We start from the raw sequence: 41,838 nt of genomic DNA on the forward strand, positions 1-41,838 counted from the left end.
AAAAACGCCGACAAACCTGACGACAAAAACGCCGACAAACCTGACGACAAAAACGCCGACAAACCTGACGACGAGCTCGACGGGAACGAGGAACAACCCGACGAGGAGGACGACAAAGGCGAAGATCGCGACGAGGAGCAAAAGAACACCGGAGAGGAACAGGAGAACTCAGGAAACGGAGAAGGTGGTGAGAAAAGCGGCGATGGAGATGACGCAGATGGTGACGATGATGCGGATGACAACGACGCCAGCGGTTCGAACGGAGGCCAGTCCGGCGGAGGCGCAACGAGTGGTGGAGGCTCCGACGGCGATTCCGACGACGGTGGTTCCGACGACGGCAACTCCGACACCGATGACGATGATTCCGAGGACGCAGGTGAGAGCGGTGGCGAAAGCGGCAGTTCCGAAAGCGGATCCGAGACCGATCCCGAGTCGGAGTGAATAACGCACACGCGGAGCCGACGGGAGCGTGCGTTTATGCCGGATGGCGAATCTATGAACGCGTATGTCCGCCGCCGACCCACCAGTGCCACTCCTCGCGGAGCGGGCCGCTGCCTGCGCCGAACGGCTTCGATCCGCCGACAGCGTCCTCCTCGCGTCCCACATCGACGCCGACGGGCTCACGAGCGGAGCGATCGCCTCGAGCGCGCTCGAGCGCGCCGGGATCGACCACGAGACCGTCTTCGAGAAGCAGCTCGATGAGGAATCGATCGCCGGGATCGCGTCTCGGGAGTTCGACACGGTCCTGTTCACCGATTTCGGGTCGGGACAGCTCGACGTCATCGCCGACCACGAGGCGGCCGGCGAGTTCACGCCGATCATCGCCGACCACCACCAGCCCGCCGACGCCGAGACGGAGTACCATCTCAACCCGCTCCTGTTCGGGATCGACGGCGCGTCGGAGCTGTCCGGGGCGGGCGCGAGCTACGTCCTCGCGCACGCGCTCGACGCCGACAACCGGGATCTCGCGGCGCTCGCGATCGTGGGTGCGGTCGGCGATATGCAGGGCGGGACCGAAGGGCTGACCGGCGCGAACGAGGGGATCGTCGACCACGCGGTCGCGGCGGGCGTCGTCGAGACGCGGACCGACATCGCCCTCTACGGGCGCCAGACCCGCCCGCTCCCGAAGCTGTTGGAGTACGCAAGCGACGTTCGGATCCCGGGGATCTCGAACGACGAGGCGGGCGCGATCGCCTTCCTCTCGGAGCTGGATATCGACGTGAAAGCCGACGACGGCGACTGGCGGCGCTGGGTCGATCTGGACGACGCCGAGCGGCGAACGCTCGTGAGCGCGCTGTTGCAGCGGGCCGTCTCATCGGGGGTGCCCGCGAGCCGGATCGAGGAGCTCGTCGGCACGTCCTACACGCTCACCGCCGAGGAGCCCGGGACGGAGCTGCGGGACGTCAGCGAGTTCTCGACGCTGCTCAACGCGACCGCCCGGTACGAGCGCGCGGACGTCGGGCTTGCGGTCTGTCTCGGCGAGCGCGGGGCGCCGCTCGAGCGCGCGCGAACCCTCCTGCGGAACCACCGCCGAAACCTCTCGGAGGGGCTGCAGTGGGTCAAATCCGAGGGCGTCATCGAGGAGGACCACCTCCAGTGGTTCGACGCCGGATCGCGCATTCGGGAAACGATCGTCGGGATCGTCGCCGGGATGGCGATCGGCTCGCCGGCGGTCGACCGGTCGAAGCCGATCGTCGCGTTCGCCGAGAAGGACGCCGACCACGTGAAGGTCTCCAGCCGCGGGTCCCACCGGCTGGTCCGGCAGGGACTGGACCTGTCGGCCGTGATGCGGGAGGCGTCGCGATCGGTCGGCGGCGACGGCGGCGGCCACGACGTCGCCGCCGGCGCGACCATCCCGAGCGGGAGCCAGCGGGAGTTCGTGGCAGCGGCGAACGCCATCGTCGGCGAACAGCTGGGAGACGAGTGACGGCGGGAGCAAGCGGCGAGAACGGAGCACCGAGAAGAGGTAACCGCGAGGTATTACGTTCAGTATTTACGTGCCCGCAAGGTAACCACACGCGGATGAGTTACACCGGTCCGACTGACCTGTATATCGATGGCGAGTGGACGAGCGCCGACGACGGCGAGACGTTTACGACCGAGGATCCCGCGACGGAGGAGCCGTACGCGACCGTCGCGGAGGCGAGCGAGGCCGACGTCGACCGCGCGGTCGAGGCCGCCCACGACGCGGCCGAGCGCGGCGCCGAATGGCGGTCGCTTGATCCGCGGGAGCGCGGCCGGTTCCTCGAGTCGTTCGCGGACGCGATCGAGGACCGCAAGGACGAGATCGTCCGCGTCGAGTCCCGCGACAACGGGAAGACGCCCTTCGAGGCGACCCTCGACGTGGACATGGTCATCGACACGGTCCGGTACTACGCCGGCTGGACCGACAAGATCGAGGGCGACGAGGTGCCGGTTCCGGGCGACCGACTGAACTACACCGTCCGTGAACCCCTCGGCGTCACCGGCCACGTGATCCCGTGGAACTACCCCTTCCAGCTCGCCGGCCGAAGCCTCGCGCCGGCGCTGGCGTGCGGGAACACGGCGGTCCTGAAACCCTCGAGTACGACCCCGCTGTCGGCGCTCTACTACGCGGCGGCGGCCGATGAGGCGGGACTACCGGACGGCGTCGTCAACGTCGTGCCCGGCCGCGGAAGCGTCGCCGGCAACCGGCTGGTCGAACACCCTGACGTCGACCACGTCGCGTTCACCGGCAGTACGGGGGTCGGCAAGGGCGTGATGGAGCGTGCGGCTCGAAACGTCACCGGCGTCACGCTCGAACTCGGCGGCAAGGGCCCGAACATCGTCTTCCCGGACGCCGACCTCGACGCCGCGGCGGCGGGGTGTCACTACGGGATCTTTATGAACGCCGGCCAGATGTGCTGGGCGGGCTCGCGGCTGCTCGTCCACGAGTCGGTCCACGACGAGGTCGTCGACCGCGTCGTCGAACGGGCGGAATCGACGCCCCTCGGGAGCGGGATCGATGACGGCGGACGGATGGGCCCGGTCGTCAGCGAGAGCCACCACGAGGAGGTCCTCGAGTACATCGAGACCGGGCGTCAGGAGGGCGCGACGGTCGCAACCGGCGGCGGCGTTCCCGACGAGAAGGACGCGGGTTACTTCATCGAGCCGACGGTGTTCACCGACGTCACGAACGACATGACGATCGCCAGAGAGGAGATCTTCGGCCCCGTGCTGTCGGTCATCGAGTTCTCGGACCGCGAGGAGGCCATCGAGATCGCCAACGACTCCCCGTACGGCCTGATGGCCGGGATCTGGACGACCGACCTCGAGACGGCTCACAGCGTCGCCGACTACCTCGACTACGGAATGGTAAGCATCAACGAATTCCCGGTCACCCAGCCGCAGACGCCCTTCGGCGGGTTCAAACAGAGCGGCAACGGCCGCGAGCAGGGGACCGAGGCGCTCCACGAGTACACGCAGACGAAGAACGTCAACGTCAACCTGGAGTGAGACGCCTCACGCCCCGCCCGATCCGCCACCCTCGTCGTCGAGGTCGGCGTCCTCATCATCGAGGTCGGCGTCCTCGTCGTAGAGATCGGTGACCTCGGCGGCAAAGCGATCGAGGATATCCCGCCGCTTCTTCTTCATCGTCGGGGTGAGCAGCCCGTTCTCCTCGGTGAACGGCTCGGGGACGAGTCGGAATCGTTTGATCCGTTCGTGATCCTCGAGAGCCGCGTTCACCCGATCGACGTCACGCTGGATCCGCTCGCGCACGCGGTCGTCCTGGCTCCGGCTCAGCCCGCGGCGGTCGGCGGGACGGTCGATCCCCCGGTCGGCGGCCCAGTCACGGAGCGCCTCGACGTTCGGCACGACGAGCGCCGAGACGAACTTCCGGTCGTCGCCGACCACGAGACACTGCTCGACGACCGCGGCGTCGGAGAGCCGGTCCTCGATCGGTGCCGGCATCACGGTCTTCCCGGTCGAGAGGACGATCCGCCGATCGGCACGGCCGCGGAACTCGATGTAGCCGTCCGGCCGGATGGCGACGATGTCACCGGTTCGAAACCAGCCGCCGTCGGTGAACGCCGCGGCGGTCGCGTCGGGACGGTTCCAGTAGCCGTCGGTCACCTGCGGCCCCCGGACCAGGAGTTCACCGACGTCGCCGTCACCGTCAGCACTGGCGGCCTGATCGTCGCTTACCGCGGCCTCGTCGACCGTGACGTCCGTGTCGACGACCGGCGGGCCGATCGTTCCGGCGATCGGCGCCTCCGGCGGGTTGACCGAGACGACGGGCGCGGTCTCGGTGAGGCCGTATCCCTCGAGGATCGGGAGCCCCATCCCGTGATACAGCGCGCAGAGATCGGCCGACAGCGAGCCGCCGCCCGAGATGAAGAAGTCGACGTTGCCGCCGAGCGCCTCTCGAACTGAGCCGAAGACGAGCCGGTCGGCGATCGCGTGTTTGGTGGCGAGGACGGGACCGGGGTCGTCGGTTCGGTGGGCCGCCCGCCCGATCGAACACGCCCAGTCGAAGATCCGGCGGGAGATCGCCGATCCGGACGCCTCCTGGCGCATCGACTCGTAGAGTTTCTCGTACACGCGGGGGACGCTCGTGGCGGTCGTGGGGCGAACGAGCGCGAAGTCCTCCCGGAGCGTGTCCGGGCTCTCGGCGTACGCGACCGTGGCACCGGCGGCGAACATCAGGAAGTGGCCGGCGAGCCGCTCGAAGACGTGCGCCAGCGGAAGGAACGACAGCGTCGTCGTGCCGGGGGCGATCCGCGGGAGGTCGGGTCCCTTGTCCGGGCGCGGGCCGAGCCGCCTGTAACACTGCGTCAGGTTCGCCCGGAGGTTGTGGTGGGTGAGTTCGACGCCCTTCGGGCGGCCGGTGGTTCCCGACGTGTAGATGAGGGACGCGTGGTCCGTCATCGCGATGTCGTCGATCCATCCCTCGTAGGCACTCCGATCGAACGTCTCACGGCCACGTTCGTGAACCGTCGCAAGCGGGATGACGGGCGGATCGTCGGTCGTGTCCGCGTTCGGGATATCGGTCGCGTCCGGGACGCCATCCGCGTTCGCGTTCGAGACGTCGTCGATCGTGACGATCGCCTCGAGGTCGTGATCGAGGTCCTCGCGGACGTCGAGCACTCGGTCGCACAGCGCCGCGTTCTCGACGACGACGACGGTCGCTTCCGGATCCGCGAGCAGGTACCGGAGCCGCGCGTCGGTGGCGGACGGATAGACGGTCGTGACGACGCCGCCGACCGCAAGGAGGGCGAGATCGGCCTGGGCCCATTCCATCCGCGTGTTCGAGACGATCGCGACGCGAGTGTCGGAGTCGGCGCCGAGGTCCCGAAATCCGGCAGCGAGATGCTCGACGATCGAGCGCATCTCGGCGTACGTGAGGTCGGCGTACTCGCCGTCAGGTGCAGCCGGGATCACGCCCCCAGAGACGAGCGAGCGGTCGGCGATGCCGCCCTTGTACTGCTGGGCGGTGCGGTCGGCGTGGCGTCGTGCACTCCGATCGAAGGTGCGTGGGATCGGTTCCTCGGCGATGGCCACGTCGTCGAACTCACGTTCCGCCTCCCGCCAGTCCATACTCGGCGGTTGGGTGGAGTCGTCATAAACCATCTGGGACGGGATATTGGCTGAGAACTATGCGTCCAGCATCGCGAGGACGCCGCGGACGTTGAGGCGCTCGTTGGCCTGCGCCCGCTCGCTCGTCCAGACCCCATCGAGTTCGGTGGTCCGCTCGAAGTGACGGATCACCGCCTCGTCGGAGTCGAGTTCCTCGCGTTTGCGGCGGATCGCCTCGACCCACTCGACGGAGGCGCGCTGGAATTCCTCGATGACCGCGGGGTCGAACGACCGGGGACCGAAGTGGGAGAAACAGAGCACGGAGGGGTCGAGATCCGCGATCGCGGCGGCGTCATCGAGACACTGGTCGAGGTCGAACTGCGGCGGCGGGGTCGTCGGGGTGACCGTGTCGATCTGCGGGACGTAGATCCCGGCGGCGTCGGCGGTGAAGACGACGCCGTCCCCGGGCTCGTGGAACACGACCTGGTGGGGCGCGTGGCCCGGTGCCTCCAGAACCTCGAGCCGTCGGTCACCCAGGTCGATCGTGTCGCCATCCTCGAGTCCGCCGGTTCGATCCGCCGGGATCGGTTCGGGGTCGGCGTAATGACGCCACTGGTCGCCGACGGCCGCCTTCGTCCCCTCGACGAGTCGGGAGGGATCGACGAGGTGGTGGACACCGCGGTCGTGGGTCCGGACGGCGGCCTCGGGATAGGCATCGGCCAGATGGCCGGCGCCGCCGGCGTGATCGAGATGGACGTGGGTCGGGAGGATCCACGCGAGGTCGTCGGATTCGATCCCGATCGCCGAAAGCGTCTCGAACAGGGTATCGACGTTTGCGCCGGTCCCCGTGTCGATCACCGCGGGCGTGGGCGTGTCGTAGATGTAGACGGAACCGTATCCGGGCGCGTCGAACATCCCGGTGTCGTGGTAGTAGAGGTCCTCGACGCCGCGAACCGCCTCGAACTCGCCGGGGGAGAGTCCACCGGCGGAGTCGCCGGTCGTCTCATCACGTATCATTGTGATCGCTGGGGGCGGTCTCGGAGTTAAGGGTTCGGTGCGCGGTGTCGAGTTCGGTGCGCGGCGTCGAAGGGTTCGGTACGTGGCCCCGCTATCGGCACGGGGGAGCCAGTCAGGGCGCGATGCCGACCGTGAGCAGGGTGCCCCACGTGCGGTACCGGTCGACCATCGCCTCGCGACTCTCCCAGTCCTCGGTCGGGAACGCCTCCGCGGTCGGGATCTCGATCTCCCGGTCCGGGATGGTGTCCTGGGCCGCGACGTGGAGCCCAGCCTCGCGGAATGCCTCGCGGTACTGCGAGCGGTCCCAGAGGGTCATCTCCACATCGATCGACGCCTGCCACTCGTGGGTGTGTTCGCTCTCGGCGAAGTAGTTGACCGCGCAGTACCAGGTGCCGCCGGGACGGAGGATCCGCCGGATCTCCGAGAGGGTGGTGTGGGGATCGGCGGCGTAGTAGAACGCCTCCATCGAGACGACGTGGTCGACCGAGTCGTCGGCGAACGGGAGGGAATCGAAGTCGCCGACGAGAAATCCGATCCGGTCGTCGTCGGTGTACGATCGGGCGTTCCGCGCCATCTCGGGCGCGCCGTCGAGCCCGTAGCCGCGGTCGATCCCGCGTTCCGCGAGCGCGCGGAGCGCGTACCCGGAGCCGGTTCCGAGGTCGACGACGACGTCACCGGGATCGACCGGCATCCGGGCAAGGACGTGTTTGGCGGTGTGCCAGTGTCGATCCTCCATCCCGCGGTCCTTGCCGGTCGTTGCCCACTCATCGAACTCCTCGCGAACACTCATAGGACGGTCTCGGAGCGGGACGGGCAAAACAGGTTCGGGACGGCGGCAGCGACACGTTCTGGACGGCGGGCAGCAATGCCCTCCGGCAGTGAATTCCTCCGGCAGTGGGCTCCTCTGGCAGCGGGTTTTTAACTGCTGACCCCGCAGAGGAACGTATGAAGCGGCCACGGGTTCGGCGTCCGAACTTCCGGATCGCCGACTCCGCCCAACAGACCGTCGGCGGGTTCCTGCTGGCCGGGCCGTTCGTCGTGACCGAGGAGGTGTGGGGGCTTGCACAGGGGATGCATCCCGTTCAGGCGATCCTGACTGCGGGCGTCGTCGCCGCGATCGGCTACGCAGCGCTGTACCGTGCGGATACCGGTCGCGATCCCGACACGGAGCAGGCGGTCGCCGGGATCCCGATCCGGTTCCTTTCGTTGATGACAGTCTCCTTCGGGTCGGTGCTGGTGCTCGCGCTCCTCTTCGACGCGCCGGACACGTTCCTCATCGATCAGGGGATGACCGGACGAGAGGTGTGGGTGACGACGGCGAAGGCAGTCACGATCGGAGCAGTCTTCAGCGTCGTCGGCGCGGCGACCGCCGACAGCGTGTTCTGATCGACACCGGACGACGCAAAGACGGATCGCAACACAACTTAAGTTCGTCCGGCGGGTGCCGCCTGTATGGAGTACTCGTTGGCGATCGAGAACGCGCCGGAGACGATTCCCGGAGGAACCGGGCTGTTGTTAGTACATCCGAGCATCGGCGAGACGGACCGGATCGACACGGACTTTCTGAAAACCGACACGGACTCCTTTCTCGTCGTCTCGACGCGAACGACGGCGCGGGAGGTCGAACAGAAGCTCGAGTACTACGACGTCGACGAGTCGCGCGCGACGATCCTCGACACGATATCGGTCGAACGGGGATACTCGCGTCGATCCGGTGACGACGTCTACTACGTGGCCTCGCCGGACGACCTCGAGGGCGTCGTGGATTCCGTCGAGCGGTTCCTGACCGACCACGACGGGAAGCGGCGCGTCTCGATCGATTCGCTCACCGAGATGGCCTACTACGCGGACGAGGAGGCGGCCTACGAGGCCGCGGCGGGGATCCTCGAGCTGCTCGCGAAGCACGACGCCGTGGGACTGTTCCACCTCTCGAAGGAGGTCCACAACGACGACGTTTTGGACCGGTTCGAGACGCTCTTCGACGTCGTCATCGATCTGGACGAGGACGGAACCGTCACGGTCGAGTCGTAGCCGACGGGAGCGGCGTCGCCGATAGTCGGAGTCGCAGTCAGGGGTCGGCGTCGCCGGCAGTCCGAGTCGCAGCCGGCGATCGGCGCCGTCACCGACCGCGATCAGGACGTCTCGAGCGCCGCGAACGTCTTCTCGGCCCATCGAACCGCGTAGTCGGCGCCGTGGTCGGCGTAGGCGGCGGTGTCGAGCGCGGAGAACGGGGTCGGCAGGTCGAGGTCGTGGCGGACCGCAGAACAGGCGTACTCGGTCGCATCCGGGAAGGTCACCTCGCCGCGAGCCATCCGGCTCGGGAGAGCCTCGAGGCGGTCGGTGAGACGCTTGCCGGCGTCGACCCACGCGTCGTGGAGTCGGTCGTGGTCACTGGTCCAGTCCGCGAAGGTCTCGCGGGTTCGGAGCCCGATCCAGGCGTCGAAGAGGGCGTTCGCGACCTGGTAGACGTCAACTGGAGTGAGATCGCCCGGGACATCCGGACCACGGATCGCGGCGTCGAGGTCCCGGTACCGATCGCCGAAGAACGGGAGAAAGTGCTCGGGGACGTCAGCGCCGATCTCGACGAACGCGCCGGCGATCAGGAACGACAGGAACTCGTCCGGCGTGGTTTCGGCGCGTCGTTTGCAGATCACCGTCGGCGGGTCGGTCTGGGCGGTCCATACGACGGTTCCGTCGCCGGGAGCGCCGACGGTGAACGTGGATCCGCAGTAGCGCTCCAGAACCGCGGGCGCGTCCGCCGGAAGCCACTCCGTGGGGTACGTCGCCGGCTCGAGCCGGTCGACGAAGAGCCCGAGGTCCTCCGCCGCAGCCGGTGGGATCGTTTCGAAATCCGACTCGGCGTCGAGGACCGGCGTGTCGGGTGCGTGCGTCGATCGAATCGCCTCAAGATCGGCGGGCAGTTCACGCCGAGAGAACATTCAGGCGAAGGCGTACGTGAAGATCGTGAGGATCGAGAGGACCGCGGCGCTTCCGACCGTTCCAAGGACGACCTTCGTTGGGGTGCTCATACCGGACGTGTGGGTGCCGGTCGCTTAAATCCATTCAGTTCGACCGAGCCATTCCTGCCGACGATTCGACCGAGTCGACACGCTCGGCGACGGGAGGGTGATCGCTGCCGAGGCGTTTAAGTTGCCATCGACCGATCACCGACCGTGCGCGTACGAGACGCCGTCGAGGCCGACGCGGAGGCGATCGCCGCGCTGTCCGGACAGCCGGTCGACGCGACCCGGGAGGTCATCCACGACCGGTCGGTTCGCGTCGCGGTGTCCGAGGGCGAGAGCGACGACCGACCGGACGCAGGATCAGCTCCCGGCGAACCGATCGCCTACGTCGCGTTCGACGCGCGACGTGGAACGGTGCATCTGACCGGGTTCGACGGCGAGGCGACGGCGCTTGAGCGGCTCCTCGAGGAACCCTGCCGGTTCGCGGACCGGGAGGGAATGGCGGTCGAGGCGATCGTCGACCGGGACGACGAAACGCGCCGGTCGATCGTCGAGGGCGCCGGCTTCGAGGAGGGCGGATCGGGTCCACGGTTCGACGGCGCCGAAACGGTCCGGTACCGACTGCCGGTGCGTGAGTAGGTTCGGTACCGACTGCCGGTGCGTGAGTGGAACGGGGCAGCGCGTGACCGCGAAGCGATCCTACGCGAACTTCCGGACGGTCATATCCAGCGTGTCGAGATCGAGGATCGGCGCGAATCCACAGTCGGGGTCGATGTTGACCGACTTCTGGAAGTCGGTCTGTTCCTGCCAGCAGCCGGAGTTGACCGCCAGGACGTTGTGGTATTTCCCCCAGCCGAGCTTGTGAACGTGGCCGGTGTGGAACACCTCGGGAACGTCCTCGATGACGAGGTGGTCGCGTTCCTCGGGCGCGACGCGGGTGTGACCGCCGAACTGCGGGGCGACGTGGCGTTTCTTGAGCAGGTGGTACATCGCCTTGTGAGGGTCGTCGTAGCTGGCCTTCTCGGCCGGGAGTTCGGCGATGACCTCGTCGAGGGAGACGCCGTGGTACATCAGGACGGAGACGCCCTCGATCGTGACCGCAGCCGGGTTCGAGACGATCCGGGAGTCGTGTGCCGACATCAACTCGCGGAGATCCTCGTCGAAGGCGGGTTGGGGCTCCGCGAGCCGGACGGCGTCGTGGTTGCCCGGGATCATCACGATCTCGATATCGTCGGGGACGGCCTTGAGGTGCTCGGAGAACCGCTCGTACTGCTCGTAGATGTCGACGATGTCGAGCTCCTCGTCCTGGTCCGGGTAGACGCCGACGCCTTCGACCATATCGCCGGCCAGGAGGAGGTACTCGACCGGCTCGGCCTCCTCCGTGTGGAGCCAGTCGGCAAACGACTCCCAGGCACCGCGCATAAACTCCTGGGAGCCGACGTGAACGTCCGAGATGAGCGCGGCCTGGACGTGCCGGTCGGCGTAGCTCGGCTGGAACGTTCGGGGAACGTCCGGGAAGTGGACCGCATCGGCAAACAGGATCCCGGCGTCGTCGGCCAGCGTCCCGTCGACGGCGATACACTCGTCAAGGAGGATCTCGTCGACGACGTCCGCGATCCCCTTGTCCTTCATGATCAACGCCGGAAACGTTCCGGTCGTATCCTCGAGTTCGACGAGCCAGTGTCCCGATCGGGTCGATCGGACATCGTTGACGAGCCCGATCATCGCGGCGTCGCTGCCGCCGGGCATCTCCGCGATCGCGCTCGCCGGACGGTGGTTCACGCGCCCGCGAAGGATCTTCGACAGGCGCTCGTACCGGTCTCGAAACGTTCGGACGAAGTCCGCGTATTCGCCCGTCCCGGTGCTGTGGCCGGTCATATCGTTCGCGATCTCGAGGTCCCTGAGATGGGCGGTGTCGGACCGGTCCGCGTCCGAGGTAGCCGTCTCGGAGCGTGACGCGTTCGAAGCGGTCGTCGACGCAGCCGTGTTCGAAGCGGTCGTTGTCGATCCGGTCGAGTCGGTGTCCGATCGGGAATCCGATGTGGACGGGTCGGACTCCGTCGTGTCGTCGACGGCGACGTTCCCCTCGTCGGTGGATGCATCGGTTGATACGTCGTCGGATGCGTCGGAGACGGGCGATCGGTCCGTCTTCGCCGACCCCATCGTTTCAGGTGGAGATACGCTTTCAGTCGAGGTGTTTGTCGACCTATTGGATCCAGTCGAAATGGAGGGATCGGATTCGATCGTGGACCGAACCTGGTCACTCGTGATGCGGAGAGCGTCGTCATCGGCGCGTTCGGTGACGGCCTCGATCGTGGCGCGTGGGTCGTCGGTTCCGGCGATGAGCGTGATCGCCTCGCGGTCGGCGTTGAACCCGCGTTCGGTGAGTTCCATCACGATCCGCGACGACGTCTCCAATGGCACGAATCGCTGAAAGGGAGGCGTGAACAAAAGAATGCCGACCGATGGCGACTTCGATCGATCGTCGACGACTTGGACCAGTCGTCGGTGACTTCGGTCGGGAACCGGAGCGTACCCGGAGCCAGAACGTTCAAACCCGAAGCCGCAAAAGACGAATCAAATGGGCTCCGGGAACGAATGGTCGAGGGAGCCATCGGACGATGATCCGGGATCCGACGGGAAGGGACCCGGCAGCGACTCTGACGGGGGTCGACGGACGACCGATCCGGACGACGACGATCGAACTGCCGATCGAAACGGCGGTGACGATCGGACCGACAACGATCGGACCGACAACGATCGGACCGACAACGATCGGACCGACGACGATCGAGCTATCGATCGCGACCGCGACGATGCGATGCCCACGGGCGGGACCGAGACGCAGGAAACGCACTCGGAGTCAGGACCCAAGCACCGCGATTCGCCGGCCGGTCGGCCGTCGCAGGCACCGGAAACGACGGCGGCCGCCGAGCGTGGTCGTGAACGCGATCGTGGCCGTGAACGGGGGCTCAGTCGATCGACTGGTGGGCAGGATCGAGAGTCCATTCGCGAGTTTCTGACCGCCAAGGAGGGACCAGCAGTCTGGATCCGTGACGTCGTCGTGAGCGTTCTCATCGTCCTCGCGATCGGCGCGTTGTTGTTCGCGGTCAGCGGCGTGTGGCCGCCGATGGTCGCCGTGGAATCGGGGAGTATGGACCCGAACATGCAGAAGGGTGACCTGATCGTCGTGACCGAGCCGGGGCGGTTGGCGCCGGCGGCGGCCACGAACGACGTCGGGGTCGTCCCCGCCGCGGTCGGCGAGCGGGAGGGCTATCGGTCCTTCGGCGCCCCGGGATCGGTGATCGTGTACACCTTCCCAGGCCGGATCGGGTCGCCGATCATTCACCGAACAATGTTCCACGTCGACGCCGGTGAAAACTGGGTCGACCGTGCCGACGATCGATATCTGAGCGCGGACACGTGTTCGGCGGTACAGAACTGTCCGGCACCACATTCGGGATTCATCACGAAGGGCGACAACAACGGTCGCTACGACCAGGCGAGCGGGATCGCACCGCCGGTGAAACCGGAGTGGATCACGGGCGTCGCGCGCGTTCGTCTCCCGTACCTCGGCTGGATCCGGCTCGTCGCCACGGGACAATCGACGATGGACGAAGCCATCGAGTCGGTAACGTCCGGAACGCTTGGGTGGAAAGGGACGTTCGGCGTACCGGGAACTCCGGGTGCGCTAGCGATCGCGGGATCGACCGCGATCGGGAGTGCGGCAGTCGCCGGGACGGCGTCGGTAGTTCGGCGACGGCGTCGGTAGTTCGGCGACGGCATCAATACGACGGTGGCGAGGCGGCTAGTTGTCGAACCGCGCTTGGACGAACGGCTGGGCGTTCTCGATGTCGCCGAGCCGCGAGTCCGACAGGAGGACGGCTTCGGTCTCGTCGATCGGCACCGAGAGGCTCATCTCCTTGGTCCGACCGTACCGGCCCTTCGAGACGACGACCGCGTTGACGATTCCGAGCATGTCGAGCTCGGAGATGAGGTCGGTGACTCGACGCTGGGTGAGCACGTCGGCGTCGATCTCCTCACAGAGGCGTTTGTAGATGTTGAACACCTCGCCGGTGTTGATGTTGTGGACGCCGTTCTTCTCGAGGAGGATGATCGAAAAGAGGACGATCTTGCTCTGGGTGGGGAGCGTGCGGACGACCTCGACGACGCGGTCGAGTTCGATCTTGTCCTGGGCCTGCCGGACGTGTTCCTCGCCGATCACCTCCGCCTGCGACCGCTCGGCGAGTTCGCCCGCGGTCCGCAGGAGATCGAGCGCCCGGCGGGCATCGCCGTGCTCCTGTGCCGCGAACGCCGCACACAGCGGGATCACGTCCTCGGTGAGCGCGTCACCTTTAAACGCGACATCGGCACGGTGTTGGAGGATATCCCGGAGCTGATTCGCGTCGTACGGCGGGAAGACGATCTCCTCCTCGCCGAGACTGGACTTGACGCGCGGATCGAGGAAATCGGTGAACTTCAGGTCGTTCGAGATCCCCATGATGGAGATCCGCGAATTGTCGAGTTCGGAGTTCATCCTGGAGAGGTTATACAGCGTGTCGTCGCCGGATTTCTCGACGAGCTTGTCGATCTCGTCGAGCATGATCACGGCCACGCGCTCGTGGTAGTCGACGGCGTCGAAGAAGGTGGAGTAGACGCGGTCGGTCGGCCAGCCGGTCATCGGGACCTCCTCCATCTCCTCGGCATCGTCCCGGAGTCGTTGGATCCGGTCGTCGATCGCCGAAACGTCCTCGAAGGGGGTTCCATCGAGTGGAGAGGGATCCGAACCCGCACCGGCGTCGATGGATGAACTGTCGGTATCGACGGGCGAAGCGTCGGTGTCTTCCCCGTCTGCGGCCGTTGATCTCTCTGTATCCGTGGATTCCTCATCGACGACGGCGGAGCGGAGCGTCTGCAGGTCGTCGATCCGGTCCGCGATCACCGTCTGATTCTGTTGGATGAACTTGTTCGCGAGTTGCGCGAGCACGCGATACTGGGTATCGGTGACCTCGCAGTTGATGTACTCGACCTCGCAGGGAACGTCGTACTTCTTCGAGGTAGTCTCGAGTTCGTTCGAGACGAACTTCGCGGAGGCCGTCTTTCCGGTCCCCGTCTTCCCGTAGATGAGAATGTTCGAGGGAGTATCGCCGCGGAGTGCGGAGACGAGGATGGTCGCCATTCTGTTGATCTGGTCGGTTCGATGCGGGAGCTCGTGTGGGGTGTAGGAGGGACGAAGCACCTCCTTGTTCTCGAAGATGGGCTCGCTGGACAGGAGGTCGTCGAAGAGTCCCTGGCTTTCGGTTTCGTCGTCGCTGTCCTCCTGAAAGACGACGCCGTCCAGATCGACGTCGGTCGAGGATCGGTCCCGGCTGGGGGACGAATCGACTGCGACGGTGACGTCGGCGTCGGTATCCGTCGATACGTCGGCGGCATCGGAGGGTGTGTCAGCGGTGGCGTCCGAAGGTGTGTCGGCGGCGGCGTCCGAGGTGGAATCATCCGAGGCAACGTCGGAGCCCTTCGTTTCGGATGGAGACGGTGTGGAGGAGGAGGGAGTGGAGGAGGCAGGAGTAGAGGAGGCAGGAGTGGAGGAGACGGAACGATCGTCGGGTGCTCGGTCGTCGACGGCGTCGTTCCGATCGTCGGCGGGGGGTGCCCTCGTGGCGGCATCCGGATCGTCCGTGACGGGATCCGGATCGTCGGGAGCGAGAGCCGAATCATCGTCGGATGCGGGACCGTCGTCGGATGCGGGACCGTCGTCGGATGCGGGACCGTCGTCGGATGCGGGACCGTCGTCGGATGCGGGACCGTTTCGTTTCGAAGTCTCGTCGTCGCTCGTCTCGGGTGCGTGTTCGGATGTCGTGTGGTCTGTTCCCATCAATAACCCCCCTGTTTCAGGTGGAAAACTCCGAGATGGCGCGTAGATACCGCGGTTCAGACGTGAACGGCGGGGTATTCCTGGAGGAGGCCAAAACGGAGCGTCCAGATGATGCAAACGAAACAGATGTCCACATCCAATAAAAGCGTTGCCCTCTCCAGTTGAAAGGGTGGTGGGGTGTGTGACGAGATACCCATCTCCAGTGGAAGCGGAGGGGTTCGATAGGTCGGCAGAGCACCACGGTCGGTGGTTCAGGTGATCGACGATTCTGTTGGAGCCGATCGAAACCGATATTTCACGAGTATTGGCGACAATTCTCGCGTCACACAATGACTCGTGCTGGTACGCGCCACATTTGATAGCTGCAGTTGATAGTCGTAGTTGGATATCATAGTTGGTGGTCGTTGTCGGGGTCCTGGTTGGGGATCGTGGTTGGGGATCGTGGTTGGGAATATTTATCACGATGACAAACACCATTCAACAAGGTACCATCCAACATACAGAACTGGCCATTGGAGATCTGGTTACCGTTCATTTGACCCCCCACCCCTTCGTTTCAACTGGAGACGGGTGGAGGGGTGGGGGTGGGTTAGGTGGTAGTTAGAGTGACGGGGGCTGTCCGGAACCGATCGATCGGTTGGATTAATAAAATAGGTTTCTATAATTTTATTTTATATTAATATATGTCTGAATCATACCTTCTACTGCATTACGGGTACTGTTTGAACCTTTCATATATAAAACCACCGCTATAATATACGGGGGTCACCCCCCACCCCACCAATATCGAGTTCCACCCGAAACGAAGGGGTGGGGGGGTTGCGTCGATCGGAGACTATGAACGTTGAATGGTGATTAATACCAAAACAAGAGGTGGTTGATAACAGACTAAGGGGTGGTCGGTAACAGATAGGATGATGTTTGGTGACGGATGATATGGTGGTTGGTAACGAATGTAGAAGACGGCTGAGGGACCCGTGTCCACCTGGATCCGTGTCTGACGCAGTTCTTAAGTGAAAGCGGCGTGGAACGTGCTGTATATCCCCGCGCCGCCGCAGGGACGGAGGACAGGATGGGACTGCTCACGAACCTTAAAGACAGCATCTCGAAAGTCTCTGACCGGCTGTTCGCGGACGAGGAGCCGAAGCGGATCGGCATCTACGGTCCGCCGAACGCCGGAAAGACGACGCTTGCGAACCGTATCGCCCGCGACTGGACCGGCGACGCCGTCGGTCCCGAAAGCCACGTTCCACACGAAACGCGCCGGGCTCGCCGCAAGGAGGGCGTCGAGATCGAGCGCAACGGGCGGACGGTCACGATCGACATCGTCGACACCCCGGGCGTCACGACCAAGGTCGACTACAAGGAGTTTCTCGACCACGATATGGAGAAGGACGACGCCGTCCGTCGCTCCCGCGAGGCGACTGAGGGGGTCGCCGAGGCGATGCACTGGCTCCGTGAGGACGTCGACGGCGTCATCTACGTGCTCGACTCGACGACCGACCCGTTCACACAGGTGAATACGATGCTCATCGGCATCATCGAGTCCCAGGATCTGCCCGTCCTCATCCTCGCGAACAAGACTGACCTCCCCGAATCGAACATCCAACGCGTCGCCAACGCCTTCCCGCAACACGAGACGATTCCCCTCTCGGCGCTCGAGGGCGACAACATGGATGAAGTCTACGACAAGATCGCGGAGTACTTCGGATAATGCCCGAAGCAACGCCAAACGTCGACGGCGGTGACGGGATCGACGGCAGCGACGACGACAATGGCGATGATGACGGCGTCCGGATCGACCTGATAAGCGGTGCCCGGATGGAGGGACTCACGAGTATGGAGAAGATCCGGCTCATCCTCGACGGCGTCCGCGACGGTAACATCGTTATCCTCGAAGAGGGGCTCGCCCCCGACGAGGAATCGAAGCTCATCGAGGTGACGATGACCGAGATCAGCCCTGACGAGTTCACCGGGATAGAGATCGAGACGTACCCGAAATCGGACGCGGGCGATCAAACCCTTCTCGACCGGTTGATGGGTCGTGAGTCCGCACAGAAGCTGACCGTCATCGGTCCGGCCAACCAGCTGCAGACCCTCCACAAGGACGAGACGCTCATCAGCGCGCTCGTCTCCCGCAAGTAGATGCCCCACCAGTGTACGTCGTGTGGCCACGTCTTCCCCGACGGATCCAAGGAGATGCTTTCCGGATGTCCCGACTGCGGCGGGAACAAGTTCCAGTTCAAACCGGGATCGGTCGACGACGCCGGCGGATCGAGCACCGACCGATCGGGGTCCCCGACCACCGACGAGAACGTCACCATCGACCCTGACTCCGGGACCGACGGACCGGCGTCGGCTTCCACCGATTCGTCGTCTCCATCCGCCGACGCCGGTTCATCGTCCCGCTCCGCCGCCGATCCCGCTGCCGCCGGGACTGCTCCGGATCGTGATGCGGAGGTCACGATGACCCCCGACGACGAAGTCCCCGACGATGCCGCCGAGGACGACGCGCAGGCGAGCGCGCGATCGGAGATCGTGAGTCCCGATGAACTCGCCGTCTCAGAATCGTCCGGATCCGGGACTTCCTCGCCCCAAGACGGCGACGAAACGCGGGAGGTGGCCGGGACACGGCCCGACGACGCCACCGAACCCGACGACGCCACCGAACCCGACGACGTCACTGACCCCGACGGTGACGCCGACACCGCGGAGTCCGATTCGGGACTGGATGCGCTTCGTGAGGAACTCAACGACCAGTTCGAGAGCATCCGGATCGTCAGTCCGGGCCAGTACGAACTCAACCTGATGGAGCTGTACGATCGCCAGGAGTACATCATCTCTCTACAGGAGGACGGCCGTTACGTCATCGAGATGCCCGGCGATTGGGGCCCCGACGACGAGTGATCGCACACGTCGCCGGCCATCACTCGAGCGAGACCGTCCCGGCCGGCTCTCGGAACTCTGCGTCGTAGATCGTTAGCGACCGCGCACGCCACTCGATCGGATCCATCTCCGAATCAGCAATCGCCTGCGCCCGTTCGATCGATCCGCCACGCGCGAGCGTAACGTGCGGCACGTATTCTTCGCCCTCGATCCCGGTGACCGGATCGAAGGCACCACACAGTCGTCGATGTACCCGATCGAGATCGTCGCTCTCAACGCGCAGATACACGACGGGACCGGGCCCTTGAACGGGCACCTCGAAGTACCCGATCCCCGTGATCGACAGGTCCAGCGGGTCGGTTCCCGTCAGCACCGGCCGCAGTCGTTCACGAAGCCGCGTGACGGCGCGGTCCCGACTCCGACCGGGATCGCGTCCGCCGTCACGACCGCCACCTCCGCTCCGGATGTCGTCGCTGCCCAACCGCTTGCAGACGAGCGTGTGTCGCTCCCGGATCCGATCGAACGCGACCAGGTCCGGATGGCGGTCGTTGGCGAGCCGGTCGACGGCGGGCGGAAGCGGAACGTTGAGGCTGAACATTCGACGTCGAGTGGCACGTGGTTTCGTGTCGGTTACAGGTTGTCGGTCAGCCACAGGACGATCACGACGACGATCACGATCCCGATGATCGTCGGAAGCGCCCGCACCACCGCGAACGTCAGGTTCACCAGTTGCCCGAGTATTTCGAGCGCGAGCCAGACGATCACCAGCCCGAGGATCACCTTCAGGAGGTCCTCGACGTCGATCGACCCTCGATCTCGCCGTCGAGGTGGTTCCCGCCCCCGGCCGCGACGTACTCTTCGTTTCCGGTCGCAGCGTGCTGGATCCTCGCGTGCCTCCGTCATACCCGACGTTCGGACGCCGATCGACAAAAAGATCGCCGTCCCGATCGCCGACGGTGTATGAATGGTTAGCGAAAACACACGTCTCGCCGACGTGAGAAACCGATATACGCCGGGGGGACACAATCGATCCGTATGACTCGCTCGCGGACCGCGTGGACCCGGCTCGTCTCGGTCGCGATCGCGGTTGCCATCATCGGCGGCGTTCTCGGTGTCACGTTCCTTGGGACTCCAGGATTCGCCGATCTCGGCGACGCCCCGGACGTCGCGAACGGTTCGGTTTCGGACGCGACGACGTCGGCCTCCTCGGCCTCGTCCGCCACCTCCGGCGGTGGATCCGGTTCGGTCGCCGCGCAGGCGGTCGACGCCGATCGGGTGGCGATCCGGATCGACGTCGCCGAGTCCGGAACCGCGAGCTGGGAGCTTGAGTACCGTGTCCGGCTGGACACCGACGATCGCGAGGCCGCCTTCGAAAACCTCAGCGCAGACCTTGCGGCGAACGAGTCCGCCTACACCGACCGGTTCGAAACGCGTATGGCGGCGACGGCCGCTGCGGCCGAGAACGCGACCGATCGGTCGATGTCGATCGGCGACGTCACGGTCGAGACGGACCGCCGTGAGCTGCCGGAATCCTACGGCGTCCTCCGGTACTCCTTCGAGTGGAACGGATTCGCGTCCGTCTCCGAGGACCGGATCGTCGTCGGGGACGCGATCGCGGGTCTGTTCCTGGATTCCGGCCACCGTCTCACGATCGCGTGGCCCGACGGCTACGAGGCCGACGTCACCCGACCGACGCCCGACCAGGCGGACGCCACCTCGGCCACGTGGATCGGTCCCATCGAGTTCGCCGCCGACGAGCCCCGAGTCGTGATGGTTCCCTCGTCGTCCGTGGGGATCGGCGGTCTTGCCGTCGGCGCCGCCCTCGTGCTCCTCCTCGTCCTTCTCGCGGGCATCGTCTACCGCCGTCGTGATCGCCTCGCCGGACTCTTCCCGGCCGGACGTTCCGGTGACGACACCGCCAACGATACTCACGACGACACTACCGACGACGTCGCCAGCGATACTCACGATGACACTACCGACGATGATGCCGCCGACGTGGCCGCGACTGAAAGTGGTACCACGTCCGCCGCCGAGGGCGCGTCCGGCTCGACCGACGTCGACGACGCGGATGACGCGGACGGCGCTACCGCCGACGATCCGTCCGAGGAACTGTTGAGCAACGAGGAACGCGTTCTCAAACGGCTTCGTGAGAACGGCGGCCGGATGAAACAACAGGACCTCGTGAGTGCGCTCGGGTGGTCCGACGCCCGGACGAGCCAAGTCGTCTCGGGGCTTCGCGAGGAAGGCTCCCTCGAGAGCTTCAGGCTCGGCCGGGAGAACGTGCTTCGGCTGCCGGAGGCGGACGCCCTCGATCCCGGTGACGTCGATCCCGGAACGGAGACGACGGACGACGCTGCCGGTTCATCCGGCGACGAGTGACCGACGTCGCCGGCCACGATTGCCGTCCGTCACACTTACCGTCTCCCACATTCATCGCCTTCCACGTTCACCGTCCGCCACAGTCGCCGCTCGTCACGCCGAACAGCTGCTGCTCGTCGCTCCGTCCGGTGTGGTCTCCGCAGAAGAGCACTGGGCCGCGTGATGCCCCAGCCCGTCACTCGTCGTTGAGTTCCTTGAACTGGTTGAGGAGGTCCTCGGTGGACTCGCCGGACTCGTAGGTGATCGACCCCCGGTAGTCGTTCCGCTCGTCGTCGAAGCCGGCGTCGACGACGCCAGTCTTCTGCTCGCGACGTTCGTGCTCGTCCTCGTCATAGGCACCCATTGACATGCTACATATCTCCTTGGAATCATCTATACATATATGTAACGGTCATTCACCCCGTCGACACCCTCGGATTCGCATCCCGGCGGCGCCTCTCCCGTCTCGACGGCATCCTCGACGCCTCGGCGACGTCCGTCATATCGGAACCCATTAGCGTCACTGCGACCTACCCCGACCGTGGCACGACCGCTTCGCTTTCGTCGCGCCCCCCGGTCCTGGAGCGAGGGGGCCGTTCGAGGCGAGATCAAACGCCCGCTGGACGAGAACCTCGGTGCGACCGCTCGCACCCCTTGGTTCGCCCCGCCGGCCAGCTACGAGGCGCGGCGCTTCGAGATGGACGACGGGTCGATCGCCCTGTTCTGCTGGACCGACGACGACGCCGATCCGCCCGAGGGCACATCCTCGGGACCGACCGGCTACTGGATCGGCAACACCGAGACGCCGAGCGCGCTCTGGAAGACCGACAAGTACGGCTTCGACGAGGTTCCCTATCCGGTCCGGAGGTGGACCGAGCGGGAGCTGCTCGCGGGGCTCACGGACGAGGAATCGTGGCTGGATGCGTACCCGCACATCGCGTGGTTCTTCCTGCCGGTCCTCTGTTCGAAGGACGGCGCCGACTCGACCCGGGCGTTCTTCCGTGATCACGCCGCCGGATTTCCCGACACCGATCGCGAGACGGCGCTGTCGTTTCTCGAGGATATTCTCCGGCGCGGTACCCTCGATCCGTATCGGTCGGTGATGGCCGGCAAGCTCGGAACCTCCCCGCACGTCGATCTCGTCCGAATGCGGGCGGCGATCGCCGAGTACGTCGCCGCCGACGTCTTGGTCCGCGCCGGTTACGAGATCACACCCGAGATCGAGGTGACCACCGGCCACTCGCTCGATTACCGCGCCGCGGATCCCGACACCGGCGAGGCGTTCCTCGTGGAGGTCACTCGCCCCCAGCCGGTCGCCGGCCGGGCCGCGGGGACCCCGATCGCTGCCGTCCGCGACACCGTCGAGACCAAGACCGCCGGCCAGCTCGAGGCCCACGGCGGCGGCGCGACGCTGTTCGTCGACTGCTCGTCGTTCCCCGACGACGACTGGCGATCGGTGCTCGCGGAGCGTCCCGAGGTAGACCACCGTCCAGCGGTCGTCTATCGCGCCCGCCCCGGCCCCGGGATCGAGGGGTACCGGCTCGGATCGGTTCCCGTCGACGTCGGTGACGTCATCGACCTCTCGTCCTGAGAGCTCGTTCTCGTGGAGTCGACGTCACTGGGTAGTTGCCGTCACCGGGAAGTTGCCGTCACCGGGAAGTTGCCGTCACTGGGCAGTTGCCGTCACTGGGCAGTTGCCGTCGCCGCCCAGTGCGTGAAAACGTCGTCCGCGTCGCTTCGTCGTTTAAAAGGAGATCTGCTCCGGGCCGTTCTCCCCGAGCGCGTCAGGGTCGCGGTCGGAGTAGAAGCGTCGACCGACGCCTCGGTGGCACACTCCGGTGCGGATCGCATCGTAGACGTCCTCGGGACGCTCGAAGGTCTCCTCGCCGAGCCGCGAGAGGACGTCCTCGAGGCGCTCGGACCCGTCCGCAAGCTCCACGTGCGCGTTCCCGTGCGCCGTGATGATGTCCTGTGTGGTCGCCGGATACTGGTGCCGTTCGAGACGTTCGTCGATGCCGTTCAATCGCATCACTATCCCGTACCAGCCGCAGGTTCTTAATGATTGTCCATTCGGATCATAAATCGATCAGGATCTGTTTAATGTCAATTAACCACACGACAACGTCGCGATCCCCTCCCACCTACCGACGATCCCCCGTGATTCATCCCGCCGACGCGTGTACGGATCGGTATGGTTCCCCCACGCGATGACCGATCCGGCGACGATCCGCCATCCGGTGACGCTGACGAGCGAGTCATCGCCGATCTCCACGCGCACACGACGGCCTCCGATGGTTCGCTCACGATTCCGGACGTTCCGACCGCCGCCGAACGGGCGGGGATCGAGTGGGTGGCGATCACGGACCACGACCGGATTCATCCCGAGCTCTCGGCGCCGGTCACCGAGCGCGACGGCGTTCGGATCGTTCGCGGGATCGAGCTGCGCGTCGAGGCGCCCGCAGTGCGATACGACCTCCTGGGTTACGCGGTCGAACGCACCGACGCGCTCGACGCGGAGACGGACCGCCTCCAGGCTGACCGAATGGATCGGGGGCGACGCATCATCGACCGCGTCGAGGACCGGACCGGCGCCACGCTGGATATCGATCCGCATCCCGGGATCGGCCGCCCCCACATCGCACGGGCGATCGCGGACTCGCCGGCGCCCTACGACTACGACGACGCCTTCGCCGAACTGATCGGCGCCGGGTGTCCCTGCTACGTGCCTCGCGATATCACCCCGATCGACCGCGGGATCGACCTGCTTCGGGACGCCTGTGCGATCGTCGGACTCGCCCATCCGTTCCGCTATCGCGATCCCGATGCGGCCCTCGAGATCGCTCGGGATCTCGACGCCGTCGAACGCTGGTACCCCTACGGGTCCGACGTCGATCCCGATTACGACCGGATCGACCGTCTCGCTGACGACGCGACCCTTCTCCGAACCGGCGGGAGCGATGCCCACGATCGGACCCTCGGGAGGGCCGGGCTCACCGCCGCGGCCTTCGAGCCGATCCGGCGGGCGCTCCCCGCTCCCGAGTGACCGTCCGCTGTGCGTCCGGAGCGAACCGTTCGCTACCTGTCCAGATCGAACCGTTCGCTGCCTGCCCAGATCGAACCGTTCGCTACCCGCCCGACCGCTCCCAGACCGTGGTAAACGCCCGCACGGAAGACTACGCTTAACCCCGTCCGTCCCGAACCATCGGGTATGTACTGCCACTACTGCGACCGCGAGGCGGCCTTCGAGGCGGAGTCCGATGGCGTCACCGTCGGCCTCTGTGAGGACCACTTCCGCGAGCGCGTGCAGGAACTGGCCGACTCCGACGAGCTCGAGGCGCTCAAGGAGCGCGTCGACGTCGAGGGGCCGGAGTAGTCCGCTTGGCTACCGTTTCTCCGTCGTTCCGTGCGATTCCTGGCTCCCGGCGTCGTTGAGCTCCCTCCGGCGTCGAACGAACCCTACAAGGCCTCCGACGGCCAATCCGACGTATGGAACTGACGGATCGTCCCCGCCGGCTCCGGACCGACGGCGTCCGGTCGCTCGTTCGGGAGACGTCGCTGTCCGCCGCCGATCTGATCGCCCCGGTGTTCGTCGACGCCACCGCCACGGAGCGCGTGCCGATCGACTCGATGCCCGGCCACGAGCGCGTGCCGGTCGACGAGGCGGCCGATCGCGTGTCGGAGATCTGCGAGACCGGCGTCGAGGCGGTCATTCTCTTCGGCATACCCGAGTCGAAGGACGCCACCGGGAGCCGCGCCTACGCCGAGGACGGCGTGACCCAGCGGGCGATTCGGGAGATCACGGCCGAGACGGACGCCTACGTCATCGGCGACGTCTGTCTGTGTGAGTACACCGACCACGGCCACTGCGGCGTGCTCGAGACCGGCGCTGCCGACGATCCGACGCTCACCGTTCGCAACGACGAGACGCTCGAACTGCTCGCGCGAACCGCGGTCGCACAGGCGGAGGCCGGGGTGGATATGGTCGCTCCTTCCTCGATGACCGACGGGATGGTCGCCGCGATCCGGGAGGCGCTCGACGGCGCCGGCTTCGAGGACGTTCCGATCATGAGCTACGCCGCGAAGTACGAGTCCGCCTTCTACGGCCCCTTCCGCGACGCCGCCGACGGCGCTCCCGCCTTCGGCGACCGTCGTCACTACCAGATGGATCCCGCGAACCGTCGGGAAGCGCTCCGTGAGGCAACCCTCGACGCCGAGGAGGGCGCCGACGTGCTGATGGTCAAGCCGGCGCTCCCGTACCTCGACGTCGTTGGCGACCTCCGGCGCGAGTTCAACCGGCCGATCGCCGCCTACAACGTCTCCGGCGAGTACGCGATGCTACACGCCGCCGCCGAGAAGGGGTGGCTCGACCTCGAGGCGGTCGCGCTCGAGTCGCTGCAGTCGATCAAACGCGCCGGTGCCGACCTGATCATCACCTACTTCGCCGAGGACGTCGCCGAGCGGCTCTGAGCTTCAGACGATCCGCTCGCCGTCGTCGTCGTACACCGCGATCGCGTCAACCGGACAGACGCGCGCCGACATCTCCGCATCGAACTCCTCCCCCTCGGGGACCGTCACCTCGAGCACCTCTCCGCTTTCGATCGCCTCCTGGGTCGCGCCCATCTCGCCCGCCCGTTCGTCGTCGTCGGCTACGGCGTTGCCCCCGACCAGGTCGGCCTTCCCGTCGTCCATGTTCTCCTCGAACCGGTCCCACTCCTCAACACACTGATACATCCCGATGCAGGTGTCGCGATCGAAGACGACCTTCATACCGGGACGTTCGGGCGACCGGCCCATAGTGGTGCCGACAGCGGCGGCCAGCAGCTCCCCCGTCGATGCGAGGGTCCCAACGGCCCTCGCCGGTAGACGCAAGGGCCTCGGGACCCTACCCGGGATATGGAGCCCGACGTCACCGCGGAGCGACCCGACAGCCCGTTTCACACGGTCGGCACCGACCACATCACCGTCATCGGCAGCAACGTCGCGGACACGATCGAGTACTACCGCGACCTGCTCGGGATGCCGCTCGTCCTGCGCCAGCCCAACCTCGACCAGCCGGAGGTGACCCACCTCTTCTTCGACACCGGCGACGGCCGGATCCTCACCTTCTTCGTCACCGACGACCGCCCCTCGAATCCGAATCCGCAGCGAACCGGCCTGGGGCAGGTCCATCATCTCGCGTTCACGATCGAGGCTGAGCGCCTCGAGGAGATCAAGGCCGCGCTCGACGACGCCGGCTACGGCTACAACGAGTTCGACCGCGGCGCGTTCCACTCGCTGTACACCCGCGACCACAACGGCCTCACGATCGAACTCGCGGTCGACAAGTATGAGATCCCCGACGACCGCCGCGGTGAGGTGTTCGCGCGCGCCCAGCAGGCCCGCGTCGAGGCTGGCGCGGAGTACGTCGACGACGAACATATGGAGGACGCGATCGAGGCGCTTGGGATGGAGGTCGTCCGCAACGAGACGCCCGACGCCGACAGCGGCGTCGGCGGCGTGGAGTAGTCGCGCGGTCGCAGTCGTCCGGTTTCGGGTCTGATTCATCCTCTCGCCGCCGGACGGAAACGCTTACTCGCCGGGGCCCCGGATCCGGAGTCAATGACCACTGATTCGAACGCGGACACGACCACCGCCGGTTCGGCCGCCTTCTTCGACCGGCTGGCCGATCGCATCGCCGCCGTCGACAGCGTCGTCTCCGTCGGTCTCGACCCGGATCCGAACCGGATTCCGGCGTTCCTGACCGACACGGACCTTCCGCGCTGGGCGTTCAACCGGCGGATCATCGACGCGACCCACGAACACGCGGCCTGTTACAAGCCGAACGCCGCCTTCTACGAGGATCCGGACGGCTGGCGCGCGCTGCGCGAGACCATCGCGTACGCGCACGGGAAGGACGTTCCCGTCCTGCTCGACGCCAAGCGTGCCGACATCGGGAACACGGCGCGCCGGTACGCGAGCGCGCTCGATGACACGGACGGGCTGGGTGTGGACGCGATCACGGTCAATCCGTATATGGGCCGCGACTCCCTGCAGCCGTTCCTCGACCACGCGGATGCGGGCGTCTTCGTGCTCTGTCGGACGTCGAACCCCGGCGGGAGCGACCTCCAGGACCTCGAACTCGCCTCCGGCGAGCCCGTCTACGAGCGGATCGCCGCCCTGGCGGACCTGTGGAACGACCACGGCAACGTGGGGCTCGTCGTCGGCGCAACCGTGCCCGCGGAGCTCGAGACCCTCCGCGAGTCGGTCCCTGATCTGCCGTTCCTGGTTCCCGGCGTCGGCGCGCAGGGCGGCGACGCCGAGGCGGCGGTCGAACACGGCCTCGCCGCCAGGCCCGGTCACGACGTCGACGTCGGCCTCGTCAACTCCTCGCGCGGGATCATCTTCGCCGGGGAGGACGCCGGCGGTACCGGTGGAGGCATCGGCGCCGGCGGAGCGGACCGCCCCGACGAGGAGGCGGCGTACTTCCGGGCGGCCGGCGAGTCGGCCAAGCGCCTCAAGCGCCGGCTGAACCGGCATCGGTGATCCCGATGCGCCAGTTCGTCGTCGTCGCCCACGAGCTCGATCCGGCCGCCGACGTGTCGCTCGACGACCTCCCCGGGACCGGCCGGCTCGACCTGCTGTGTCGATGCGTGGGCGCGGCGGTGTTCCTCTCCCACGGGATCCGCGACTCCGTTCGGGTGCACCTCGTCGTCGACGACGCCTACACGGTCCGGTTCGACGCGGACCGGCTGCGACACCTCCATCCCGACGAGCGCAACGTCGCTGCCCGGATCCGGGACGCCCTTGGGGATCGCGAGGATGCGATCGGTCACCAGCCCGCCGACGTCTCGCCGGGCGTGGAGATCTATCGGATGGGGGTCGAGGCGACCCTCGATCGACTCGCCCGCGAGGGCTCGATCGTGCAGCTGCACGAGGACGGCACGCCCCTTGCCGACGACTTGCCGCCGGCCGATCCCGTGTTCATCCTGTCGGACCACCGCGATTTCACCGACGCCGAGCGAGCGGTGCTCGCCGACCACGCGGACAGCCGGGTTCGGCTGGGTCCGGAGACGCTGCACGCCGACCACGCGATCACGGTCGCGCACAACTGGCTCGACACGGACGGCTATGAATCCTACTGACCCCGAAGCTGACGATTCCGATGTCGAAGCCGGTGACGTTCCCGACGGTCGCGTCGACCTCCGAACCGGTGAGTTCGACGTCCTCGTCCGTGGCGTCGACGTCGATCCCGAAACGCGATGTGTACACTACCGGAGTGACGTCGACGTCGCCGCCTTCCGGTTCGCGTGCTGTGACGCGTACTTCCCGTGTTTCCGGTGTCACGAGGAGACCACTGACCACGACGCGGTCCCGTGGCCCCGCGATCGGTTCGACGATCCGGCGGTGCTCTGTGGCGTCTGCGGCGAGACGCTGTCGCCGACCGCGTATCTCGCGGCCGCCGACGCCTGCCCGTCCTGTGGCGCCGCGTTCAATCCCGGCTGTCGCGCCCATTACGATCGATACTTCGAGATCTGAACCCGTCGAGCTCCCAGCGACTCGACGTTGCAAGTCCGCCGTCCCTTGGCGAATATGCGGGACTCCGCCACGGTCTGTGGCGGTTCGGAAGCGTTAAAGGAACGACTGACGTTACTCCGAATGCGGGCCGGTGGGGTAGCTTGGTATCCTTCGGCCTTCGGGTGGCCGTAACCGCGATTCGAATTCGCGCCGGCCCACTTCTCCCGCAATTCGACTCCGGATAGCGATGTTCTCGGGCCTTCGGGTGGTCGTAACCGCGTTCTCGCGAGTGGAACGAGCGAGGGCTTGCGGAGCTTCGTTCCGCGGTGAGTGCGAAATTTTGCTCCTCCGGTCGCCAAGATTGATACAGCCACGTCCCGACCGTGCAACCGATCGACGATCGAATGGCTGACCACACCACGCGACCCCGCTCGGCGATCGCCCGCCTCGACCAGCTGACGGACTATTTTGACGCTCGTCGGTCCGCCGTCTGGACCGCGGCGGTGGGCCTGTTCGTCGTCGGCGATCTCCTCACGACCGGCGTCGGGGTGCGGTACGGGTCGATCGTCGAGGCGGGACCGGTGGCGGCGCCGCTGCTTTCCGCACACGGGTTCTGGATGATGCTTCCGTTGAAGGCCGCGGCCCTCGCGATCGGGGCCGGACTCTACGCGACCGTGCCCCGGCCGTACGACGTCGGCGCGCCGCTCGGCCTGGCCGCAGTCGGCGTGATCGTCGTGGGATGGAACCTCGTGATGATCGCGTTGACGATCGCGTGAGGGGGACGGATACCGGCGATCGTCGGGGTGACTGCGTCCCGACCGGGCCCGTCACTCCGCAGGCGATCCTGTATCCGCCACCACGAGGTGCTCCCAGATGAACTCGATGACTGCCCAGGCGACGAGCCAGGCGAACGCCAGGACGAACGCGATCACCGTCGTCGACAGCCCCCCGAACGGTTGAGCCAGATCCAACAGCATCGGCAGCGCGAGGAGGACGGCGATCACCGCCGTGGCGCCGCCGAGCAGACAACAGAGAGACGTCGACGGCGAGTCACTGCGCGTCGGCGCGTCCGCGACGCTCGGCGTGCTCCGGTCGTGGCCCTCCGTCCCCGTCCTGTGTGGTGTGGACATACATAGCACTCCCGGCTAAAAGTATGTAATCGATCGTTATAAATATGCTCCACGGACGCGTCTCGCGGCGCTCCAACTGCGATGCCGGATGCACCCCATCTCCATTCGTGGCTCACGATGGACGTGGATGACGGACTGCCGGCTGCCGTTCGCTGTGGGGTGTCGAAGAAGTGGGTTGGGGCGAATTTGAATCGCCGGCCTCCTCCATGTCAAGGAGGTGTCATAACCAGACTAGACCACCAACCCGTCCGTGGCTCGTCCGGCGCATTTCGTGATACCCTGGGGACGTAATTGAACCTTTCGAATCGGGGACGGCGGCGGTGGCGGTCGCGGCGGTGGGCCGTCCCGCGCGTCGGTACTGCTCCGTCCGTCCCGCTACTCATCCGGTCCGTCTCCGTCCCCACTCGTCAGGTCTCGTCGCCACTCGTCCGGTTCAAGTGGCTCGACGGCCACCGCCACGTATGACCGACGGTCCCGATCGTGTCGATCGCTTCGACCGCTCCGCCCGCGCCGCTCGTCTCGACGACTACCTGAACGCCCACGGCCTCGAGGCCGTCTGGTTCGCGCGACCGAACGGCTTCGCCTGGCTCATCGGCGGTTCGAACGTCGTCGATCGTGGGGCCGAAGTCGGCGTCGCGGCGGTGGGATACGACGGCGAGTTTCGCGTAATCGCCTCCGCCGACGCAGCGGACCGGATCCGCGAGGAGGAGGTCCCAGACGACGTCCCGGTCGAGTCGGTCCCCTGGCACGAGGACTCGCTGCTGGCCGCCATCGCGGACCGGTCGCCGATGCCCGCCGCGCTCGACGTCGACGCCGCGGGGTTCGAGGACGTCGACGCCTCGCGGCTCCGGCAGCCCCTCATCGATGACGACGTCGAGCGGTACCGGGAGCTCGGTCGCGAGGCCGCCGCCGCGGTCGAGACGGTCTGCCGACAGCTCGAACCGACCGACCCCGAGTACGAGGTCGCCGCCGCCATCGAGATCGCCCTGGCCGCACGCGACGTCTCCACGCCGGTCCTGCTCGTCGGTGGGGACGACCGCGCCTCGCGCTTCCGGAGTCCCACCCCGGGCGACGCGGAACTGGGCGAGTACGCGATCGTCTCCGTTACCGCCGAACGCGCGGGGCTCCACGCGTCGCTCACGCGCACGGTCGTCTTCGACCCGCCGGCGTGGCTCCGGGATCGACACCGTGCGGCCGCCCGGATCGAGGCGACGGCGATCGCCGCTACGGAGGTCGCGGTCGGGAGATCGGAGGCTGCGGTCGACGATTCGGAGGCTGCGGTCGACGGATCGGCTGTCACGGCCGGCGACTCGAACCGGATCACGGACGCCGGCGACGTGTTTGCGGCGATCCGGGACGCCTACGACGCGGTCGGTCACCCTGACGAGTGGCGCGCGCACCACCAGGGCGGTGCGGCGGGATTCGACGTCCGTGAGTGGATCGCACGCCCCGAGGCCACCGATCCGGTGACCGCGCCGATGGGATACGCCTGGAACCCGACCGTCGCGGGCGCGCGCAGCGAGGACACCTACCTCGTCGCCGGCGACCGCACCGAGATCCTCACGAAGACCGGCCGCTGGCCGACTCTCGAGGTGGAATCCGTCGACGTTGACGGCGTTCGGCAGCGCCGGTACGACCGCCACGCACCGGTCGTGCTCTCGGAGGAGTGACCCGGAACCGACTCGTGATCCTCCCGCAGCGTGAACCGAATCCAGAAAGGTTTTGTAGGATACCGGTTCTACCTACGCCCAATGAGCGCGGATGCCCGCCGTGACGCTCGACTCTTCCGAGAGCGGCGAGCCCCGCGACCGCGACGACGACCGGCCCTTTGAGGCCGATATTACCTACCCCCCCATCGTCGTCACGCATCGTTCCTTCGTCCACAACGTCCAGTTTTCGGTCGGTTAGCGTCCGCCAGACCATTTTATTACAATTCTAAAACCGCTGAATTTAAGGGTCTAAGGGGCCCAGCACACGGTAATGACACGTGTGGCACTCGCGTTTAGCGGGGGACTCGACACCACGGTCTGTGTACCACTGCTCGAGGAGGAATACGGATACGACGAGGTCATCGGCGTCACCGTCGACGTCGGTCAACCCGAATCGGAGTTCGAAGAGGCCGAGGAGACCGCCGAGGCGCTCGGGCTCGATCTCCACGTCGTCGACGCCAAAGCGGAGTTCGCAGACCTCTGTTTCGACGCGGTCCGCGCCAACGCGACCTACCAGGGCTATCCCCTGGGGACCGCGCTCGCGCGCCCCGTCATCGCCGAGGCGATCCTCGAGGTCGCCCTCGAGGAGGACTGTGACGCCGTCGCGCACGGATGTACCGGCAAGGGCAACGACCAGCTGCGGTTCGAGGCCGTCTGGCGCGGCTCGGATCTGGAAGTGATCGCGCCCGTGCGTGAGCTGGGGCTCACCCGCGAGTGGGAAATTGACTATGCCGCCGAGAAGGATCTGCCCGTCGAAGCCGGCGACGGCGGCGTCTGGTCGATCGACACGAACATCTGGTCGCGCGCGGTCGAGGGCGGCGAGCTCGAGAACCCCGATTACGTCCCGCCGGAGGACATCTACGAGTGGACCGCCGAGCCCGAGGGCGAGACGACCATCGAGGTGACCTTCGAGGAGGGCGTTCCCGTCGCCGTCGACGGCGAGGAGATGGGCCCCGTCGAGCTCATTCAACACCTCAACGAGTACGCGGGCGGCTACGGCGTCGGCCGCACCGACGTGATGGAGGACCGGATGCTCGGCCTGAAGGTGCGCGAGAACTACGAGCATCCCGCCGCGACCGTGCTCCTCACCGCCCACTCGGCACTCGAGGACCTCGTGTTGACGAAGGGCGAGCGCTCGTTCAAGACGGGCATCGAACAGGAATGGTCCGAGAAAGCCTACCAGGGGCTCGTTTTTGCACCCCTGATGAACGCACTCGACGCGTTCATCGCCGAGACGCAGGACGTCGTCACCGGCAGCGCCACGGTGAAGGTGTCCGGTGGCAACTGCCGCGTCGTCGCCCGCGACAGCGAGTACGCGGTCTACTCCGAGGAGATGGCCTCGTTCAACACCGCCGACGTGGCCGGCATCGCCCAGGAGGACGCCACCGGCGTCGCCAAGTACCACGGCCTCCAGGAGCGCCTCGCGAACGCGGTCTCCGAGGACGTCTCCGACCGCGAACTCGCTGCTGACGGTGCCGGGGCGGACGACGCGGAAGGAACCGACGGCGTCACCACCGACACCGACGAGTAGACCGATGTCCGACGGAACCCCCGCCGAGACGGCCGTTCGCCGCGACCGCTTCAGCGGCGGCCCCGCCCGTGGGTTCCTCTCGAGCCTCGCGGCCGACGAGGCGATCTTCGCGGCCGACCTCGCCGTCGATCGCGCGCACGTAGTAATGCTCGCCGAGCAGGGGATCATCGAGCCCGAGACGGCCGGGGAGATCCTCTCGGCGCTCGACGACGTCGAGGATGCGGATCACGACGCCCTCGCGGAGGGCGAGGACGTTCACGAGGCGATCGAGACGGCCGTCATCGACCGGATCGGCCCCGACGGCGGCCGGATGCACACCGCACGTTCGCGCAACGACGAGGTCGCGACCTGCATCCGGTACCGGCTCCGGGAGGACCTGCTGGCGGTTGCTGAGGCGACGGTCGCGTTCCGGGAGGTTCTTGCGGAGTCCGCGGCCGATCACGTCGAGACGACGATGCCCGGCTATACGCATCTCCAACCGGCCCAGCCCACGACCGTGGCTCACCACCTCCTGTCGTACGAGGCGGCCGTGGCTCGCGAGACGGACCGGTTGCTCGACGCCTACGACCGGACGAACCGGTCGCCGCTTGGCGCCGCGGCCTTCGCGGGCACGCCCTTCGCGATCGACCGCGACCGGAGCGCCGAGCTGCTGGGGTTCGACGGAGTCGTCCGGAACGCGATGGACGCGGTCTCCGCGCGGGACTTCCTGCTCGAGGCCGCCGCGTCGTTCGCCTCCCTGTCGGTGGCGCTGTCGGGGCTGGCCGAGGACCTGATCGTCTTCGCCAACAAGGGCTTCCTCGAACTCGACGACGACTACGCCTCGACCTCGTCGATCATGCCCCAGAAGAAGAACCCCGACACGCTCGAGCTGACGCGGGGTACTGCCGGCGAGGCAGTCGGCGAGTTGACCGGGGTGGCTACCGCACTAAAAGGGCTTCCAAGAGCGTATAATCGCGATCTCCAGCGCGTTCACCCCGGCGTCTTCGAGATCGCCAGCGTGGTCCGCGACGCGACCGACGTTGCGGGCGGCGCCGTCGCCACCGCGACGTGGAACGAGTCCGACCTCGCGGCCGCCGCCGGCGATGGCTTCTCGACGGCGACCGGGATCGCGGACCTACTGGCGATGGCGGGGCTCCCGTTCCGGTCGGCCCACGAGATCGTTGCACACGCCGCGTCGTCGATCGATGGCGCGGCCGACGCGGCAGCCGCGGCCGCAAAACTTGACGCGGCCGCCGAGGACGTGCTCGAGGAGTCGCTGTTCACGTACGTGAGCCGCGACGACGTGGAGCGCGCGCTCGATCCCGACGTCAGCGTCGCGAGCCGTGACTCCGCCGGCGGTCCCGCACCGGAAGCGGTCCGCAACGCGATCGCGGACGTCGACGCACGGATCGCGACGGACCGCGATCGCGTTGCGGACCGCCACGCCGCGCTCGACCGTGCTGCCGACCGGCTCCAGACGGAGGTGGCTACGTATGTCTGATCGACGTCCGGTTCCCGCATCCGTCGTGCGGCGAACGCGGCAGCCGTTTCCGCCGCGGCCGCCGCGATCGCCGCGGTCCCCGTGAGGGGACAATATAATTACGAAATCTGACACACGATTTCGAACAGCCGTCTTGACACGTTCTTCTTCCAATAGCCGTGGCTCCATATGTTGTTTTTTATCTGATAGGTCCGATGGATTTATGTATGGTCGACGATGACGTACGGGTACGACAATGACGCAAGCAGAATGTGTCGAGTGCGGGGCCGACGTGGACCTGTACGACGACCTGGAAGTGGGAGAGATAATCGACTGTGGCACCTGTGGCGCCGAGCTGGAGGTCATCGACGTTTCCCCGCCGGTCCTCGATCGAGCCCCGGAGCTCGAAGAGGACTGGGGGGAGTGAGATGCAGGTCGGCATCCTCTACTCCCGTATCCGAAAAGACGAGAAGCTCCTCCTTTCGGAGCTACGTGACCGCGACCACGAGGTCACGAAGATCGACGTTCGCAAGGAGCGGTTCGGACTCGACTCCACGACGGCCGACATCGAGAACCTCGACATCGTCGTGGATCGGTGTCTCGCGACGAGTCGATCGCTGTACGCAACGCAGTTCTTCGCGAGCTACGGCGTTCCCGTGATCAACGCGCCGGAGACCGCTGACGTCTGTGCCGACAAGGCGAAGAACTCGCTTGCGCTTGCGGATGCGGACATCCCCACGCCCGAGACCGAGGTCGCGTTCACCACGGACGCGGCCCTCGAGTCGATCGAGGAATTCGGCTATCCCTGCGTCCTCAAACCCGTCGTCGGTTCGTGGGGCCGACTGATGGCGAAGATCGACTCCCGGAACGCCGCGGAGGCGATTCTGGAGCATAAGGCAACGCTGGGCCACTACGAGCACAAGGTGTTCTACGTCCAGGAGTTCGTCGACAAGCCCGGCCGCGACATCCGCGTCGTGGCCGTCGACGGCGAGCCCATCGCCGCGATGACGCGGACGTCGGACCACTGGCTCACGAACGCCGCCAAGGGCGGTCACGCCGAGTCGTTCGACATCGACGACACGGCGCTGGACCTCGTCGAGCGCGCCTCCGAGGCGGTCGGCGGCGGCCTTCTCGGCATCGATCTGATGGAGGTCGGCGGCGCCGATTCCGGCGAATACACCGTCCACGAGGTGAACCACACCGTCGAGTTCAAGGCGCTCAACGACGCCGTCGACGTCGACGTTCCCGCGGCGGTCGTCGACTGGCTCGAGACGCGCGTCGCGAACGCGGAGGCCGACGAGGGAAATGAGCAGCGGACGGGAGTGACGGCGACGGTATGAGTGACGACGACGCCAGCTCGAACGACGCCACCTATACCGCCGGCGTCATCGGCGGAACCGGCTTTGCGGGCGGGGAGCTGCTCCGCCTGCTCGCTGGGCATCCCGAGTTCTCGGTCGTCCAGGCGACCTCCCGGTCGGCCGCGAACAAGACCGTCGGGTCGATACATCCGAACCTCCGATCGCTCGACCTCCGGTTTACCGAGCCGTCCGACCTCGAGTCGGTCGACGTGTTGTTCGCTGCGACGCCACACGGCGTCTCGATGGAGCAGATCGACGCGTACTTCGAAGCGGCGGACACCGTCGTCGACCTCTCGGCGGACTTCCGGCTGCCGAACGCGGAGCTGTACGACGAGTGGTACGAGGGCCACGACGCGCCCGAGTACCTCGAACGTGCTGAATACGCTCTGCCCGAGCTCAACCGCGAGAACCTCGCTGGGGCGGACCTCATCGCCGGCGGCGGCTGTAACGCCACCGCGACGATACTCGGGCTGAAACCCCTCGTCGACGAGGGGATACTCGGCCCCGAGACCGGCGAGGTCGTCGTCGACGTCAAGGTCGGCTCCTCGGAGGGCGGTGCCGGCGGCGGCGCGGCCTCCTCACACCCTGAACGGTCGGGGGTCGTCCGTCCGTACGCGCCGATCAGCCACCGCCACGAGGCGGAGATCGGCGCCTACCTCGGCCTCGACGTCTCCTTTACCGTCCATGCGGTGGATATGGTTCGTGGCGCCTCGGCGACGTGTCACGTCTTCCCCGACGGACCGGTCTCGAAGGGCGACCTGTGGGGCGCCTACCGCAGTGCCTACGAGGACGAACCGTTTATGCGGCTCGTCTCCGGCGGCAGCGGCGTCTACCGATACCCCGAACCGAAGGCCGTCGCCGGGACGAACGCCGGCGAGGTCGGGTTCGAACTCGACGCGAGCAACAAGCGCGTGGTCGTCTTCTCGGCGATCGACAATATGATGAAGGGATCGGCGGGACAGGCGGTCCACGCCGCGAACATCGCGCTCGGCCTCGAGGAGACGGCCGGGCTCGAGTTCCAGGGACTCCATCCGGTGGGATCGCCGTGAGCGCAGCCGAATCAACCGATCCGCCCGTCGTGGTCAAGGTTGGCGGCGCGAAGGCCGTCGACCCCGCGGGCGCGATCGGTGACGTCGCACGACTGGTCGCCGAAGGTCGCGAGGTCGTCGTCGTTCACGGCGGCTCGACCGCGGTCGACGGGATGCTCGACCGGCTCGGAATTGACCCCGAGTACGTCGAGTCGGCCTCCGGCGTCACCGGCCGGTTCACCGACGCGGAGACGATGGAGGTCTTCGAGATGGTGATGGCCGGCAAGCTCAACACCGAACTGGTCGCGTCGCTTCAGGAGGCGGACGTCGACGCGGTCGGTCTCTCCGGCGTCGACGGCGGCCTCCTCTCGGGGCCCCGTAAGTCCGCCGTTCGCGTGGTCGAGGACGGCAAGAAGAAGATCCGACGCGGCGACCACTCGGGCAAGCCCGAGTCGGTGAACGCGGCGCTGCTCGAGGAACTCACCGCCGACGGCTACGTCCCCGTCGTTTCTCCCCCGATGGCGGGTCAGGAACGTGACGGGGGCGTCACGCCCGTCAACACGGACGCCGACCGCGCCGCGGCCGCCATCGCCGGCGCGCTGGGCGCGGAGCTCGTCCTGTTGACCGACGTCTCCGGGGTCTACGCGGACCCCGATGACCCCACGACGCTGATCGACTCCGTCTCGACCCCCGTCGATCTCGAGGCGCTCGAATCCGCCGCGGAAGGGTTTATGGGCAAGAAGGTGATGGCCGCGGAGGAAGCCCTCTCGACGGGCTCCCCGCGCGTCGTCGTCGCCGACGCCAACGCTGCCGATCCGATCGTCGACGCTCTCGCCGGCGGCGGCACGCACGTGCACGCGAGCGCACTCGCGGACACGAATGAGGATGATAACGACGCACAGGTCGACGACGGTGCACAAGAGGACGCCACCACGGGGGGTGCCTGATGTCCGGGTTCGTCTTCTCCGAAAAACCGATCCCGATCGAATCGGGCGAGGGTGCAATACTGACCGCCGAGGACGGGACGGAGTACCTCGACTTCGGAGCGAGCTACGCCTGTACGCCGCTCGGCCACTCCCATCCCGCAGTCACCGAGGCGATCCAGGAGCAGGCGGCCGAACTCACCTACGTGCAGGCGTCGTATCCCGTTGGGACGCGTACGGAGACCTACGAGAAGCTCGCGGCGCTTGCCCCGGGCGATCTGGACAACGTCTGGTTGTGTAACTCCGGAACCGAGGCCAACGAGGCCGCGATGAAGTTCGCACGCGCAGCAACTGGCGACGAGAAGATCGTCGCCACCAAACGCGCCTTCCACGGGCGCACGCTTGGCGCGCTTGCGATGACCTGGAAGGGGAAGTACAAGGCGCCCTACGAGCCCCTTGCGGGAGGGATCGAGTTCGTCGAGTACGGCGACGCCGAGGCGCTCGCGGAGACGGTCGACGAGGACACCGCCGCGGTGTTCCTCGAACCCGTCCAGGGTGAGGGCGGGATCCACCCGGCCGCGGTGGAGTACCTCCAGCACGCCCGCGAGGTGACCGAGGACGCCGGCGCCGCGCTGGTCTTCGACGAGATCCAGACCGGCGTCGGCCGGACCGGGACGCTGTGGGCCTGCGAGCAGGCCGATGTCGTACCCGACGTCCTCACGACGGCGAAAGGGATCGCCAACGGGCTCCCGATGGGTGCGACCCTGTGTGCCGACTGGATCGCCGAGGACTACGGCGACCACGGCTCGACGTTCTCGGGCGGTCCGGTGGTCTGTGCCGCCGCGAACGCCACCCTCGAGACGGTCGTCGAGGAGGACCTGCCGGCCCACGCCGAAACGGTCGGCGACGACCTCCGTCGTCGGCTCGAGACGGCGGTCGATGACCACGACCTCCCGGTCCGCGACGTCCGCGGATCGGGGCTGATGGTCGGCATCGAAGTGAAACGCGGGGCCAACCGGATCCTTCGGGATCTGGCGGTCGATCAGGACGTCCTCGCGCTCCCCGCCGGTCGTTCGGTCGTCCGGCTGCTCCCGCCGCTGGTCGTCGACGAGCCCGAGGTCGAGCGGTTCGTCGATGCGTTCGTGGAGGTGCTCTCGGAGTGATGACAGGCTCCGAGGCGGCCGGGTCCGGCTCAGATCGGGACGAAAACGCCGATCACACGGTTGTCGCCGGCGGCGAGGGCCCGTATCCCGACGTCTGCGACACGCCGGCCCGTAAGCTGCTGTACGACATGGTCTCGATCCCCTCCCCGTCGGGCGAGGAGGCCGCCGCGGCCGAGCGGCTGCGTGCGTTCTTCGCCGCCAACGACCGGGAGGCGTGGATCGACGAGGTCGGCAACGTCCGTGCCCCTGCGGACGATGCCGTCCTCCTGACCTCCCACATCGACACCGTTCCGGGCGACATCCCCGTCGAGGTGACGTCCGCCGACGAGGATGCGTACGACCTCGATGCCCTGGCCGAGGCGGACGGCGACGTGGTTCCCGACGACGCGCTGTGGGGCCGCGGCTCCGTCGACGCGACCGGTCCGCTCGTCTCGATGGCGATCGCCGCCGTTCGGACCGGCGTCTCGTTCGTCGGCGTCGTCCGCGAGGAGACCGACTCCCGGGGCGCGCGCCACCTCGTCGAGGACCGCTCCGACACGCCGGAGGCGGTCGTCAACGGCGAGCCCTCGGGCTGGAACGGGGTCACCTTGGGGTATCGGGGATTCCTCGCCGGAACCTACGTCAACACGAGCGAATCCGGCCACTCCTCGCGCCCCGAGCCGAACGCTATCCAACACGCGATCGGCTGGTGGGCCGGCGTCGAGGACGCCTTCGCCCCCGAGGACTCCGACACGCCGGTCTTCGAGCAGGTGACGACGAAACCCGTCTCCTTCGACGGCGGCCTCACCGAGGACGGACTGGCCGTCGAGGCGACTGCCGAGGTCCAACTCCGCGTTCCACCCTCGCGCACCGTCGACGAGGTTCACGAGATCGCCGAAGGGCAGTTGACAACCGGAACCGTTCACTGGAAGGAACCGATCCCGCCGGTGATGAAGAGCCCACGGACCCCGCTGGCGCGGGCGTTCCGCGTCGCGATCCGTGGTGCTGGCGGCGACGTCAGGCTTCTCCGAAAGACCGGCACCAGCGATATGAACCTGTTCGCGGCCGCCTGGGACTGCCCGATGGTTACCTACGGTTCCGGGAACTCCGATCTCGACCACGCGCCCAACGAACACGTCCCTCTCGCGGAGCTTGACCGCGCCGTCGACGTTCTCACCGCGGTCTGCCGCGACCGACGATAACGAGATTCTTCGCGTTCGATCCACTACAGACACCACTCCACCGATGGCACTCGAAACCACAGACTTCCTCGACATCGACGACCTCACGCCGGCGGAACTCGACCGCGTGCTCGAGCGCGCGTCCGCGATGAAGGCCGGCGAGGACGCCGCACAGCTGCCGAACCAGACGCTTGCGATGATCTTCGAAAAACCATCGACGCGAACGCGCGTCTCCTTCGAGACCGGACTGACCGACCTCGGGGGCCACGCGATGTTTCTCGGTCCCGACGACATCCAGCTCGGCCACGGCGAGCCGCTCCGGGACACCGCCCGAGTGCTCGGCCGGTATACCGACGGCGTGATGGCCCGGCTGTTCGATCACGAGGACGTCGAGATCCTCGCCGAGTACGCCGACTGTCCGGTGATAAACGGGCTCACCGACCAGGCTCACCCCTGTCAGACGCTCGCGGACCTGTTGACGATCCGTGAACACGCCGGCGAGGACGTCCGGGTCGCGTGGGTCGGCGACGGGAACAACGTCGGCCAGTCGTTCGTCGTCGGTGCCGCGATGGCCGGGATCGACGTGACGGTCGCCACCCCGGCCGAATACGCGATGGACGAGGCGATCTTCGACCGTGCCGCCGACTTCGGGGCCGACCCGACGGTGACGACCGACCCGGCGGCCGCGGTCGCCGACGCGGACGTCGTCTACACCGACGTGTGGATCTCGATGGGTCAAGAGGATGAACGGGAGCGAAAGCTTGCGGCGTTCGATGGTTTCCAGGTGAACGAGGAGCTGCTCGCCGGTAGCGACGCCGCGGTGATGCATTGTCTGCCGGCCCACCGTGGCGAGGAGATCACGAACGCGGTGCTCGAGTCCGAGCGCGCGCTCGCGTGGGACCAGGCCGAAAACCGGCTTCACGCACAGAAGGCGCTCCTCGTCGAGCTGTTAGAATAGTTACTCACGTCGCGGGTCTCGCCCTCTCCCGTCGAATACCCTCCCGCCGTCTCAGAAATCGTGCTCGAGGTCTTCGGGGTCCGAATCGGCCTTCTGGATGATTATCTTCCCGTCGCGGACGCGAACGAACACTTCATCGCCGATCTCCATTCCGGCAACCGCGAGTTCGTCCTCGTGAAGGTTCACGTGGACGTTGTGGTATTCCCCATCCTCGTCTTTGGTCCCACTCGGACTGAGCTTCTTCTTGCGAACCATCGGCGGGTTTCTGCGTGGGACTTCACCGTACGAGATACATAAGTGTTGTTTCCCCCGCTGCGACCGGCCGCTTCGCGTCCACGCGTTCGTGACTTCGTCGAACGATCCATCTCGCCGACCCGCCGTCGATGGTGACGCCGTCGACGGTGATGTGACCGCGCGCCAGCGTTTGACCCGCCGTTCGTCGGCCGATCGACGGATTTTGTGCCGATATCGACTCGGTCTCACTCGCGGATCCCCCCGATCGACGGCCACATCGCCGCTTGATGCCACTCTCACCCCCCGATCCCCCGGTATATTTATAATAGATTGTGTGCTGGGTTGCCATGGAGGTCAACAACCTATGGTACGTGACGACGGCAAGCGGAACTTCGCGCTGCGAGAGGGGAACGGATCGGAGCCGAGCGTCTTCTCGGGGAACACACCGCGGCAGGCCGCGCTGAAGGCTGCCCGGCGGATCGAGCCGGCTTCCTCGGAATCGGCAGCCGATCGGAAGGAACTCCGGCTCCGGGAGAAAGGGACCGACAAGGTCCACGTGTATGAGGGCTGGGCCTGGGAGGAGGAGCCGCCCGAGAACAGTCCCGACTGGCTCGAGGACCAGGACACGATCACGGAAGCGAACGTCTCGAAACAGGGCATCAAACACCTCGACGAGGAGTAGCCTCACACAGCTTCAGTGCCCGCAGCTCCGGTTTTCGACGCCTTATTGGTCACCGCGTGCCCATCCGCAGCTGCACGGCTTTCACCCGGTTGGACGACCCGTGTCAGCGGCGGATGATCCTCCGGCCTCCGGCCGTGATACATTCTTCGGGCCGATCGTCGATCGACCAGCGCCGCCGTTTGCGTCGCCGCCGACGGGAACGGATCGGTGTGCGGATCGAGGCGGGTCCAGGGTGATCGACGGTTCGCTCCGCACCGGGGTGTGTGAACGCCGACCTATGGAACCGGGTGACGCGGCGCCGATCGAACGACGGCGTTAAGTAATCACCACTCCTCGACAGAAATGCAACGGACGCCCCATCCGCGGGGCGCT

General features: G+C 66.6%; 44 protein-coding genes, 2 tRNA genes and 1 pseudogene. 32 read left to right on the top strand and 15 right to left on the bottom strand.

Annotated elements, in window-relative coordinates; translation table 11 throughout:
* The 3 genes and pseudogenes from BLW38_RS15770 to BLW38_RS08485 form a co-directional block, all read left to right on the top strand.
* Window positions 1-441: pseudogene (locus BLW38_RS15770) on the top strand (hypothetical protein); the annotation flags it as partial.
* Between the two features lie 64 nt (window positions 442-505).
* The gene (locus BLW38_RS08480) at window positions 506-1,927 is read left to right on the top strand and encodes a single-stranded-DNA-specific exonuclease RecJ (RefSeq protein ID WP_092816808.1); all 1,422 of its coding nucleotides are present in this window, start codon (window positions 506-508) and stop codon (window positions 1,925-1,927) included.
* Between the two features lie 95 nt (window positions 1,928-2,022).
* Window positions 2,023-3,474, top strand: coding sequence for an aldehyde dehydrogenase family protein (locus BLW38_RS08485; protein ID WP_092816809.1), 1,452 nt, complete (start codon window positions 2,023-2,025; stop codon window positions 3,472-3,474).
* Between the two features lie 6 nt (window positions 3,475-3,480).
* Here BLW38_RS08485 and BLW38_RS08490 read toward each other — a convergent pair whose 3' ends face one another.
* From BLW38_RS08490 to BLW38_RS08500, 3 genes are all read right to left on the bottom strand, one after another.
* Entirely contained in the window at window positions 3,481-5,556 is a 2,076-nt protein-coding gene (locus BLW38_RS08490) for an AMP-dependent synthetase/ligase (protein ID WP_092816810.1), read from the bottom strand.
* A gap of 57 nt (window positions 5,557-5,613) precedes the next feature.
* A complete protein-coding gene (locus BLW38_RS08495) occupies window positions 5,614-6,552 on the bottom strand; it encodes an MBL fold metallo-hydrolase (RefSeq protein ID WP_092816811.1) in 939 nt (312 codons plus the stop codon).
* Window positions 6,553-6,664: 112 nt separating this feature from the next.
* Window positions 6,665-7,342 carry a class I SAM-dependent methyltransferase gene (locus BLW38_RS08500; RefSeq protein WP_092816812.1) on the bottom strand — a complete coding sequence of 226 codons (678 nt, stop codon included), beginning with the start codon at window positions 7,340-7,342 and terminating at the stop codon, window positions 6,665-6,667.
* 155 nt (window positions 7,343-7,497) lie between these two features.
* On the opposite strand from BLW38_RS08500, the gene BLW38_RS08505 reads away from it, so the two are divergent.
* Together BLW38_RS08505 and BLW38_RS08510 are read left to right on the top strand one after the other, a co-directional pair.
* Window positions 7,498-7,938, top strand: a complete 441-nt coding sequence (locus BLW38_RS08505; protein ID WP_092816813.1) for a DUF2391 domain-containing protein — start codon at window positions 7,498-7,500, stop codon at window positions 7,936-7,938.
* 66 nt (window positions 7,939-8,004) lie between these two features.
* Window positions 8,005-8,583, top strand: coding sequence for a DUF7090 family protein (locus tag BLW38_RS08510; RefSeq protein ID WP_092816814.1), 579 nt, complete (start codon window positions 8,005-8,007; stop codon window positions 8,581-8,583).
* A 101-nt stretch (window positions 8,584-8,684) separates the two neighbouring features.
* Here the strand turns inward: BLW38_RS08510 and BLW38_RS08515 are convergent, their stop codons facing one another.
* Both BLW38_RS08515 and BLW38_RS16925 read right to left on the bottom strand, forming a co-directional pair.
* Window positions 8,685-9,491 carry a DUF7089 family protein gene (locus BLW38_RS08515; protein ID WP_092816815.1) on the bottom strand — a complete coding sequence of 269 codons (807 nt, stop codon included), beginning with the start codon at window positions 9,489-9,491 and terminating at the stop codon, window positions 8,685-8,687.
* Window positions 9,492-9,581 carry a hypothetical protein gene (locus tag BLW38_RS16925; protein WP_449404966.1) on the bottom strand — a complete coding sequence of 30 codons (90 nt, stop codon included), beginning with the start codon at window positions 9,579-9,581 and terminating at the stop codon, window positions 9,492-9,494.
* A 144-nt stretch (window positions 9,582-9,725) separates the two neighbouring features.
* Between BLW38_RS16925 and BLW38_RS08520 the strand changes: the two genes are divergently transcribed.
* Window positions 9,726-10,154 (top strand): hypothetical protein, encoded by a 429-nt coding sequence (locus tag BLW38_RS08520; RefSeq protein ID WP_092816816.1) that lies wholly within the window; start codon window positions 9,726-9,728, stop codon window positions 10,152-10,154.
* 60 nt (window positions 10,155-10,214) lie between these two features.
* Here BLW38_RS08520 and BLW38_RS08525 read toward each other — a convergent pair whose 3' ends face one another.
* Window positions 10,215-11,939, bottom strand: a complete 1,725-nt coding sequence (locus BLW38_RS08525; RefSeq protein WP_092816868.1) for a DNA-directed DNA polymerase II small subunit — start codon at window positions 11,937-11,939, stop codon at window positions 10,215-10,217.
* 157 nt (window positions 11,940-12,096) lie between these two features.
* Between BLW38_RS08525 and BLW38_RS08530 the strand changes: the two genes are divergently transcribed.
* On the top strand, window positions 12,097-13,287 hold the full coding sequence (locus BLW38_RS08530) for a S24/S26 family peptidase (protein WP_092816817.1): 1,191 nt from the start codon (window positions 12,097-12,099) through the stop codon (window positions 13,285-13,287).
* A 36-nt stretch (window positions 13,288-13,323) separates the two neighbouring features.
* On the opposite strand, the gene BLW38_RS08535 is transcribed toward BLW38_RS08530, so the two are convergent.
* Complete coding sequence (locus tag BLW38_RS08535) at window positions 13,324-15,390, bottom strand: Cdc6/Cdc18 family protein (protein WP_092816818.1); 2,067 nt, start codon at window positions 15,388-15,390, stop codon at window positions 13,324-13,326.
* 1,072 nt (window positions 15,391-16,462) lie between these two features.
* Between BLW38_RS08535 and BLW38_RS08540 the strand changes: the two genes are divergently transcribed.
* Genes BLW38_RS08540 through BLW38_RS08550 form a run of 3 tightly spaced genes read left to right on the top strand, consistent with a single transcriptional unit; the run spans window position 16,463 to window position 18,297 of the window.
* Entirely contained in the window at window positions 16,463-17,104 is a 642-nt protein-coding gene (locus BLW38_RS08540; protein ID WP_021074659.1) for an Era-like GTP-binding protein, read from the top strand.
* Entirely contained in the window at window positions 17,104-17,535 is a 432-nt protein-coding gene (locus tag BLW38_RS08545; RefSeq protein ID WP_092816819.1) for a DUF2073 domain-containing protein, read from the top strand. Before BLW38_RS08540 ends, BLW38_RS08545 begins: the two co-directional genes overlap by 1 nt.
* The gene (locus BLW38_RS08550; protein WP_092816820.1) at window positions 17,536-18,297 is read left to right on the top strand and encodes a Zn-ribbon domain-containing protein; all 762 of its coding nucleotides are present in this window, start codon (window positions 17,536-17,538) and stop codon (window positions 18,295-18,297) included.
* Window positions 18,298-18,316: 19 nt separating this feature from the next.
* Here BLW38_RS08550 and BLW38_RS08555 read toward each other — a convergent pair whose 3' ends face one another.
* Together BLW38_RS08555 and BLW38_RS16930 are read right to left on the bottom strand one after the other, a co-directional pair.
* Window positions 18,317-18,874, bottom strand: coding sequence for a 2'-5' RNA ligase family protein (locus BLW38_RS08555; protein WP_092816821.1), 558 nt, complete (start codon window positions 18,872-18,874; stop codon window positions 18,317-18,319).
* A gap of 32 nt (window positions 18,875-18,906) precedes the next feature.
* Window positions 18,907-19,080, bottom strand: coding sequence for a DUF7554 family protein (locus BLW38_RS16930; RefSeq protein WP_449404967.1), 174 nt, complete (start codon window positions 19,078-19,080; stop codon window positions 18,907-18,909).
* Window positions 19,081-19,311: 231 nt separating this feature from the next.
* On the opposite strand from BLW38_RS16930, the gene BLW38_RS08565 reads away from it, so the two are divergent.
* Window positions 19,312-20,658, top strand: a complete 1,347-nt coding sequence (locus BLW38_RS08565; protein ID WP_092816823.1) for a helix-turn-helix transcriptional regulator — start codon at window positions 19,312-19,314, stop codon at window positions 20,656-20,658.
* 175 nt (window positions 20,659-20,833) lie between these two features.
* Here BLW38_RS08565 and BLW38_RS16245 read toward each other — a convergent pair whose 3' ends face one another.
* Window positions 20,834-21,007, bottom strand: coding sequence for a DUF5786 family protein (locus tag BLW38_RS16245; protein ID WP_280538038.1), 174 nt, complete (start codon window positions 21,005-21,007; stop codon window positions 20,834-20,836).
* 171 nt (window positions 21,008-21,178) lie between these two features.
* Between BLW38_RS16245 and BLW38_RS08570 the strand changes: the two genes are divergently transcribed.
* The gene (locus tag BLW38_RS08570) at window positions 21,179-22,228 is read left to right on the top strand and encodes a DUF5784 family protein (protein WP_092816824.1); all 1,050 of its coding nucleotides are present in this window, start codon (window positions 21,179-21,181) and stop codon (window positions 22,226-22,228) included.
* 153 nt (window positions 22,229-22,381) lie between these two features.
* Here BLW38_RS08570 and BLW38_RS08575 read toward each other — a convergent pair whose 3' ends face one another.
* Window positions 22,382-22,666, bottom strand: coding sequence for a DUF5789 family protein (locus BLW38_RS08575; RefSeq protein ID WP_092816825.1), 285 nt, complete (start codon window positions 22,664-22,666; stop codon window positions 22,382-22,384).
* Between the two features lie 162 nt (window positions 22,667-22,828).
* Between BLW38_RS08575 and BLW38_RS08580 the strand changes: the two genes are divergently transcribed.
* The 3 genes from BLW38_RS08580 (at window position 22,829) to hemB (ending at window position 25,104) form a co-directional block, all read left to right on the top strand.
* A complete protein-coding gene (locus BLW38_RS08580) occupies window positions 22,829-23,680 on the top strand; it encodes a PHP domain-containing protein (RefSeq protein WP_092816826.1) in 852 nt (283 codons plus the stop codon).
* Between the two features lie 165 nt (window positions 23,681-23,845).
* Entirely contained in the window at window positions 23,846-24,010 is a 165-nt protein-coding gene (locus tag BLW38_RS16250; protein ID WP_177167466.1) for a DUF6757 family protein, read from the top strand.
* A 113-nt stretch (window positions 24,011-24,123) separates the two neighbouring features.
* Window positions 24,124-25,104 carry a porphobilinogen synthase gene (gene hemB / locus BLW38_RS08585; protein ID WP_092816827.1) on the top strand — a complete coding sequence of 327 codons (981 nt, stop codon included), beginning with the start codon at window positions 24,124-24,126 and terminating at the stop codon, window positions 25,102-25,104.
* 3 nt (window positions 25,105-25,107) lie between these two features.
* On the opposite strand, the gene BLW38_RS08590 is transcribed toward hemB, so the two are convergent.
* Complete coding sequence (locus BLW38_RS08590; RefSeq protein ID WP_092816828.1) at window positions 25,108-25,404, bottom strand: ferredoxin; 297 nt, start codon at window positions 25,402-25,404, stop codon at window positions 25,108-25,110.
* A 126-nt stretch (window positions 25,405-25,530) separates the two neighbouring features.
* Between BLW38_RS08590 and BLW38_RS08595 the strand changes: the two genes are divergently transcribed.
* The 6 genes from BLW38_RS08595 to BLW38_RS08620 all read left to right on the top strand — a co-directional run bounded on the left by BLW38_RS08595 (window position 25,531) and on the right by BLW38_RS08620 (window position 28,907).
* Window positions 25,531-26,142: a VOC family protein gene (locus BLW38_RS08595; RefSeq protein ID WP_092816829.1), complete on the top strand. Its 612-nt coding sequence runs from the start codon at window positions 25,531-25,533 to the stop codon at window positions 26,140-26,142.
* Window positions 26,143-26,235: 93 nt separating this feature from the next.
* A complete protein-coding gene (pyrF, locus tag BLW38_RS08600; protein ID WP_092816830.1) occupies window positions 26,236-27,159 on the top strand; it encodes an orotidine-5'-phosphate decarboxylase in 924 nt (307 codons plus the stop codon).
* Window positions 27,160-27,164: 5 nt separating this feature from the next.
* Entirely contained in the window at window positions 27,165-27,758 is a 594-nt protein-coding gene (gene trmY, locus BLW38_RS08605) for a tRNA (pseudouridine(54)-N(1))-methyltransferase TrmY (protein ID WP_092816869.1), read from the top strand.
* Window positions 27,745-28,152 (top strand): CHY zinc finger protein, encoded by a 408-nt coding sequence (locus tag BLW38_RS08610; RefSeq protein WP_092816831.1) that lies wholly within the window; start codon window positions 27,745-27,747, stop codon window positions 28,150-28,152. The genes trmY and BLW38_RS08610 overlap by 14 nt, the downstream gene beginning before the upstream one ends.
* Window positions 28,153-28,276: 124 nt before the next feature.
* Window positions 28,277-28,349: transfer RNA gene (locus tag BLW38_RS08615), tRNA-Pro, on the top strand.
* A 186-nt stretch (window positions 28,350-28,535) separates the two neighbouring features.
* Window positions 28,536-28,907: a hypothetical protein gene (locus BLW38_RS08620; RefSeq protein WP_092816832.1), complete on the top strand. Its 372-nt coding sequence runs from the start codon at window positions 28,536-28,538 to the stop codon at window positions 28,905-28,907.
* Between the two features lie 51 nt (window positions 28,908-28,958).
* On the opposite strand, the gene BLW38_RS08625 is transcribed toward BLW38_RS08620, so the two are convergent.
* Both BLW38_RS08625 and BLW38_RS08630 read right to left on the bottom strand, forming a co-directional pair.
* The gene (locus tag BLW38_RS08625) at window positions 28,959-29,261 is read right to left on the bottom strand and encodes a hypothetical protein (protein WP_092816833.1); all 303 of its coding nucleotides are present in this window, start codon (window positions 29,259-29,261) and stop codon (window positions 28,959-28,961) included.
* 171 nt (window positions 29,262-29,432) lie between these two features.
* A tRNA-Val gene (locus BLW38_RS08630) sits at window positions 29,433-29,507 on the bottom strand.
* Window positions 29,508-29,722: 215 nt separating this feature from the next.
* On the opposite strand from BLW38_RS08630, the gene BLW38_RS08635 reads away from it, so the two are divergent.
* From BLW38_RS08635 to argF, 10 genes are all read left to right on the top strand, one after another.
* Window positions 29,723-30,931 carry a M24 family metallopeptidase gene (locus tag BLW38_RS08635; protein ID WP_092816834.1) on the top strand — a complete coding sequence of 403 codons (1,209 nt, stop codon included), beginning with the start codon at window positions 29,723-29,725 and terminating at the stop codon, window positions 30,929-30,931.
* Window positions 30,932-31,241: 310 nt separating this feature from the next.
* Window positions 31,242-32,501 (top strand): argininosuccinate synthase, encoded by a 1,260-nt coding sequence (locus BLW38_RS08640; protein WP_092816835.1) that lies wholly within the window; start codon window positions 31,242-31,244, stop codon window positions 32,499-32,501.
* Window positions 32,502-32,505: 4 nt separating this feature from the next.
* The gene (gene argH / locus BLW38_RS08645; protein WP_092816836.1) at window positions 32,506-33,981 is read left to right on the top strand and encodes an argininosuccinate lyase; all 1,476 of its coding nucleotides are present in this window, start codon (window positions 32,506-32,508) and stop codon (window positions 33,979-33,981) included.
* Window positions 33,982-34,216: 235 nt separating this feature from the next.
* Entirely contained in the window at window positions 34,217-34,387 is a 171-nt protein-coding gene (gene lysW / locus BLW38_RS08650) for a lysine biosynthesis protein LysW (protein ID WP_021074634.1), read from the top strand.
* Window position 34,388: 1 nt separating this feature from the next.
* The gene (gene lysX / locus BLW38_RS08655; protein WP_092816837.1) at window positions 34,389-35,300 is read left to right on the top strand and encodes a lysine biosynthesis protein LysX; all 912 of its coding nucleotides are present in this window, start codon (window positions 34,389-34,391) and stop codon (window positions 35,298-35,300) included.
* Window positions 35,297-36,367: an N-acetyl-gamma-glutamyl-phosphate reductase gene (gene argC, locus BLW38_RS08660; protein WP_092816838.1), complete on the top strand. Its 1,071-nt coding sequence runs from the start codon at window positions 35,297-35,299 to the stop codon at window positions 36,365-36,367. The genes lysX and argC overlap by 4 nt, the downstream gene beginning before the upstream one ends.
* Window positions 36,364-37,293, top strand: a complete 930-nt coding sequence (locus BLW38_RS08665) for an acetylglutamate/acetylaminoadipate kinase (protein WP_092816839.1) — start codon at window positions 36,364-36,366, stop codon at window positions 37,291-37,293. Before argC ends, BLW38_RS08665 begins: the two co-directional genes overlap by 4 nt.
* Window positions 37,293-38,432 carry an aspartate aminotransferase family protein gene (locus BLW38_RS08670; protein WP_092816840.1) on the top strand — a complete coding sequence of 380 codons (1,140 nt, stop codon included), beginning with the start codon at window positions 37,293-37,295 and terminating at the stop codon, window positions 38,430-38,432. Before BLW38_RS08665 ends, BLW38_RS08670 begins: the two co-directional genes overlap by 1 nt.
* Complete coding sequence (locus tag BLW38_RS08675; protein WP_092816841.1) at window positions 38,432-39,613, top strand: [LysW]-lysine hydrolase; 1,182 nt, start codon at window positions 38,432-38,434, stop codon at window positions 39,611-39,613. Before BLW38_RS08670 ends, BLW38_RS08675 begins: the two co-directional genes overlap by 1 nt.
* A 43-nt stretch (window positions 39,614-39,656) precedes the next feature.
* Window positions 39,657-40,550: an ornithine carbamoyltransferase gene (gene argF / locus BLW38_RS08680; RefSeq protein ID WP_092816842.1), complete on the top strand. Its 894-nt coding sequence runs from the start codon at window positions 39,657-39,659 to the stop codon at window positions 40,548-40,550.
* Window positions 40,551-40,601: 51 nt separating this feature from the next.
* Here argF and BLW38_RS08685 read toward each other — a convergent pair whose 3' ends face one another.
* Entirely contained in the window at window positions 40,602-40,805 is a 204-nt protein-coding gene (locus BLW38_RS08685) for an AbrB/MazE/SpoVT family DNA-binding domain-containing protein (protein ID WP_092816843.1), read from the bottom strand.
* A gap of 343 nt (window positions 40,806-41,148) precedes the next feature.
* Here BLW38_RS08685 and BLW38_RS08690 point away from each other — a divergent pair, with 343 nt between their 5' ends.
* Window positions 41,149-41,466: a non-histone chromosomal MC1 family protein gene (locus BLW38_RS08690; RefSeq protein WP_092816844.1), complete on the top strand. Its 318-nt coding sequence runs from the start codon at window positions 41,149-41,151 to the stop codon at window positions 41,464-41,466.
* Window positions 41,467-41,838 lie beyond the last annotated feature (372 nt).

Origin of the sequence: Halopenitus malekzadehii (assembly GCF_900108505.1) — an archaeon.
GTDB classification, from domain to species: domain Archaea; phylum Halobacteriota; class Halobacteria; order Halobacteriales; family Haloferacaceae; genus Halopenitus; species Halopenitus malekzadehii.

What these genes read in the sequence shown, in the direction of transcription:
- BLW38_RS08480 (WP_092816808.1), top strand. Translation starts at nt 506, where the DNA reads ATGTCCGCCGCCGACCCACCAGTGCCACTCCTCGCGGAGCGGGCCGCT.
- BLW38_RS08485 (WP_092816809.1), top strand. Translation starts at nt 2,023, where the DNA reads ATGAGTTACACCGGTCCGACTGACCTGTATATCGATGGCGAGTGGACG.
- BLW38_RS08490 (WP_092816810.1), bottom strand. Translation starts at nt 5,556, where the DNA reads ATGGACTGGCGGGAGGCGGAACGTGAGTTCGACGACGTGGCCATCGCC.
- BLW38_RS08495 (WP_092816811.1), bottom strand. Translation starts at nt 6,552, where the DNA reads ATGATACGTGATGAGACGACCGGCGACTCCGCCGGTGGACTCTCCCCC.
- BLW38_RS08500 (WP_092816812.1), bottom strand. Translation starts at nt 7,342, where the DNA reads ATGAGTGTTCGCGAGGAGTTCGATGAGTGGGCAACGACCGGCAAGGAC.
- BLW38_RS08505 (WP_092816813.1), top strand. Translation starts at nt 7,498, where the DNA reads ATGAAGCGGCCACGGGTTCGGCGTCCGAACTTCCGGATCGCCGACTCC.
- BLW38_RS08510 (WP_092816814.1), top strand. Translation starts at nt 8,005, where the DNA reads ATGGAGTACTCGTTGGCGATCGAGAACGCGCCGGAGACGATTCCCGGA.
- BLW38_RS08515 (WP_092816815.1), bottom strand. Translation starts at nt 9,491, where the DNA reads ATGTTCTCTCGGCGTGAACTGCCCGCCGATCTTGAGGCGATTCGATCG.
- BLW38_RS16925 (WP_449404966.1), bottom strand. Translation starts at nt 9,581, where the DNA reads ATGAGCACCCCAACGAAGGTCGTCCTTGGAACGGTCGGAAGCGCCGCG.
- BLW38_RS08530 (WP_092816817.1), top strand. Translation starts at nt 12,097, where the DNA reads ATGGGCTCCGGGAACGAATGGTCGAGGGAGCCATCGGACGATGATCCG.
- BLW38_RS08535 (WP_092816818.1), bottom strand. Translation starts at nt 15,390, where the DNA reads ATGGGAACAGACCACACGACATCCGAACACGCACCCGAGACGAGCGAC.
- BLW38_RS08540 (WP_021074659.1), top strand. Translation starts at nt 16,463, where the DNA reads ATGGGACTGCTCACGAACCTTAAAGACAGCATCTCGAAAGTCTCTGAC.
- BLW38_RS08545 (WP_092816819.1), top strand. Translation starts at nt 17,104, where the DNA reads ATGCCCGAAGCAACGCCAAACGTCGACGGCGGTGACGGGATCGACGGC.
- BLW38_RS08550 (WP_092816820.1), top strand. Translation starts at nt 17,536, where the DNA reads ATGCCCCACCAGTGTACGTCGTGTGGCCACGTCTTCCCCGACGGATCC.
- BLW38_RS08555 (WP_092816821.1), bottom strand. Translation starts at nt 18,874, where the DNA reads ATGTTCAGCCTCAACGTTCCGCTTCCGCCCGCCGTCGACCGGCTCGCC.
- BLW38_RS08565 (WP_092816823.1), top strand. Translation starts at nt 19,312, where the DNA reads ATGACTCGCTCGCGGACCGCGTGGACCCGGCTCGTCTCGGTCGCGATC.
- BLW38_RS16245 (WP_280538038.1), bottom strand. Translation starts at nt 21,007, where the DNA reads ATGTCAATGGGTGCCTATGACGAGGACGAGCACGAACGTCGCGAGCAG.
- BLW38_RS08575 (WP_092816825.1), bottom strand. Translation starts at nt 22,666, where the DNA reads ATGCGATTGAACGGCATCGACGAACGTCTCGAACGGCACCAGTATCCG.
- BLW38_RS08580 (WP_092816826.1), top strand. Translation starts at nt 22,829, where the DNA reads ATGGTTCCCCCACGCGATGACCGATCCGGCGACGATCCGCCATCCGGT.
- BLW38_RS16250 (WP_177167466.1), top strand. Translation starts at nt 23,846, where the DNA reads ATGTACTGCCACTACTGCGACCGCGAGGCGGCCTTCGAGGCGGAGTCC.
- hemB (WP_092816827.1), top strand. Translation starts at nt 24,124, where the DNA reads ATGGAACTGACGGATCGTCCCCGCCGGCTCCGGACCGACGGCGTCCGG.
- BLW38_RS08590 (WP_092816828.1), bottom strand. Translation starts at nt 25,404, where the DNA reads ATGAAGGTCGTCTTCGATCGCGACACCTGCATCGGGATGTATCAGTGT.
- BLW38_RS08595 (WP_092816829.1), top strand. Translation starts at nt 25,531, where the DNA reads ATGGAGCCCGACGTCACCGCGGAGCGACCCGACAGCCCGTTTCACACG.
- pyrF (WP_092816830.1), top strand. Translation starts at nt 26,236, where the DNA reads ATGACCACTGATTCGAACGCGGACACGACCACCGCCGGTTCGGCCGCC.
- trmY (WP_092816869.1), top strand. Translation starts at nt 27,165, where the DNA reads ATGCGCCAGTTCGTCGTCGTCGCCCACGAGCTCGATCCGGCCGCCGAC.
- BLW38_RS08610 (WP_092816831.1), top strand. Translation starts at nt 27,745, where the DNA reads ATGAATCCTACTGACCCCGAAGCTGACGATTCCGATGTCGAAGCCGGT.
- BLW38_RS08620 (WP_092816832.1), top strand. Translation starts at nt 28,536, where the DNA reads ATGGCTGACCACACCACGCGACCCCGCTCGGCGATCGCCCGCCTCGAC.
- BLW38_RS08625 (WP_092816833.1), bottom strand. Translation starts at nt 29,261, where the DNA reads ATGTCCACACCACACAGGACGGGGACGGAGGGCCACGACCGGAGCACG.
- BLW38_RS08635 (WP_092816834.1), top strand. Translation starts at nt 29,723, where the DNA reads ATGACCGACGGTCCCGATCGTGTCGATCGCTTCGACCGCTCCGCCCGC.
- BLW38_RS08640 (WP_092816835.1), top strand. Translation starts at nt 31,242, where the DNA reads ATGACACGTGTGGCACTCGCGTTTAGCGGGGGACTCGACACCACGGTC.
- argH (WP_092816836.1), top strand. Translation starts at nt 32,506, where the DNA reads ATGTCCGACGGAACCCCCGCCGAGACGGCCGTTCGCCGCGACCGCTTC.
- lysW (WP_021074634.1), top strand. Translation starts at nt 34,217, where the DNA reads ATGACGCAAGCAGAATGTGTCGAGTGCGGGGCCGACGTGGACCTGTAC.
- lysX (WP_092816837.1), top strand. Translation starts at nt 34,389, where the DNA reads ATGCAGGTCGGCATCCTCTACTCCCGTATCCGAAAAGACGAGAAGCTC.
- argC (WP_092816838.1), top strand. Translation starts at nt 35,297, where the DNA reads ATGAGTGACGACGACGCCAGCTCGAACGACGCCACCTATACCGCCGGC.
- BLW38_RS08670 (WP_092816840.1), top strand. Translation starts at nt 37,293, where the DNA reads ATGTCCGGGTTCGTCTTCTCCGAAAAACCGATCCCGATCGAATCGGGC.
- BLW38_RS08675 (WP_092816841.1), top strand. Translation starts at nt 38,432, where the DNA reads ATGACAGGCTCCGAGGCGGCCGGGTCCGGCTCAGATCGGGACGAAAAC.
- argF (WP_092816842.1), top strand. Translation starts at nt 39,657, where the DNA reads ATGGCACTCGAAACCACAGACTTCCTCGACATCGACGACCTCACGCCG.
- BLW38_RS08685 (WP_092816843.1), bottom strand. Translation starts at nt 40,805, where the DNA reads ATGGTTCGCAAGAAGAAGCTCAGTCCGAGTGGGACCAAAGACGAGGAT.
- BLW38_RS08690 (WP_092816844.1), top strand. Translation starts at nt 41,149, where the DNA reads ATGGTACGTGACGACGGCAAGCGGAACTTCGCGCTGCGAGAGGGGAAC.